Origin of the sequence: Rhodococcus indonesiensis (assembly GCF_047782815.1) — a bacterium.
GTDB classification, from domain to species: Bacteria; Actinomycetota; Actinomycetes; order Mycobacteriales; family Mycobacteriaceae; genus Rhodococcus; species Rhodococcus indonesiensis.
In genome coordinates, this window is record NZ_CP180630.1 from 1,753,872 (window position 1) to 1,811,542 (window position 57,671).

The 57,671-nt window shown below is 69.3% G+C and carries 47 protein-coding genes and 1 pseudogene (2 of these 48 cut by a window edge); 23 read left to right on the top strand and 25 right to left on the bottom strand.

The features are described from left to right. The 3 genes from ACM26Y_RS08300 to ACM26Y_RS08310 all read right to left on the bottom strand — a co-directional run. A protein-coding gene (locus tag ACM26Y_RS08300) for a 3-oxoacyl-ACP synthase III family protein (protein ID WP_003936216.1) crosses the window boundary here: on the bottom strand, window positions 1-786 show its 5' end (the start). It extends 1,080 nt beyond the left edge of the window; 786 of the gene's 1,866 nt are visible here — the first part of the coding sequence; the start codon lies at window positions 784-786; the stop codon falls past the left edge of the window. Between the two features lie 50 nt (window positions 787-836). Further along, complete coding sequence (locus ACM26Y_RS08305; protein ID WP_054375000.1) at window positions 837-1,670, bottom strand: 3-oxoacyl-ACP reductase family protein; 834 nt, start codon at window positions 1,668-1,670, stop codon at window positions 837-839. Window positions 1,671-2,556: 886 nt separating this feature from the next. After that, a complete protein-coding gene (locus tag ACM26Y_RS08310; RefSeq protein ID WP_416063637.1) occupies window positions 2,557-8,040 on the bottom strand; it encodes a carboxyl transferase domain-containing protein in 5,484 nt (1,827 codons plus the stop codon). Window positions 8,041-8,843: 803 nt separating this feature from the next. On the opposite strand from ACM26Y_RS08310, the gene ACM26Y_RS08315 reads away from it, so the two are divergent. The 7 genes from ACM26Y_RS08315 (at window position 8,844) to ACM26Y_RS08345 (ending at window position 15,579) form a co-directional block, all read left to right on the top strand. Then, the gene (locus tag ACM26Y_RS08315) at window positions 8,844-9,296 is read left to right on the top strand and encodes a GyrI-like domain-containing protein (RefSeq protein ID WP_416063158.1); all 453 of its coding nucleotides are present in this window, start codon (window positions 8,844-8,846) and stop codon (window positions 9,294-9,296) included. A 53-nt stretch (window positions 9,297-9,349) separates the two neighbouring features. After that, window positions 9,350-11,197, top strand: a complete 1,848-nt coding sequence (locus ACM26Y_RS08320; RefSeq protein WP_416063159.1) for an acyl-CoA thioester hydrolase/BAAT C-terminal domain-containing protein — start codon at window positions 9,350-9,352, stop codon at window positions 11,195-11,197. Window positions 11,198-11,267: 70 nt separating this feature from the next. Then, window positions 11,268-12,446 (top strand): hypothetical protein, encoded by a 1,179-nt coding sequence (locus ACM26Y_RS08325; RefSeq protein ID WP_416063160.1) that lies wholly within the window; start codon window positions 11,268-11,270, stop codon window positions 12,444-12,446. 157 nt (window positions 12,447-12,603) lie between these two features. Further along, a complete protein-coding gene (locus tag ACM26Y_RS08330) occupies window positions 12,604-13,062 on the top strand; it encodes a hypothetical protein (RefSeq protein WP_416063161.1) in 459 nt (152 codons plus the stop codon). A 76-nt stretch (window positions 13,063-13,138) separates the two neighbouring features. Then, window positions 13,139-13,759, top strand: a complete 621-nt coding sequence (locus ACM26Y_RS08335) for a DUF6642 family protein (protein WP_416063162.1) — start codon at window positions 13,139-13,141, stop codon at window positions 13,757-13,759. A 135-nt stretch (window positions 13,760-13,894) separates the two neighbouring features. After that, a complete protein-coding gene (locus tag ACM26Y_RS08340) occupies window positions 13,895-14,947 on the top strand; it encodes a zinc-dependent alcohol dehydrogenase family protein (RefSeq protein WP_416063163.1) in 1,053 nt (350 codons plus the stop codon). Further along, window positions 14,947-15,579 carry a hypothetical protein gene (locus ACM26Y_RS08345; protein WP_003936225.1) on the top strand — a complete coding sequence of 211 codons (633 nt, stop codon included), beginning with the start codon at window positions 14,947-14,949 and terminating at the stop codon, window positions 15,577-15,579. The genes ACM26Y_RS08340 and ACM26Y_RS08345 overlap by 1 nt, the downstream gene beginning before the upstream one ends. Before the next feature lie 9 nt (window positions 15,580-15,588). Here ACM26Y_RS08345 and ACM26Y_RS08350 read toward each other — a convergent pair whose 3' ends face one another. Next, window positions 15,589-16,728 (bottom strand): patatin-like phospholipase family protein, encoded by a 1,140-nt coding sequence (locus ACM26Y_RS08350; protein ID WP_416063638.1) that lies wholly within the window; start codon window positions 16,726-16,728, stop codon window positions 15,589-15,591. 168 nt (window positions 16,729-16,896) lie between these two features. On the opposite strand from ACM26Y_RS08350, the gene ACM26Y_RS08355 reads away from it, so the two are divergent. Next, complete coding sequence (locus ACM26Y_RS08355) at window positions 16,897-17,565, top strand: HAD family hydrolase (RefSeq protein ID WP_416063164.1); 669 nt, start codon at window positions 16,897-16,899, stop codon at window positions 17,563-17,565. Between the two features lie 21 nt (window positions 17,566-17,586). Here ACM26Y_RS08355 and ACM26Y_RS08360 read toward each other — a convergent pair whose 3' ends face one another. After that, the gene (locus ACM26Y_RS08360) at window positions 17,587-18,561 is read right to left on the bottom strand and encodes a hypothetical protein (RefSeq protein WP_416063165.1); all 975 of its coding nucleotides are present in this window, start codon (window positions 18,559-18,561) and stop codon (window positions 17,587-17,589) included. Between the two features lie 76 nt (window positions 18,562-18,637). Beyond that, a complete protein-coding gene (locus tag ACM26Y_RS08365; RefSeq protein ID WP_416063166.1) occupies window positions 18,638-20,173 on the bottom strand; it encodes a hypothetical protein in 1,536 nt (511 codons plus the stop codon). 114 nt (window positions 20,174-20,287) lie between these two features. On the opposite strand from ACM26Y_RS08365, the gene ACM26Y_RS08370 reads away from it, so the two are divergent. Continuing rightward, window positions 20,288-21,145: a ParA family protein gene (locus tag ACM26Y_RS08370; RefSeq protein ID WP_003936231.1), complete on the top strand. Its 858-nt coding sequence runs from the start codon at window positions 20,288-20,290 to the stop codon at window positions 21,143-21,145. Next, the gene (locus ACM26Y_RS08375; protein ID WP_416063167.1) at window positions 21,142-21,627 is read left to right on the top strand and encodes a hypothetical protein; all 486 of its coding nucleotides are present in this window, start codon (window positions 21,142-21,144) and stop codon (window positions 21,625-21,627) included. Before ACM26Y_RS08370 ends, ACM26Y_RS08375 begins: the two co-directional genes overlap by 4 nt. 27 nt (window positions 21,628-21,654) lie before the next feature. On the opposite strand, the gene ACM26Y_RS08380 is transcribed toward ACM26Y_RS08375, so the two are convergent. Continuing rightward, window positions 21,655-21,813: a hypothetical protein gene (locus ACM26Y_RS08380; protein WP_003936233.1), complete on the bottom strand. Its 159-nt coding sequence runs from the start codon at window positions 21,811-21,813 to the stop codon at window positions 21,655-21,657. Between the two features lie 204 nt (window positions 21,814-22,017). Here ACM26Y_RS08380 and ACM26Y_RS08385 point away from each other — a divergent pair, with 204 nt between their 5' ends. The 3 genes from ACM26Y_RS08385 to ACM26Y_RS08395 all read left to right on the top strand — a co-directional run bounded on the left by ACM26Y_RS08385 (window position 22,018) and on the right by ACM26Y_RS08395 (window position 24,992). After that, window positions 22,018-22,758: a DUF429 domain-containing protein gene (locus ACM26Y_RS08385; protein ID WP_416063168.1), complete on the top strand. Its 741-nt coding sequence runs from the start codon at window positions 22,018-22,020 to the stop codon at window positions 22,756-22,758. A 55-nt stretch (window positions 22,759-22,813) separates the two neighbouring features. Beyond that, on the top strand, window positions 22,814-23,731 hold the full coding sequence (locus ACM26Y_RS08390) for a pseudouridine-5'-phosphate glycosidase (protein ID WP_416063169.1): 918 nt from the start codon (window positions 22,814-22,816) through the stop codon (window positions 23,729-23,731). 91 nt (window positions 23,732-23,822) lie between these two features. Continuing rightward, window positions 23,823-24,992 (top strand): IS30 family transposase, encoded by a 1,170-nt coding sequence (locus tag ACM26Y_RS08395; RefSeq protein WP_414706348.1) that lies wholly within the window; start codon window positions 23,823-23,825, stop codon window positions 24,990-24,992. Between the two features lie 42 nt (window positions 24,993-25,034). Here ACM26Y_RS08395 and ACM26Y_RS08400 read toward each other — a convergent pair whose 3' ends face one another. Continuing rightward, window positions 25,035-25,451, bottom strand: a complete 417-nt coding sequence (locus tag ACM26Y_RS08400; RefSeq protein WP_416063170.1) for a CoA-binding protein — start codon at window positions 25,449-25,451, stop codon at window positions 25,035-25,037. Window positions 25,452-25,652: 201 nt separating this feature from the next. On the opposite strand from ACM26Y_RS08400, the gene ACM26Y_RS08405 reads away from it, so the two are divergent. The 3 genes from ACM26Y_RS08405 (at window position 25,653) to ACM26Y_RS08415 (ending at window position 28,491) form a co-directional block, all read left to right on the top strand. Continuing rightward, window positions 25,653-26,444: a hypothetical protein gene (locus ACM26Y_RS08405; protein ID WP_416063171.1), complete on the top strand. Its 792-nt coding sequence runs from the start codon at window positions 25,653-25,655 to the stop codon at window positions 26,442-26,444. 132 nt (window positions 26,445-26,576) lie between these two features. Further along, on the top strand, window positions 26,577-27,497 hold the full coding sequence (locus tag ACM26Y_RS08410; protein ID WP_416063172.1) for a phosphodiesterase: 921 nt from the start codon (window positions 26,577-26,579) through the stop codon (window positions 27,495-27,497). A 52-nt stretch (window positions 27,498-27,549) separates the two neighbouring features. Continuing rightward, entirely contained in the window at window positions 27,550-28,491 is a 942-nt protein-coding gene (locus ACM26Y_RS08415; RefSeq protein ID WP_416063173.1) for a DUF1254 domain-containing protein, read from the top strand. A gap of 71 nt (window positions 28,492-28,562) precedes the next feature. Here the strand turns inward: ACM26Y_RS08415 and ACM26Y_RS08420 are convergent, their stop codons facing one another. The 9 genes from ACM26Y_RS08420 to ACM26Y_RS08460 all read right to left on the bottom strand — a co-directional run bounded on the left by ACM26Y_RS08420 (window position 28,563) and on the right by ACM26Y_RS08460 (window position 40,295). Further along, a complete protein-coding gene (locus tag ACM26Y_RS08420; RefSeq protein WP_416063174.1) occupies window positions 28,563-30,053 on the bottom strand; it encodes a stealth family protein in 1,491 nt (496 codons plus the stop codon). Between the two features lie 371 nt (window positions 30,054-30,424). Then, window positions 30,425-31,576: a DUF3322 domain-containing protein gene (locus ACM26Y_RS08425; protein WP_416063175.1), complete on the bottom strand. Its 1,152-nt coding sequence runs from the start codon at window positions 31,574-31,576 to the stop codon at window positions 30,425-30,427. Further along, the gene (locus ACM26Y_RS08430) at window positions 31,573-34,872 is read right to left on the bottom strand and encodes an ATP-binding protein (protein WP_416063176.1); all 3,300 of its coding nucleotides are present in this window, start codon (window positions 34,870-34,872) and stop codon (window positions 31,573-31,575) included. Before ACM26Y_RS08430 ends, ACM26Y_RS08425 begins: the two co-directional genes overlap by 4 nt. Next, a complete protein-coding gene (locus ACM26Y_RS08435; protein ID WP_003936243.1) occupies window positions 34,869-35,462 on the bottom strand; it encodes a DUF4194 domain-containing protein in 594 nt (197 codons plus the stop codon). Before ACM26Y_RS08435 ends, ACM26Y_RS08430 begins: the two co-directional genes overlap by 4 nt. Next, window positions 35,459-36,970 (bottom strand): DUF3375 domain-containing protein, encoded by a 1,512-nt coding sequence (locus ACM26Y_RS08440; protein ID WP_416063177.1) that lies wholly within the window; start codon window positions 36,968-36,970, stop codon window positions 35,459-35,461. The genes ACM26Y_RS08435 and ACM26Y_RS08440 overlap by 4 nt, the downstream gene beginning before the upstream one ends. Window positions 36,971-37,084: 114 nt before the next feature. Further along, on the bottom strand, window positions 37,085-37,717 hold the full coding sequence (locus tag ACM26Y_RS08445) for a DUF3558 domain-containing protein (protein ID WP_416063178.1): 633 nt from the start codon (window positions 37,715-37,717) through the stop codon (window positions 37,085-37,087). After that, entirely contained in the window at window positions 37,714-38,046 is a 333-nt protein-coding gene (locus ACM26Y_RS08450) for a hypothetical protein (RefSeq protein WP_416063179.1), read from the bottom strand. The genes ACM26Y_RS08445 and ACM26Y_RS08450 overlap by 4 nt, the downstream gene beginning before the upstream one ends. A gap of 192 nt (window positions 38,047-38,238) precedes the next feature. Then, window positions 38,239-39,030: an HpcH/HpaI aldolase/citrate lyase family protein gene (locus tag ACM26Y_RS08455; protein ID WP_416063180.1), complete on the bottom strand. Its 792-nt coding sequence runs from the start codon at window positions 39,028-39,030 to the stop codon at window positions 38,239-38,241. After that, complete coding sequence (locus tag ACM26Y_RS08460) at window positions 39,030-40,295, bottom strand: CaiB/BaiF CoA transferase family protein (protein ID WP_416063181.1); 1,266 nt, start codon at window positions 40,293-40,295, stop codon at window positions 39,030-39,032. Before ACM26Y_RS08460 ends, ACM26Y_RS08455 begins: the two co-directional genes overlap by 1 nt. A 220-nt stretch (window positions 40,296-40,515) precedes the next feature. Between ACM26Y_RS08460 and ACM26Y_RS08465 the strand changes: the two genes are divergently transcribed. Beyond that, window positions 40,516-41,436, top strand: coding sequence for a LysR substrate-binding domain-containing protein (locus ACM26Y_RS08465; RefSeq protein ID WP_416063182.1), 921 nt, complete (start codon window positions 40,516-40,518; stop codon window positions 41,434-41,436). 19 nt (window positions 41,437-41,455) lie between these two features. Here the strand turns inward: ACM26Y_RS08465 and ACM26Y_RS08470 are convergent, their stop codons facing one another. The 3 genes from ACM26Y_RS08470 to ACM26Y_RS08480 all read right to left on the bottom strand — a co-directional run bounded on the left by ACM26Y_RS08470 (window position 41,456) and on the right by ACM26Y_RS08480 (window position 45,023). After that, on the bottom strand, window positions 41,456-42,313 hold the full coding sequence (locus ACM26Y_RS08470) for an HpcH/HpaI aldolase/citrate lyase family protein (protein ID WP_416063183.1): 858 nt from the start codon (window positions 42,311-42,313) through the stop codon (window positions 41,456-41,458). Then, on the bottom strand, window positions 42,310-43,422 hold the full coding sequence (locus ACM26Y_RS08475) for a PrpF domain-containing protein (protein WP_289379802.1): 1,113 nt from the start codon (window positions 43,420-43,422) through the stop codon (window positions 42,310-42,312). The genes ACM26Y_RS08470 and ACM26Y_RS08475 overlap by 4 nt, the downstream gene beginning before the upstream one ends. 206 nt (window positions 43,423-43,628) lie before the next feature. After that, window positions 43,629-45,023: an SLC13 family permease gene (locus tag ACM26Y_RS08480; protein WP_416063184.1), complete on the bottom strand. Its 1,395-nt coding sequence runs from the start codon at window positions 45,021-45,023 to the stop codon at window positions 43,629-43,631. Window positions 45,024-46,193: 1,170 nt separating this feature from the next. Between ACM26Y_RS08480 and ACM26Y_RS08485 the strand changes: the two genes are divergently transcribed. From ACM26Y_RS08485 to ACM26Y_RS08495, 3 genes are all read left to right on the top strand, one after another. After that, window positions 46,194-47,069, top strand: coding sequence for a universal stress protein (locus ACM26Y_RS08485; protein ID WP_416063185.1), 876 nt, complete (start codon window positions 46,194-46,196; stop codon window positions 47,067-47,069). A gap of 235 nt (window positions 47,070-47,304) precedes the next feature. After that, window positions 47,305-47,604, top strand: coding sequence for a helix-turn-helix transcriptional regulator (locus tag ACM26Y_RS08490; protein ID WP_416063186.1), 300 nt, complete (start codon window positions 47,305-47,307; stop codon window positions 47,602-47,604). Between the two features lie 136 nt (window positions 47,605-47,740). Beyond that, window positions 47,741-48,352 (top strand): CBS domain-containing protein, encoded by a 612-nt coding sequence (locus tag ACM26Y_RS08495; protein ID WP_416063187.1) that lies wholly within the window; start codon window positions 47,741-47,743, stop codon window positions 48,350-48,352. A gap of 393 nt (window positions 48,353-48,745) precedes the next feature. Here ACM26Y_RS08495 and ACM26Y_RS08500 read toward each other — a convergent pair whose 3' ends face one another. From ACM26Y_RS08500 to ACM26Y_RS08510, 3 genes are all read right to left on the bottom strand, one after another. Further along, complete coding sequence (locus tag ACM26Y_RS08500; RefSeq protein ID WP_416063639.1) at window positions 48,746-50,464, bottom strand: plasmid pRiA4b ORF-3 family protein; 1,719 nt, start codon at window positions 50,462-50,464, stop codon at window positions 48,746-48,748. A gap of 130 nt (window positions 50,465-50,594) precedes the next feature. Further along, on the bottom strand, window positions 50,595-51,398 hold the full coding sequence (locus tag ACM26Y_RS08505; protein WP_416063640.1) for a replication protein: 804 nt from the start codon (window positions 51,396-51,398) through the stop codon (window positions 50,595-50,597). A 221-nt stretch (window positions 51,399-51,619) separates the two neighbouring features. Next, window positions 51,620-52,531, bottom strand: coding sequence for an SDR family oxidoreductase (locus tag ACM26Y_RS08510; RefSeq protein WP_416063188.1), 912 nt, complete (start codon window positions 52,529-52,531; stop codon window positions 51,620-51,622). Between the two features lie 134 nt (window positions 52,532-52,665). Here ACM26Y_RS08510 and ACM26Y_RS08515 point away from each other — a divergent pair, with 134 nt between their 5' ends. Beyond that, a complete protein-coding gene (locus ACM26Y_RS08515; RefSeq protein WP_416063189.1) occupies window positions 52,666-54,507 on the top strand; it encodes a TerD family protein in 1,842 nt (613 codons plus the stop codon). A gap of 420 nt (window positions 54,508-54,927) precedes the next feature. Here ACM26Y_RS08515 and ACM26Y_RS08520 read toward each other — a convergent pair whose 3' ends face one another. Together ACM26Y_RS08520 and ACM26Y_RS08525 are read right to left on the bottom strand one after the other, a co-directional pair. Further along, the gene (locus tag ACM26Y_RS08520) at window positions 54,928-56,238 is read right to left on the bottom strand and encodes a DUF3761 domain-containing protein (protein WP_416063641.1); all 1,311 of its coding nucleotides are present in this window, start codon (window positions 56,236-56,238) and stop codon (window positions 54,928-54,930) included. Between the two features lie 135 nt (window positions 56,239-56,373). Continuing rightward, window positions 56,374-56,463: pseudogene (locus ACM26Y_RS08525) on the bottom strand (DUF2510 domain-containing protein); the annotation flags it as partial. Between the two features lie 689 nt (window positions 56,464-57,152). Here ACM26Y_RS08525 and ACM26Y_RS08530 point away from each other — a divergent pair. Continuing rightward, window positions 57,153-57,563: a hypothetical protein gene (locus tag ACM26Y_RS08530; protein ID WP_416063190.1), complete on the top strand. Its 411-nt coding sequence runs from the start codon at window positions 57,153-57,155 to the stop codon at window positions 57,561-57,563. Between the two features lie 5 nt (window positions 57,564-57,568). After that, window positions 57,569-57,671, top strand: the 5' portion of a protein-coding gene (locus ACM26Y_RS08535) for a hypothetical protein (protein WP_416063191.1). Its footprint extends 233 nt past the window's final position; the window shows 103 of its 336 coding nt (coding positions 1-103); its start codon is at window positions 57,569-57,571; its stop codon lies off the right edge, out of view.

The following is a 57,671-nucleotide window of genomic DNA, read 5'->3' on the forward strand; positions in this document are numbered from 1 at the left end:
CGGGGCGGTCCGGCCCGAGGTGACCCGCGAGATGAACCGCTGCACGTGCCGGTCCCGGGGGTGGAACACCACGACGTAGTCGTCGTCGCGGAGCTGGCCGACCTCGACGAGTTCGACCTGCTTGCGGTCCCAGGGCTGCTGGTTGTGCAGCACCATGGACCAGCGCCGCAGCGCCTCGAGCGCGGGGACGTCCTCGTGGCAGTCGAGGATCTCGTCGTAGCTGTAGACCCGGAAGTTCGGGTCGTAGCTGCCGAGCCGCAGCGTCATGTTCTTCGGGTCGGCGGTGAGCTGGGCGACGGTCGGCTTGACCGTCGGCAAGGCGCCGGCGACGTGCTTGCGGGCGGCGAAGACGTCGAAGACGGTCTCGAAGATGCAGTCCTCGGCGGCGTCGTCCCAGCCGGCGGGCAGCTGCCGGAAGGCGGCTTCCACCTCGGCGACCTTGCTCTCCTGATCGGGCCACGGCGTGAGGACCGGCATGTACAGGTCGTCGCGGGTGCGCGGCACGTCGGCCCAGCGGGTCGGCCGCTTGTCGAACATGGTGAGCGCGAAACGGTTGGCCCAGTACGCATTCAGTGCGACATCGCGCAGGAGTTCGACCTTGTTGCGGTAGTCGCCCCGCGTGTGGCGGGCGAGGATCTCCGAGGCCGTCGGCGCCTTGGTGTCGAAGTCGCGGCGGATCACGGAGTCGAGCTGCTCGACGTCGGTGACGGTCGAGAAGTCGATGTCGGGAAAGAAGTTGGAAGGGAAGACGATCCGCCCGTGGCGGTTCGTTTCGAAGGGCTGCATGTGCCGGGCCGTTCAGTCGAGGGTGAGTTCGTGGAGCCGGGAAGGCAGGATCACATGTCCAGTCCGCCGTTGACGCCCCACACCTGACCCGTGATGTAGGACGAGGCGTCGGCAGCGAGGAAGTGCACGACGCGGGCGATCTCCTCGGGGTCGGCGAGGCGGTTGACCGGGATGGTGCTCTTGATGCGGTCGAGGACCTTGTCCGGGATGGTCTCGACCATCTCGGTCGCGACGAAGCCCGGGGTGACGGCGTTGACGGTGACCCCGATGCTGTCCGGGGTGAGCTTGCCGGAGCGGGCCAGCGCGAACGCGGCCTCCTTGGCGAGGGTCTTGGTCAGGCCGAACATGCCGGCCTTGGACGCCGCGTAGTTGGCCTGGCCGATGTTGCCGGTCTCGCCGATGACCGAGGAGATGTTGACGATGCGTCCCGTGCCGCGCTCGAGCATGTGCCGCAGCGCCGCCTGGGCCAGGAAGAAGGTGCCGGAGAGGTTGGTGGCGATGACGTTGTTCCAGTCGTCGTCCTCCATCTTCAGCACCGTGCGGTCGATGGTGATGCCGGCGTTGTTGATCAGGATGTCCAGACGGCCGTGGCGCTCGATGACCTCGTCGATGGTGCGACGGCAGTCGTCGGCGTTCGCGACGTCGCCCTTGTGCACGCTGTACTCGACGCCGTCCTGGCCGTGGGCCTGCATGCCCGCGAGGAACTGGTCGGCCTGGGCGGTGTTGCGGCCGTATCCGGCAGCCACCGTGGCGCCCTGGGCGGCGAGGCTGCGGCTGATGGCCGCGCCGATGCCGCGCGTTCCACCGGTCACGAATGCGACGCGGCCGCGCAGCTTGGTGCCGGCGGCGGTGGTACGGGACGACGGTTCGATGGTGCTGGTCATGTCGGTTCTCCCTCGAATGCGGCGAGCTCGACGGATGCCGTCGAGTACAGATGTGTCGAGCCGGTGATACCGGTGTCCCGAGCGTCGGTGCCCGGATTCCGGTCGGCGTGGCTGCTACCGCGAGTTGCTGATGTGAGCGTCCCTGCACGCTCCGCGATATTCGCCCCTGCCAACCGAATTCACGTAGATGCTCCGCTCGTTCTCCCCTGTCGACATCAATGATGCAGCATTACGCGGCTCGTGTCATGTCCTACGACAAAGATGTTGTGCTGTGCAATGACTTACGCTAATGACATTGAATAGTGTTGTATGCCAATCTATTACACGTCCACAGTGACGTTTGCCCGCGTACCGGCCGACTGCATGTCCGTTCCGGGACCTTTGCCACAAAATGCCACGGCCGGAGGGTGGTTCGAAATGGCGCGCGATACTACCCGGTGGTCAGGACAGAGGCGTACATGCAGCCGGTTTGTCGACGATTCGATCAGGTAGATTCCAAATGTACTGCATGACAACGATATTCGACACGACGTGCGTGGAGACCGCGTCGGTGGTGGCGGCATCCGCTCGGTAGCACCGAGTGCCAACAAGGTGCATGTAGCGGCCCGGCCCGGGCTCGTGTGCGGTGAAAACCGGTACCCGCGCACCCGTGTTCCCAAACCTGTGAGCTTGCTCACTGTCTCGAATTTTCCCGGGCTGGACCACCCTCATCCGGGGGGCATGGGCGAGCGGATCGACTGGACCGGATACCCCCAGGGCGTCGCACAGCCGCCCCGGGCGGAGAAGGTACCGGGACGGCCGGCACGAGGCGCTGACGGGCTCCTCGGGGCACGAGAAAGGGCCCCGCACCGAAGAATCGGTGCGAGGCCCTTTCGGGGTCGTGCTGCTACTGCGCGAGCACCTTCGCCATGCCGCGCTCGACGGCGGCGACGATCTCCGGCCGCAGACCCGCCGCAGGGATGATCGAATGCACGGAGCCGACCTGCTGGGCGCGCTGGATGTTGTGGATGGCCTCGAACTCCGCAGCCACCTCACCGAGCTTCTCCGACCGCACCGCGGTGCGCTGCGTCGCCAGCTCGACCCGCAGGCGGGCCTTCTCCCCGTCCTCGGCCGCAGCGAGCTGCGCCTCGAGTTCGGTGATCCGGGGATCCGCCGCGGTGCGCGCATTGACGTCGCGGGTGAACACCACCGCCGCGGCGGGGGCGCCGCCGAGGACGGAGGCGAACGAGCCCTCCACCGCGAGCACCTCCATGTTCTCGTTCAACGCACCGGAGAACACCACGAAGGCACCACCGTGGTAGCGGGAGACCACGACGAAGACGATCGGACCGTCGAAATTGACGATCGCCCGGCCGATCTCGGCGCCGTTCTCGAGCTGCAGGTTGCGCAGCGACTCGGGGGAGCCGTCGAACCCGGACAGGTTCGCCAGCACCACCACGGGCCGGTTGCCGCTCGCCGCGTTGATCGCCCGCGCGGTCTTCTTCGACGACTTCGGGAACAGCGTGCCCGAGGTCCACTGGTCCGGTCCGTCGGTGGGGAACCAGCCCTTGCGGGAGATCGCGCGGGACTCGATGCCGATCACCGTCACCGCGTTGCCACCGAGGTGCGCGTCGAACACCACCGACGTGTCGGCGTCGGCCATGTCCGCCCACCGCTCGAGCACCGGGTGGTCCTGGTCGACCACCGCACGCATCACCGTGCGGATGTCGAACGGCTTCTTGCGGTCCGGGTTGGTCTCCGCGGAGAAGATGTCGCCCACCGTCGTGAAGTCGCTCGACGGATGCACGTGCGGGTACACCCGCACGTCGCGGTCGACCGGGTCGACGGTCTCGGCCTTGCGGGGGAACCGCTCGCCCGGGGCGAGGTAGGCGTGCTCGTAGTGCCCGAAGAGCACCTCGACCGCCGCCGACAGGTTCGGGGCCCAGTACTGCGCCTGACCGTTGGGGCCCATGACGCGGTCGTAGCCGCCGATGCCGAAGTTGTCCTCGGCCGAGACACCACCGGAGTAGTCGAGGGACTGCTTGCCGGTCAGCACCATCGCGCTGTCCGGGGTCATCACCAGGATGCCCTTGGTGTGCATGAGCATCGTCGCCTCGGCGTTCCAGTACGGCTGGGCGCCGACGTTGATGCCCGTGACCACGACGTTGATCTCGCCGCCGCCCTGCGTGAAGGTGATGATGCGGCGCAGGGCCCGCGACACCCAGTCCATGTTCTCGGTGCCGGACTCCATCGAGATCGTGGCGCCGGAGGACAGCGCGAACCACTCGACGGGCGCGCCGAGCTGCTCGGCCAGGTCGATCGCGGCGACGACCCGCGCGCACTCGGCCTCCGCGACGGTGCCGAGCGCCTTCGTCGGATCACCGAACAGCGCCACCCGGGTCATGCCCTCCGGGTACCGCGGCGTCGGGGTGGTGACCAGCCCGACGACGAGCCCGGCCTTGTTCCGGCCGTACGGGCGCTGCACCGGCACCACGGCACCGGACTCGTCGAGGTCGTACTCGACGAAGCTGCCGTTCCTGCCGGTGAGCAGCGGGATCAGCTCGTACGGGTACACGGTGCCGCGGGCCCGCGAGCGCTGCACCTTCTGGGTGTACTCGTCGAGCGGCTGCAGCGGCTCCTTCGGCGGATCGGTCACGCGCACCACCACGCCGGCGCCGGAGCGGTACGAGAACCGCAGGGCCACCTCGCGGGGCTCGGCGTCGGCGGTCTCCCGCCACCAGCCGATGACGGTGATCTCCTCGAGGCCGGCGCCGACGGTGAGCGGGGCCGCCCCACGGCTGACCCGCTTGAGGTCGTCGATGCTCAGGTCCACCTCGGGCCACACGAACAGCACCACGCGGTTCGCGTCGAGGCGGCGCTTGCCGCGCCCGGCCTGCGACCGGCGGATGGCGTCGAGGCAGCTCGACAGGGCCCGCTCGAACGCGGGCAGCCCCACGATCGTGCCGGTCTCGTCGCGCTGCGGGGTCAGGTCCCGCACCTCGGCGAGCGCGATGAGCCGCTCGTCGGACGGGTTCTCGTTCGCCGCAATGTGATACAGGTACGAGTCCGGGTTCGCCGGCAGGCGGGTGCCGACGAAGTTCTTCAGCCGCCACAGGTCCAGACGCTGACCGGTGAGCGGGTGCATGTCGCGGATGTTGGTTTCCTCCGCGTACCCGGTCTCGAACGGGCGGAACGTGAAGACGTGCTCCTCGGCGCGGTCGGTGTGGCACACCGTCACCGTGACCCGGCGGGCGGAGGCGGTGATCGCACGCTCGGACAGCACCGTGTGCAGCGCCGCGGCCTGCGCGTCGGCGTCGGCGGGCGCGTCGTCCCACGCGAGATACAGGTCGATCACCAGGTTCTCGGTGCCGGGCAGGGTGCGCGCCGACTCCTCGACGACGTCCAGCGCCGCCCCGAGCTCGGCGTGCCGGCCCTCGGTGGAGATCAGATACAGGCGGGTGCCGCGCAGATCGAAGTTGCCGGTGACGAACTGCCGGCCCCCGCGCACGTCGGACTGCACCTGCTCGAGCGTGCGGATCTTGTAGGCGCGACGGGTGATGACCTCGAGCAGCGGCCCCGGCACGGTCTCCGGCCGGGCGATCTGCTGCGCGAGCAGGTCGATCAGCGGCTCGGGCGTGGCCACGAGGGCCTCGACCCGCTGCGCGTAGTCGGCGGCGCCGGGGTTGTCGGCGAGGTGGGCGAGGCTGCCGCGCACCCCGTCGTACACCTGCTCGCGGACCTTGCGGATCACCGGCTCCTCGAAGAGGCGGTAACGCAGGTTGCGGGCGGCGTCGCCGATGACGGGGAAGCGCACCTGGGTGGCGACGATGAGCCGGTCGAGGACCTCGTTGAGTTCCTGCGAGATGCCGGCCGGTCCCTCGGTCTCCGCGAGCCAGCGCTCGAGCAGCGCCGAGACCACCGGAACCTGCGTCTCGATGCGCTGCTGCGCGAGGAACAGCCGGTAGACGGCCTCCTCGAGCTCGGGGGTGCGGTCCAGCTCGGTGACGTCGTAGTGCCGCAGCGCCTGCGCCAGCCGGGCCCGGAAGCTCTCGGGCAGGCCGCCGACCTCGACGTCGAGGGACTGCAGGTAGCCGTGGAAGTGCTCGCGGGGGCTGTGCACCCGCTCGTCGCCGGTCTCCTCGTCCTGCGTCGGCCGGTTGCGCGAGAGCTCGCACACGTCGGCGAACGTGGTGAGCAGGGCCAGCTCGGCCCGCACCAGGTCGCAGTTCCCGGCGGTCTCGCTGCGCAGCCGGTCGTACTCGGCGAGCAGCGTGGCGGTGCGCTTGCCCGAGACGTCGTAGCCGGTGACGAGCGCTTCGAGGGCGTCGAGCCGGGCCAGCGCGTCGGCGGCGGCGTCGCCGGTGACGACGGCGGCGGGCGCGGGGAACTGCACGCGCTCGACGGTCTCGGTGACGGTCTCCTCGGCGATCTGATCCACCCGCAGCAGCGGCGTGCCCGCGTCGACCTGCGAGTTGACCACAGCGAGGACCTCGCGGACACGGCCGGCGAACGGCGCACGCACCGCGGTCTCCATCTTCATGGACTCGAGCACCACCAGCGTCTGGCCGGCCTCGACCTCGTCGCCGGGCGCGACTGGCACGGCGACGACGACGGCGGGCGCGGGGGTGCGCACGACGCCGGCCTCGTCCTGGCTGATCTGGTGGCTGATGCCGTCGACCTCGACGAGATAACCGGTGGCGCCGGCGATCGAGACGACGTGGTGGCGGCGGCCGGCCAGGACGAGCCGGGACTCGAACTGCCCGAGCCGGTCGACGTCCACCTCGAGTTCGCCGTTGCCGGCGTCGACGCGGTAGCGGTGCGGGCCGACCTGCCCGACGAGCAGCTCGTACGCCTGGCCCTGGTAGCTCAGCTCGACCTTGCGGCCGACGGAGTGCCCGGCGCGGGGGCGGCCGCCGCGGGCGGAGGTGAGGAACGCGGCGCGCTCGTGGGTCTCCTCGGCGTCGTAGACGTCGACGGCCGTGGCGATCAGCGCGATGTCGGCGACGCGCGACGGACCGGTGGCGGTGCCGGCGCCGGTGCGGTCGAGCCAGCCGGTGTCGGCCGAGGCGGAGATCACCTCGTCGCGGTCGAGCAGGTCGAGCAGGAACGACTTGGTGGTGGTGCCGCCCTCGAGGACGACGGTGGTCTCGCGCAGCGCGGTGCGCAGGCGAGCCAGGGACTCGTCGCGGTCGCGGCCCCACGCGATGATCTTGGCGACCATCGAGTCGTAGTCCGGCGGGATGACGTCGCCCTGGGCGATGCCGGTGTCGACGCGCAGGCCGGAGCCGAGCGGGAACTTGAGCAGCTGCACGGAGCCGGGGGCGGGGGCGAAGCCGTTGTCGGCGTCCTCGGCGTTGAGCCGCGCCTCGACGGCGTGGCCGAACTCGGGCGGGCAGTCGCCGGGCAGCTTCTCGCCGGACGCCACGAGGATCTGCAGCTTGACCAGGTCGATGCCGGTGGTGGCCTCGGTGATGGGGTGCTCGACCTGCAGGCGGGTGTTGACCTCGAGGAAGGTGAAGATCTTCAGGTCGGGCTGGTAGAGGTACTCGACGGTGCCGGCGCCGCAGTACCCGGCGGCGCGCACGAGGTCGGCGGAGACCGAGCGCAGGTGGTCGGCCTGCTCCTTGGTCAGCAGCGGCGAGGCCGACTCCTCGATGACCTTCTGGTTCTTGCGCTGGATGGAGCAGTCGCGCACACCCGGTGCCCACACGTTGCCGTGCGCGTCGGCGATGACCTGGACCTCGACGTGGCGGGCGTCGGTGACGAGACGCTCGATGAACACCACGGGGTCGCCGAACGAGCGCTCGGCCTCACCCTGGGTGCGCTCGAGGGCGAGCTCGAGCTCGTCCTCGGAGTACACCTTGCGGATGCCGCGGCCGCCGCCGCCGGAGCGGGCCTTGATGATCAGCGGGTAGCCGATGGCCTGCGCGTGCCGGCGGGCGTCGGCGCGGGTCTCGACCGGTCCACCCGACCACGGGGCGACCGGCACGCCGACCTTCTCGGCGAGCAGCTTGGCCTCGACCTTGTCGCCGAGCAGGCGCATGGCCTCGGCCGACGGGCCGATGAAGGTGATGTTCAGGCGGGCGCAGACCTCGGCGAAGGCGGGATCCTCGGCGACGAAGCCCCAGCCGACCCACACGGCGTCGGCCTTGGCCTCGACGAGGGCGCGCTCGAGTTCGGCGTGGTCGAGGTAGGGGGTGGCGGCCGTGGTGGACGGCCGCAGGGTGACGTCCTCGTCGGCCTGGCGGACGAACATCGCCCGCCGTTCGGCCTCCGTGTGCAGGGCGATCGTCTTGATGTCGTAGTCGTGCTCGGAGTTGAGCTCCCGGACTGCTCTGATGAGGCGTACCGCCGCCTCACCTCGGTTGACCACCGCGATCCGTTTGAACATACTCGTTGCCACCGTTCTCCAGGTTTGTGCGCGCTCGTGCGACGCTCGTCGAAGCTTCTCGCCAGTGAGTGAAGAAAGTTAACCGATGCCGAGGCCCGCGTCACGGGTTGATAACGCGAGCAAGAACATGTATCGGTCGGCTCCTCGTGTCGGCGTATGCGTGCGGACGTGTGCACCGACTGTCCCGGCGGGTGCCTGGGAGTCGGCGGACAGGCGGTCGGCCTCGTCCCGCGGACCGTCGTCGTCGACGGCCGAGTGCCCCCCGGTGGGGACGATCCTTCCGCTAACAGCATGAAGGAAACATGAGGGTTTGTCACGTTTTGTGGCCTCGCAGGCCGAGTTCGGTGGTTCCCGCGGCGTTGTTCGTCGGAAGATGTTGGCGGACAGCGAATTACGGGTCGGTATTCGGACGTGACGCCGCTCCGGTCCCGTCGCACTCGCGAATACCGCCCGGTAACACCGGGCAGTAACATTAGGGCAGTTGATCTTTCGGGCGGCGGGCCGCCGGGTCTGCGAGCGCTCCCGCCTATGTGAATTGCCCAGTATCGGACCGGCATCCACGCCGCGAACGGGATGAAACGGGCATCCGCCGGCGGCCGGTGGTCCCGTCGCACCGTCGCGGGGGAGATGCGAACGGGCCGTGTTCCGCTGTGACGATTGTCACGGTCACCGCTCGCGGGTTCGGCCGAATGTCACACCGGTTCGATCACATCGACCGGATGTCACATTCGGCCCACCGAAAGTTCACGAACCGGTGCCGTGGGTCGCCTATCGTGGCCACAGGCTTCGACAGGGGAGGACGCATGCCCGAGATCGTGCACGCACCGGCCAGGCACCTGGCCGCCGTGGAATTCCACACCGACGTGGCCCACATCGGTGAACACATCGGCGCGGCGTACGGCGCCGTCGAGCAGTACCTCACCGGCGCGGGTACGCCGCCGTCCGGCCCGGCCTTCGCGTACTACCGCAACTTCACCAAGGACGGCTTCGACGGAGCCGCCGGCTTCGAGGTCTCCACCCCGATCGAGGGCGACGGGCACGTGGTCCCGGTCGACCTGCCCGCCGGCGACGTCGCGACCGAGACCCACCTCGGCCCCTACGACACGCTCGAGCACACCTACGAGGTTCTTGCCGCGTGGGCCGCGCGGGAGGGGCACGACCTCGACCTGAGCACCGCGTGGGAGGAGTACTGGAGCCCGCCGGGCACGCCCGCCGAGGAAGTGCGCACGGTGATCTACGTACCCGTGAAGTCCTGAGGCGTATCGCGGAAGCGACCCCACGCGTCCCGGCGGCGGGAGACAATCCGCGAATGTCCCTCGTCGTCGGATTCGCGCCGTGGATCCTGTACTGGATCCTCGTCGGCAACACCGGGTTCGTCACCGCCGTGGCTGCCGCCCTGGCCCTCGCCGCCGCCGGTCCGCTCGTGCAGCGCCTGCGCGGAAAGCCGTGGCGCTCCCTCGACGTCGGCACCGTCGTCGTCTTCGCGCTGCTGCTCGTCGCCACCCTCACCCTCGACGACGCCGTCCTCGAACGCTGGCTGCAACCGATCGGCAACCTCGGACTGCTGCTCGTCGTCCTCGTCGGCATCCTCGCCGGACGGCCCTTCGTGCGCGAATACGCCGTCGAGACAGTCGATCCCGCAACCGCAGCCTCCGGCGGATTCCGGTACGTCACCACCGCGATGACGTGGATGTGGGCCGCCGCCTTCGCCGTGATGACCGTATCCTCGCTGATCCCACCGATCGTCGACGGAGACGCCACCGTCCGCGACGAGACCGACGCGCTGTCCGTCGTCGGGTACTGGGTCGTCCCGTTCGTCGTCCTGGGCGCGGCCGGGCTGGTCTCGGCCCTGTTCCCCAAGTGGTTCGACACGAACTCCGCGCTCGCCGCCACCGCCAACCCGCACCCCGAACCCGAATCCCCGACCGCACCACCGCCGGACCTCGACTCGGCCCGCGTCCACCTCGTCGCACCGCGGCAGTCCCGGCACGACGAACCGTTCCGCCTCACCGTCGCCGGATCGCGGCCCGACGCGACGATCACCGTCACCGCAGAGGGCACCGACATGTTCGGCGCCCGCTGGCGGTCCAGCCGCACCTACGACGGCAGTGTCGACGTGGTCGACGAACCGTTGTGGGACATGCGGTTCGACGAACCCGACCGCGTACCCGACCTGTTCGTCCCGCCGCCCGGCCGGTGGCCGGTCACCCTCACCGTCACCGAAGGACCCCACACCGCGCGTCGCACGGTGATCCGGGCCGACGCCGCACCGGGAGTGATCGTCGAGGACGTCAACGTCGACGGCCGCCCCGGTCTGCTCGCCCGTCCGGACGGTCCGACACCGCCCCGCGGATGGTCGGCGGTGCTGTGCGTCGGCGGCTCCGAGGGTGGCGTCGACTCCCAGCGCGCCACCGTCTCCGTCCTCGCCTCGCACGGTCACCTGGCCCTCGCCTACTCGTGGCTCGACGAGAACTCCGAGGTGGCCGGGGTACCGCTCGAACGCTTCACCGGCGCGCTGCGCCACCTCGCCGGCCTGCCCGAGATCGGCAGCGTCGCCGCCATCGGCATCTCCCGGGGAGCCGAGGGGCTCCTCGCCGCCGTCGCCGCCGACGGGACGCCACTGCGGGCGCTGGTGCTGATCAGTCCCAGCTCCGTCGCGTGGCAGGGACTCGGGCCGGACGGCGAGATCCCGGACACCCCGTCGTGGACCCTCGGCGGCGAGGCCCGGCCCTGGGCGCCGCTGCCCAGCTCCGCGCTGATGCCGCAGATGATCCGCAACGCCTGGCGCGCCGGCCGCGACGTCGCCCGGCACCGGCCGTCGCTGCTGCGCCTGGCCGACGCCTACCGCGCGGGACTGCGCGACGCACCCGAACCCGCCCACCTGCGGGCCGAGAAGGTCGACGCCCCGATCCTGTGCATCACCGGCACCGACGACCAGCTGTGGCCGTCCACCGACATGGCGGGCGCACTGCTCGCCCGCCGCGGCGACGGCCGCGACCGGCACCTGTCCGTCGAGGACGCGGGCCACCTCATCCGTCTCGGCATGTTCCCCGGCGACGCCCAGTGGACCGGCGGCATCGCGTTCGGTGGCACCCCGGCCGGGCAGGGCCGGGCCCAGCGCGCCGCGGTCGACGCCGTCACCGAATTCCTCGCCTGACCGGCGCCCCCGCCGCGCCACCCGGATTTCTGGAACAGTGGAAAGGTCCGGACACCACGAGGAGGTCCCGATGTCCGACGCCCCACAGTTCCCGGTCGGGTTCGAACCGGCCGAGCAGCGCCGCGAGCGCATGGCCGCGCAGGTGCGCCGCTGGTGCGAGCAGCACCGGCTCGACGGCCGGCACGCCCCGCTGTCGGACGCGGCCGCCCTCTGCCTGGCCGCCGGCCGCCTCGACGACGAGACCCGCGACATCCTGGCCCGGCGCCGGCGGATCGGCCGCGGCCTGCCCACCCTCGGCGGATTCGGGGCGCTGCGGCACCTCACGGACGAGCACGCGCGTCTCACCGCGCGGGCCGCCGACCTGCGCCCCGGGGCCGCCCGGCTGGTGTTCGAATACCGGGCGGGTGAGCTCGCCAAGCGGCTGCGCAACGCGCACTACACGCTCACCGTCTCCGGCCGGCACTACGCGCAGGGCGTGCGGGCCGTGCGGCGGGAACGACGTGACGGGGTGCACCTCGACCCGCACCAGCGCGACGCCCTGTTCGCGGCGCTGCAGCACACACCCGCGCCCGTCCCCGAGAAGATGGCCGATCAGGTGCGCGGCGCCGTGCTCGGCGTGGCCGTGGACCGCGTGACGCGCTGGTCCGACGGCACCGCCGCGGCCGCCGCGGGACGTCGCGCCGCCGACGCCCTCGGCCGGCAGGTGCCCGGCGACGACGACCACTTCGTCGACCGGTACGACACCCTGCTCTTCCTCGCCGGCACCCTCTACGACCGCATCGAGGGCTCCACCGCGTGGCACTCCGAGCATCTCGCGGTGCAACGGTCCCAGCTCGATCTCGCCGACGAGCTGACCCAGATCGCCGTCGACGCCGTCACGCTGCGCGGTCTGCTCGCCGAACTCGCCGACGCCCGCCGCGCCGCGCCGTCCGCACGCGCGGCCGTCGACGCGCGCATCGCCGCCCTCGAACCGGTGTGGGACCAGCTCCTCGACCGGGTGGCGGCCCTGGCGCGCATCGGCGAGCTGCTCACCGTCGCCGAGATGCAGCTGCGCACCGCCGAGGTCGAGGCCCGCACCGCCAGCCTCGACGAGCGGATCGACTCCCTCATCGGCCGCTCGGGCGCGCGGGAGCTCTCGGCCGACAACACCCACTTCGTCGGCGATCAGTTCGGGATCGCCGCGGAGCTGATGGGTTCGCTGCGGTCGGAGCTCCACGGCGACATCGCGGAGCTCACCGCGCGGGAGTAGTCCCGCCGGATTGTCAGCGGTCACAGCCCTTCTCGTCGACCGTTCCGACGTGGCCCGACGGCCCTGCTCCTTCCGCGCCCGGTGCTGTAGCTTTCACGCGTTCTCGGGCGAAATCGATTGGGGGTGACCGGTGCTGCGCAGGGCATGGAGGTCGACGGTGCCGGCGTACGCGGCGGGGATCGCCCTGATGGCGACGATGTTCGTCGTCGCCGGATGCGGTGGGGCCGCCGACACAGTCCGGGTGCAGGACGACCCGATCCTCGAAGCGGAGTTCGACACGGTTCTGCTGAGCGGCGAACCGCGCACCCTGGCCGCCGTCGCCGACGGCGCCGGGCTGCCGCCGGGGTCGTGGGACCGCATGTACCGCTTCTCGATGCCCCTGCTGATGAGTTCGATCAACCGGGACCTCGGCCTGACCGGCACCGTGTGGGAGAACCTCCCGCAGACCACGGGTCAGGGTCTGTTCGTCTTCATGTCCGACGGCGCCGTCGTCCGCGCCGCCGTCGACCGCGCACCCGTCGTCGAGGTCGACGGCTACGGCACCCCCGACGCCAGGGTCGAAGCGTCAGCAAGTGAGGACGGAGCGGCGATCCGAATCCAGTCCTCGGGTCCGTAGTCCTTCGGTTTGCAGTGCTCCGGTGGGTGGGTAAACGCCGAACACACGCGCGGGGAACACCAAGGAGGGCGAGGTCGTGGGACGAGCAAACGCTCCAGGAGTTCTGTGTCTCGAAGGAGAGTGGGGCGAACGGCTCGCGGAGAGGACAAGTGTGGAGCCGGCACTCGAATTGCTCGAACGAAGCGGAGTGATCCGGTTGATTCATCGAGATATCGCGACGCGCGGAGAGCTGGAGCACTATCTCGATAGAGCCATGCGAAAGTCTTTCAAAGGCTTCGATTTAATCTTCCTGGCGTTTCACGGATCTCCGGAAACACTATGGCTCGGAAAGGACTGCATTACCTTTTCCGAGTTGGAAGAGGTGATGGCAGGGCGGTGTACGGGGAAGATCATCCACTTCGGGTCGTGTCAAGTTCTTGCAGCGGATGACGAGGTTCTCATACAATTCTGCCGACGGACAGGGGCGAGGGCCGTAGTTGGTTACACGAAGGACGTAGATATCATCACTACCGCTGCTTTTGAGATCCTCCTTGTCGCGGAATTGGTGAACTCGAGGAAGATGAAGCCCGCCTATGATCGCCTGGTGCGCCAGCATCCGGTCCTTACCGTCGAACTAGGATTTCGTATGGCGCACGCGCAGTGGACTTCAGATAGAAGGGTTGCGCTTCGCGCCTCATCCGGACCTACGGATCAATAGCCCAGAAACTCGATGCACTGTAATCGAGACTGGCTGGGTGTCAAGCGCCAAGTAGGGCCCAATGGCCGTTTCCTGACGGCGCCACGGGTGGGACGCTGAAACCGGCACCCACCGATCGGCGAAAGGGCCGAACCAATGAAGGCACTGGTGTTCCACGGTCCGGGCAAGCGCTCCTGGGAGGACGTCCCCGACCCCCGAATCACGGACCCCACCGACGCGATCGTCCGCGTCGACGCGGTCACCATCTGCGGCACCGACCTGCACATCCTCGGCGGCGACGTCCCCGAGGTCACCGACGGGCGCATCCTCGGGCACGAGGCCGTCGGCACCGTCGTCGAGGTCGGGCCGAGCGTGCAGAACCTCGCACCCGGCGACAGGGTGCTCGTCTCGTGCATCACCTCGTGCGGCCGCTGCCGCTTCTGCCGCGAGGGCCGCTACGGGCAGTGCCTCGGCGGCGGTGGCTGGATCCTCGGCCACCTCATCGACGGCACCCAGGCCGAACTCGTGCGAGTTCCGTTCGCCGACAACTCCACCCACCGCGTGCCCGAGGGGGTGAGCGACGAGCAGATGCTCATGCTCGCCGACATCCTGCCCACCTCCTACGAGGTCGGCGTGCTCAACGGATGCGTGCGTCCCGCCGACGTCGTCGTCATCGTCGGTGCCGGCCCGATCGGCCTCGCCGCGATCCTCGCCACCCGACTGCTGAGCCCGAGCCACGTCGTCGCGGTCGACCTCGCCGACAGCCGGCTCGAGGCGGCCCGCGAACTCGGCGCCGACCTGGCTCTCAACCCCGGCCGCGACGACGTCGCCGCCGTCGTCCGCGACCTCACGGACGGTCTCGGCGCCGACGTCACCATGGAGGCCGTCGGCGTCCCGGCGACGTTCGAGCAGGCCGTCGAGCTGGTGCGGCCGGGCGGCCACGTCGCCAACATCGGCGTCCACGGAGCGCCGGCCACGCTGCACCTCGAGAGCATCTGGATCAAGGACCTCACCATCACCACCGGGCTCGTCGACACGCATTCGACCCCGACGCTGATCGGTCTGGTCCGCAGCGGCAAGCTCGACACCTCGCCGATGATCACCCACCGGTTCACCCTCGACGAGTTCGAGGAGGCCTACGACGTGTTCGGCCGGGCCGCCGAGACCGGTGCACTCAAGGTGCTGCTGACGGCGAATCCGGGAGACTGATGGGGCGGCTGCGCTCGCTGTCCGATTCGGTGGGCGGTGCTCTGCTCATCGCGTTCCACCTGCTCACCACCCGGCCCTTGCGGCGGTGGCGCACCACCTGGGGCGCCACCGCCGAGGAGCTGGCCGCGCAGTACCCGGGCGACGACCTGGTCCCCGCACCGGACTGGGGCTTCACCCGCGCCGTCACGGTCGACGCGCCGCCGGAGCGGGTGTGGCCGTGGATCGTGCAGATCGGCCAGGGCCGCGGCGGCTTCTACAGCTACGAGGGCCTCGAGAACCTCATCGGCTGCCGCATCACGAACGCGACCGAGATCGTCCCGGACCTGCAGCATCTCGCCGTCGGCGACCCGATCCGTCAGCACCCGAAGGCCCCGCCGCTCACCGTCGCGCTGCTCGAACCGGACCGCGCACTCGTCCTGCACGGCGCGACGGAACAGACCGGCGACGCGTTCCTGTGGTCGTTCCACCTGCATCCGGGTCCGGACGGCGGCACCCGCCTGGTCGAACACGGCCGGGGACGCCACGGTCCGTCGCGCGGGAGCCGGCTCGCGTTCGGCCCGACGCTGATGGAACCGATCACATTCGTCATGGGGCGGAAGATGCTGCGCACCATCGCATACCTGGCCTGGTGAGCCCCGCAGTTATTCGTGCGGTGCCGCGAGGCCGAGTTCGGCTGCGGCGGAAGTGAAGTCCGGGTCGAAGAGCAGAAAGCTCAGCAGGTCGCCGTGGTCCTCGCGGGTTCCTCCCACGAGTCGGCCCAGCACCGACAGCCAGGGATGGCGCAGACCGCCCACCCCCGCCCCCTTCTCGCGGTAGATGTCGTAGGCGAGCCGGCCGAGGTCGTAGGCCTGCTTGAGCGACGGACCCGCGAACCGCACCCCGATCTCCCGATCCGAGGTCACCTCCGCGCTGTCCACGCCGGCTGCGCGGATGCGCATCAGCCGGTCGTTGCGGACCTCGAGCTGGTGCAGGTCTTCGATCATGCGGTCCGAGAGGACGGCGCGCAGGACCAGTGCGGCGGCACCGAACACGTCAGGCGGCTCGTCGTCGCCGGGCGCGACTTCGGCGGCAGGTCTTTCGATCCAGTGCCGCGGCTGGGTCGCGACGACTCCGAGGGTGTCCGCTCCGAGGGCGAGAGCCGGCTTCAATGGCGTGTTGAGCTGCAGACCGCCGTCGACGTACCAGCCCGCCCACGCCGCCGGTTCGGTGACCCGGACGGGCCGGAACAGCACCGGCACCGCCGCCGAGGCCAACACGTGCTCGACGGACAGCTCCGTCTCGACGTAGCTGATGTTGCGATGTTCGTCGTAGTCGGGCAGCGGCACCGACGGGTGCTTCTCGACGAAGACCACGGTGCCGCGGGTGGCGACGGAGGTGGCCGTCACCGCGACCGCCCCGACGGCCCCGCTGCGGATGTTGGCGTGCAGGTCCTCCCAGCAGATGAGAGACGACAGCAGGTCGTGCATGCGTTCGGTGTCGAGAAGGCTCGGCAGCGTGACGTCCAGGCCGGCGGCCTGACCGAGGTAACGCAGGCCGGTGCCGACGAGCGTGCCGACGGGCCCGAAGACGTCGTCCAGTCCCACCGTCGACCACAGGCTCACGATCTTGTGGGTGGCGGACTTGTACCCGTCCCCGGCGAAGGCGGCCAGTCCGACGACGTTCAGCGCGCCGGCGCTGGTTCCCACCAGAATCGGCGGGCGCTCGGACCTCGGCAGGTGCGGCAGCAGCGACGCGATCGCCCCGGCCTCGTACGCCCCCCGGGCGCCCGCTCCGGACACCACCAGCCCTACGGTTTCGCTCACGGTCGTCCCCCTCACGACGAGCACGTGCAGATATCGGAGAACGATACGCGCCGGTACTGCGCCCGAGGCGTGATCCGTCGGGGCCGGCTGTCGATCGCCTGCGTGTCGGTGTCCTGCCGCCGGGCGGGGGTGGCCGAGACTGGGCCTGTGTCCGACAACGATGGTGTGGAAGCGGTGGTGTTCGACCTGGACGGGGTGCTGATCGACTCCGAACCGCTGTGGGAACAGGTGCGCCGGCAGGTCGTGGCCGAGTACGGGGGTCGCTGGGCCGACGACACGCAGAGCCGGTTGATGGGCATGAGCACCCCGGAGTGGGCGAGGTATCTCAGCGAGGGTCTCGGTGTCGATCTGCCGCCCGACGACGTGGCGGCACTGGTCATCGAGCGCATGGGCGCCGGCTACGCCGACCGGCTGCCGCTGATCCCCGGTGCGGTCGAGGCGGTGCGCGCGATGGCGGCGCGGTGGCCGCTCGGCCTGGCCAGCTCGTCCCCGCAGGCCCTGATCGAGGCCGTGCTCGACGCCGCAGCGCTGGGGGACGTGTTCACCGTGGCGCTGTCCACCGAAGGGGTGGCGCGGGGGAAGCCGGCCCCCGACATCTACCTGACCGTCGCCGAGCGACTCGGGACGAACCCGGCCCGGTGTGCGGCGGTGGAGGATTCCAGCAACGGGCTGCGGTCGGCGGCGGCGGCCGGCATGCGGGTGATCGCGATTCCCCATCCCCGGTACCCACCCGACCCGGATGCGCTCGCCCTCGCCGGGCTGGTGCTGCCCGGCCTGGACGGTCTCACCCCGGCCGCGGTGGCAGCGATGAGGTGAGGTGCGGAGCCGGTCGCACCGCTATGCCGGCGGACCCGGCGCAATGCCGACCGGCTGACCCGAAACACGTTCGGGAATAACGGAAGTGGTATTCGGGACCGCGCAGGGCGCGAACCGCGAGGCCCGGAACAGGTTGTCGGTGACGCACTCTCCGTCGACACCGCCGGGGACGGAACCGGCGACGAGACCACGGACCTCCCGATACAGCGCGGTGGTGTGTTCGACGGCGAGCTGCACCGCGAGCTGGTGATACGTCGTGCCGGGATACCCGGGGACCGGCTCACGACCGCGCAGCGTGCCCGGATCGTCCTTGTTCAGGGTCAGGTGACACTCCTCGAACGGGGCAGGCGGGGCGGGCGGGCCCTCGCTCGGCGGGACGGACGACCCGGCCGGAGGTGGACCGCTCGGGCAGCCGTCGAGACCGTTCGCCGGGGTCAGCTCGAAGAACCCGGTGTGCAGGCCGGCCGGAAGGGCGGCGGGATCGCACGTCGGGAAGAGCGGGGCGAGCCCCGGCGCCCGGTTCGCGGCGACGGCCAGCTCGGCCCAGTTCGAATGAGAGTAGAAGTCGGCGAGGGCGTGGGTCAGACCGCCGAAGGCGTTGCGGGCGCCGAAGCCGTTCGCGGTGGTGCGGAAGTCCGGCGGCCCGGCGGGTTGCGCGCCGGCGATCACGGCGGGCACGAAGAAGTTCCACGCGTCCCGGGCACGGTCGCAGACGTCCGCCGGCCGCGCGGCGTTGTCGAAGTGCCGGAAGGCGTCGCCCTGGAACAGGTCGCTGCCTTCGTTGCCGGTGCCGGTGAGGAGACTTCCGGTGATCTCGGTGAGCGCCGGCTCGTCGACGCCCCCGTCGGCGGTGGCCGGGGGCAGCGCTGCACGCAGGATGCTCCCGTGGATGTCGGGCGCGAAGGCCAGGGCGTTCGGCGGCATCGACACGGACAGGAGTGCGGCGGCGGCAACCGTCACGATCGCCGACAGACCAGGGCGGGGAAGCAGTGTCATGGGTACTCCGCGATCTTTGGTGGTGGCCTCCTCCGAATATCCCCCCCCGGCGGCGATCGTCGCCGGGAATTCGGGATCATCGCAGTGCCTGCCCGGCCGGCACCCCGAACGGCCGCACGAGCACGGCACCCCAGTCCCGCCACGGCGGACAGGGTGGGGGAGGTCGGCCGTTCAGGAAGCGGATGGTCGCGTCCTCGAAGGCCGCCGACTTGGGCAGGTACGGGTGGGCGACGCGGGCGGGACACTCGTTGCGCTCGACGTCGAGCTCCCGACCGTCCGGCATCAGCGGCAGATCGGTGGCCGAGGGCAGGCTCGAGGCCCGCACCGCCCCGGGAAGCGGCCGAGCGAGGACGGATTCCGCGGCTCCCGCCGTGCCGAGCAGTTCCCGCGCGGCCGGAGTTTCCGGGTCGAAGTGGAACCGGACGAGGTCGGTGGCCGGTGCGGCGAGGCGCAGCAGGTCGGCGAAGACGCGGCCGGGCTGGTTCACGCCGGGCGGCGGGTAGCCGGTCGGGGTGCTCGGAAACGGGCCGACGAGCAGCAGGGCGTCGACCTCGACCCGCCCGGTGGCGACGGCCTCCCACACCACCCACACCGCGTGCGAATGCGCGGCCACCACCAGCGGACGAGGCAGCCCGGACGCCTGCTCGACGAACAGATCGACCTGTTCCTGGAACGGCCGCTGGGTATCGCTCGGCCCGTAGGGGGCGCCCGTGCGGATCGGGCACGTCGCGTCGCGCTGCGGCTGCCCGTCGCCCGGCCCGGCGTAGGAGAAGTAGTACACCTGCTCGCATGTGTAGCCGAGGCGGTGAATGTCTGTCGCGTGGATCGCGCCCCGGCCCGACGCCGAATTGATCCCCGACAGGATCAGCAGTGAACCCGGCTGCGGCGGGCCGGGTTCTGGCTCCTCGTACCCGCGGGTCGCGACGAACACGATCGATGCGGCGACCAGCGCCGCGACGAACGCGCTCAGGGCCGCCCCGGGCCGGCGCATCGCCGGGCGGTGCATCGCCCGGATCGCCAGGCCGGTCGCGACGGCCGAGACCGGGACGAGCGGCACCGTCAGGGCAGGGATCCGTTCGGCCACCGCGCCCAGCGCCAGGACCACCGCGCAGTACGGCACCAGCACCTCGACGCGCAGTCCCCGCCGCCAGGTCAGCGCGAGCGCTACCCGCAGCCGTACGGTGCCCTGCCACGGAACCGGACCGAGCGTCAGCACCAGTATCCCGACCAGTGCGACGGCCGGCCAGAACAGCCGGGAGTACAGGACGGCGTAGGCGGTGGCGTCGGCGAACGCCGCCAGCAGCACCGGGCCGAACGTGACCGTGTAGAACAGGGCCGCGAACCGCAGGCGGCGGGCATCGAGACCGCCCAGCAGCCACGCCATGAGCGCGACCCGCGCTGCGGCCACCGCGGCGAACAACACCAGGAACACTGGCCACGACGGCGCCCGCGACAGCAGGAACCGCAGGTCGGCGAACTGATCCAGCGGGGGCAGCGCCACCAGGTGGATCAGCCCCGGCCACGTCGGGACCGCATTCGTCGCCGCGAGCAGCACGACGAGCGCCGCCGCGGCCGCGAGCGGCCACCAGCGCCGCCACCGTCCCTCGCGCACGCGGCCTCCCGTCGCCGACTGCCTCGAATCTAGGGGGTGCGCGGGTGCCCGGCGCCGGATTCGTCCCGGTCCCGGTGTACTTTGCTGAGCGAACGAGTAGCGAGGGGGTGTGGTGTGGCGCGGGTGATCGCGACGATCAATCTGAAGGGCGGCGTCGGCAAGACCACGACGACGGCGGCCCTGGCGGAGTTCATGTCCGCCGAGTTCGGGCAGCGGGTGCTGCTGATCGACCTGGACCCGCAGACCAACCTCACGACGATGATGATCGGGGAGGAGCGCTGGCAGGAGCTGAACCAGCTCGACCGCACCCTCGCCACGCTGTTCCGCGGCGCCGTCGACCCCGACGCCCCCGTCTTCGACATCGAGAAGGCCCTCCAGCGGAACGTCTCACCCGTGCGCGCCGTGAAGAACGTCGACCTGCTCGCCTCGTCGCTGGATCTGATGGACATCCAGGAGGGACTGAGTCACCAGCAGTACGCCGACCCGAAGTCCACCCGGCCCCTCGAGGTGCTGCTGCACGCGATCACCCCGATCGCCGACCGGTACGATTACATCCTTGTCGACTGCCCGCCCAACCTCGGCATGCTCACCCAGAACGGCCTGCGGCTCGCGAACGGCTACCTCGTCCCCACCATCCCGGACATCCTGTCGACCTACGGCATTCCCCAGCTGCAGACCCGGGTCCGGGCGTTCGCCGACCGGACGGGGCACCCCATCCGCGAGATCGGGCTCGTCATCACCAAGTACCGCAGTGCGTCGAACCTGCACCGCAGCATCATCGAACAGCTGCAGCGCGACGAGCGGATCGCGAACGTCGTGCCGGCGTGGATCCCCGAAGCCAACCAGATCGCGCAGTCCGCGGAGTTCGTCCCGTACGGCACCCTCAAACGCAAGTACGGCAACTCCGGGCAGTTCGACGCCCTGCGCATGCTGACCGAGGACGTCCTGATGAACGCACAGGTGCTGCTGTGACCGGCCCCGTCGACCGCGACGCGGCCCGCCTGCGCCTGCAGATCGGGGAGGCGAGCGCCGCACTGCTGCGACTGCAGGACTCGAGCCCCGCCGCCGCGACCGCCCTGGTGCGGCTGGTGCAGGTGATCGCCGACGAGGCCGCCCGCACCCCGCGGTTCGCGCATGCTCTCGCCTCGGCGCTCGCCGCGACGGGAGAGACGCCGACGCCCGCGGCCCCGGCACCGCGGAAGGTCCCCGCCGCGCGGCGCGGCAAACGCGCCCCGGGGCCCTTCGATCCGTTCGCCGCGTTCCGCGACGGCGGCGAGACCGGCCTGCGCGAGAAGCTCGCGCCCCTCGACGTCGAGCAGCTCAAGGACATCGTCGCCGAGCACGCGATGGACTACGACCGCCTCGCCATGCGCTGGCGCACGCCGAAGAAGTTGCAGGACAGGATCGTCGAACGGGTCAAGGCGCTCACGACGAAGGGCGACGCCTTCCGCTGACGCAACCGGGCGGGGGAGCGGTCCCGGTCAGGGTGTCCGGGTCCGTCGATCGACTTCCTTCTCGACGGCGAGGGCCAGGTCGTGAACGACCCGGGAGTGCCATTGCTTGTGCGCCGCGAGGTCCGCGGCGAGCGCATGGCAGTCCGGGCATTCCTGGGCGGCACTGTTCTGCTGGGTGTGCTCCATGATGTTGCACCTCCTGGAAGAGATATCCGCCTCCACCGTGGCACGGATGCGGGACGTAGTCCACGGCTGTCTGCCCGCCGGACGATGTGCCGGAGCTTGCACCCCTTGTGGCGTGCTTGCACCCGTTAGGGCGGGACGGAGGGGATGTAAGGTGCGCAGTACGGGTGCAAGCTCCGGGGACGGGCTACGGATACCGTGACGTTCGTGAAGACGGTAGGGGTCGACCTCGCGGCCGAGCCGGCGAAGACGGCGGTCGCCACCCTCGCGTGGGAGCACGGCACCGCGACGGTGCAGGAGTTGCGGCTCGGCGCGACCGACCCGGAGATCGTGGCCGCGATCGCCGCGGCGGACCGCAGCGGGATCGACGCGCCCTTCGGCTGGCCGGACGCGTTCGTCGAGTTCGTCGGCGCGCACCACCGCCTCGAGTACTCGCGCGAACGCGCCCTGAGCAGTCGGCCCGGACGGCTGCCGCTGGTGCGACGATCGACCGACCGCGTCGTGCATGCCCGGACCGGGATCGTCCCGCTGAGCGTGTCCGCGGATCTCATCGCCCACGTGGCGCTCCGGTGCGCCGGCCTGCTCGCGGAACTCGACGCCGGGGGAGTGGATGTCGACCGCGTCGACGGCGCGGTCGTCGAGGCGTATCCCGCTGCGGCGCTGCAGATCTGGGGGCTGCCGTTCAAGGGGTACAAGAGTGCGAAGAACCGCGAGGTGCGGGCCGCCTCGGTGGTCGCGCTGGAAGAGGCCCTGCCGGGACTGACGCTCGGCGGCTTCCGGGACCTGTGCGTCGACTCCGACGACGCGTTCGATGCGGTCGTCGCCGGCCTCGTCGCCCGAGCGGCAGCCCGCCGCAGAACCGCCCGGCCCGATGCGGCGCAGCACGCCGTCGCGGTGCGGGAGGGCTGGATTCACCTGCCGGTGTGCGGACTCGGCGAACTGCTCTGAGACGACCGGCCCCGCGGCGGCGCGCCGGTACGCTGCAGGCGACGAGAGGAGCCGCATGGACCCGGTGATCCGGATATCCGACGAGGTGCGCGACGCCGTCGCGACCCGCCGGCCGGTGGTGGCCCTGGAATCGACGATCTTCACCCACGGCCTGCCGCGCCCGCGCAACCTCGAGGTGGCGCTCGAGGCGGAGGCGCGATTGCGGAACGCGGACGTCGTCCCCGCCACCATCGGTGTGCTCCGCGGTGTACCCACGGTCGGACTGTCCATCGACGAGATCACCGAACTCGCGACGGCACAGACCGTGACGAAACTGAGTGTCCGCGACCTGCCGATCGCCGTCGCACGACGACTGTCCGGCGGCACCACCGTCGCCGCGACGGCCCTGCTCGCGCACCGCGCCGGAGTCGAGATCTTCGCGACGGGCGGGCTGGGCGGCGTGCACCGCGGCGCACAGAGCACCTTCGACGAATCCGCCGACCTGGTCGCCCTGTCCACCGTCCCGATCCTCGTCGTCAGCGCCGGCGTCAAGTCCATCCTCGACATCCCGGCCACGCTCGAACGGCTCGAAACCCTCAGCATCCCCGTCGTCGGCTACCGCACCCGAACCTTCCCCGGCTTCTACATCCGCGACAGCGGCTGCCCCCTCGAGCATTCCGTGGACTCGCCGGCCGAAGTCGCCGACCTGGTCCGCGCCCGGGACGCGTTGGGGTTGAAAGCCGGCATCCTGCTTGCCAATCCGGTCTCGGAGGACGCTCAGCTCGACCCCGGCCTGCACGCGCGGGTGCTGCACGAGGCCGAGGAGCGTGCCGCGGCGGCCGGAGTCGCCGGCAAGGACACCACGCCGTTCCTGCTCGACCACTTCCACCACGCCACCGGCGGCCGCAGCCTCGATGTCAACGTCGAGGTGTACCGCGGCAACGTCGCGCTCGGCGGTGCCGTCGCGACGGCGCTCGCCGGCAGTTCGCCCTGACCACCGCCGCACCGGTGCGTCTTTTGGGCGGCCAGGGCAGGGCGGATTCAACCGGTCGTTGCAACATCCCTGATGATGGAGGGTGTTGCAGATGGTGTGGATCGGTCGACCCCCGGCCCCGGAGCACGCACGGCTGAGGTTCTGGCAATGCCGTAGCGAGGGTGCCTCGACGACGGAGGCGGCGTGCGCCGCGGCCGTGTCGTCCTCGACGGCGCAGCGGTGGATCGTGGCGTCCGGTGGGGTTCGTCCCCGCCGGACGCCGCCCCCGTCGGGGCGGTATCTGACGCTCGAGGAGCGCGAGACGATCTCCGAGCTGCTCCAGGCCGGCACGAAGCAGTACGAGATCGCCCGGGCGCTGGGCCGGTCCGCGTCCACGATCAGCCGAGAGATCACCCGCGGGACGAACAAGCGCGGCTACTACATCGCCTCGACCGCCCACCGAGCTGCCCAGCAGCGCGCCACCCGCCCGAAAACGGCGAAGCTGGCCACCTGCGACCGGCTGCGCGGATTCGTGCGGCAGCGGCTCGAACGGAACCACTCGCCGGAGCAGATCTCCCACTCCCTGATCCGCGAGTTCCCCGACGATGCGGAGATGCGCGTGTCGCACGAAACGATCTACCTCTCGCTCTACATCCAGTCCCGCGGCGCACTCAAACGAGAGCTGACACAACATCTTCGAACGAAACGAACGCTGCGCGCGAGCAGACGCCGACCGGACGAACGGCGCGGCCGGATCCCCGAGATGGTGCACATCTCGCAGCGTCCCGCCGAAGCCGACGATCGAGCCGTGCCCGGACACTGGGAAGGCGACTTGATCATGGGCGCGGGCAACCGGTCGGCGATCGGCACCCTCGTCGAACGCACCACCCGGTTCGTGATGTTGCTGCACCTGCCCGACGGGTACTCGGCCGAGCAGGTCAATACCGCGCTGGCCGCCAAGATCCGGGAACTGCCCGACGCCCTGGCCCGGTCCATCACCTGGGACCAGGGCGCCGAGATGAAGCGACATGCCCAGTTCACCGTGGACACCGGCGTCCAGATCTACTTCTGCGACCCGCACTCACCGTGGCAGCGCGGCTCCAACGAGAACACCAACGGTCTGCTCCGGCAGTATTTCCCCAAGGGCACCGACCTGTCCCTCCACACCGTCGAGGACCTGCGGTTCGTTGCCGACGAGATGAACGACCGCCCCCGCAAGACGCTCCACTGGCATACTCCAGCCGAGCGCCTCGACGAGATGCTCGTTGCGACGACCGCATGAATCCGCCCAGCCCAAAGGATGCACCGCACCTTCGGGCGGCGGTCAGCCGCGCCGATTGTTCCACTCGATCGCCGGGCACGTGTCCATCACCATCGCCACCCCGGCCTCGGTGGTGCGCGCGAACGCGTCCTCGTCGATCACCCCGAGCTGGAACCATACGGCCTTCGCACCGACTGCGACGGCCTGGTCGGCGAACTCGCCCGCCGACTCCGACCGGCGGAACACATCGACCACCTCCACCGGGAACGGCACGTCCGCGAGTGTCGCGTAGCCCTGCTCGCCGAGCACCGTCGGCGCCTTCGGATGGATGGGGACGATCCGTTTGCCGCGTTCCTGGAGCAGCCGCGCGATCCGGTACGCGGTGCGGTCCGGGTTGCCGGAGAGCCCGACGACCGCCCAGGTGTCGCAGTCGTCGAGCATCAGGTTCACGGCCTTCGGGTCCTGCCACGAGGTGCTCATGTCGGCAAAATTACTCTTCGCCGGTGCGGCGCGAGGGTCGCCGCGGCACCCGGCTCGACCCACCGGGGGCCGACGCGTCCCGAGGCCGCCGAACCCGTACACGTACTGTGGGTGCAGAAACCCGAGTCGTGCCGCGTGGACCCGTCGCAACACAGCTCACCGACGCGCGCGGGGCGCAGGCACAGAAATGGACGCAGTCGAGTGCACGACACTGCCGGTCGAGGGATACAAGCCTTCATTTCCGAGGTCATCCAGCGCGGGGGGCGCGCCGAGCGGCTCGAGGACCTGCCGCGCAACCCGGTCCAGGTGTGGGGCGTCGACGGGGACAGCTGCATCGTGCGTGTCCGTACCAAGATCGACGGGGACTGGCAGGCGCGACGGCAGGACGCCCTGCCCGACACCGACGACACCGGCTCGCAGTTCTGGGTGTTCGTCGACCTGGGCAGCGACCCGGCCGAGTACTTCGTGCTGCCCTCCGACGAGGTCGCGGCGGGCATCGCCGCCGAGGTCGACCTGTGGATGGCCGACGCCCCCGGCCGGACGCTCACCGGCAGCCATGCCGTCCCCCTCAGCAGCGTCGCCCACGGCAAGGACCGCTGGGACCTGCTCGGCCTGACACCCGCCAAGGACACCACCCGCTACACCGACGACGACGCGGCCGAGGCCGAGCAGGAGCGACGCGCCCGCAACCGCGCACGCAAGGCGAGCGCCGGCAAGGCACGCGAGTCGGCCGAACCCGAGGTCGTCGAGGACCTGCGGCTGCCGGTGGTCGCCGACCGGGACGGATACCGCGTCAAGGGACGGTTCGACCCGGTCACCCGCGCGCTCGAGATCACCGCCGGCCCGATGGAAGGGCGGCGGTTTCCCGACCCGACGACCGCCGCGATCGCCATCGCCAGCTACCTCAGCGGCGACACCGAGGCCTGCGACGGCGACACGTTCTGGCGCCTCGACCAGCCCGAATCGACGCCGCTGGGGCTGCACCTCGCCTGACGGCACCCGACGTTCGCGTCCCGTTCGCCGACGCGTCGACTCCGGGGTGTCCGAGGGCAACCTCGACCCGTTCGACTATCGTCATACTCGACGTGTGCCCCTGAGCACGTCGGCGAACGGAAGCGAGACATCATGGGCAGCCCTCGTGGGGCCGAGCGAATAGCCGAATACCCGAGGCCGTCGCACACCCTGCTGCACATCACCGACACCCACCTCGTCGGCGGCGACGAACTGCTCTACGGCACGGTCGACGCCGACGCCCGGGTGCAGCAGATCCTCGCCGACATCCGCGCCTCCGGGGTGCAGCCCGACGCGCTCGTGTTCACCGGCGACCTCGCCGACCGCGGCCAGCCCGACGCCTATTCGAAGCTGCGCGGCCTCGTCGAGCCCGTCGCGGAGGCGCTCGGCGCGCAGATCGTGTGGGCTATGGGCAACCACGACGACCGCGCCGCCTTCCGGGAGCTGTTGCTCGACCAGGCGCCGTCCACCGGGCCCGTCGACCGCGTCTACCGCATCAACGGCCTGCGCATCATCACCCTCGACACCTCGGTGCCCGGCTTCCATCACGGCGAGGTCTCGCCGGAACAGCTGAGGTGGCTGGCGCGAGAACTCGAGACGTCGGCGCCCTTCGGCACCATCCTCGCCATGCACCACCCGCCGGTGCCCAGTGTGTTCGACCAGGCCGTGCTCGTCGAACTACGCGACCAGGCCGGCCTCGCCGAGGTGCTGCGCGACACCGACGTGCGCACCATCCTCGCCGGGCACCTGCACTACACCACGACCGCGACCTTCGCGGGCATCCCCGTCTCGGTGGCCTCGTCGACCTGCTACACCCAGGACCTCAACGTTCCGGCCGGGTGCCAGCGCGGTCACGACGGCGCCCAGGGCTTCAACCTCGTGCACGTCTACCCGGACACCATCGTGCACTCGGTGGTCCCGACCGGCAGCTACGCCACCGCCGGCCGGCCGCACACCGCGGAGGACACCGCGCAGCGGCTCGCCGAGGCCGGGATCCGCATCCCGGAGAACCCCGACGTCACCGTCCGCGTCTAGGAGACGGACGAATCGGACAGCGCGCGGGGTGTGCGTCGTCTAGGCTCCGCGCATGACATCGATCCCGGTGAATGTCGACAACTTCGTTCGCGCAGAGACCGACCGGATGTTCCTCGATCTCCAGCGGGACGCTGGGGGCGTCAACACGCTGAGCCACAACCGGGAGCCCGCCGCCGTCGAGCACCAGACGGTGATCCGGATGAACCGCGATACCCTCTACAGCTTCGCGGTTGTGGACGTCTCCCAGGGCGCGACCCTCACCATCCCCGAGAGCGGTCGCCGGTACGTGTCGGCGATGGTCGTCGACCAGGACCACCACGTCGACCGGATCCTCCACGAGCCGGGAGAGCACCGGCTCACCGCCGACGAGTTCCCGACCCCCTACGTCGGGATCGCGGTGCGGATCCTCGTCGATCCCTCCGATCCGGACGACGTGCAGGCCGTGGCCGCGCTCCAGGACCGATTCCGTCTCGACGCCGTCTCGTCGACGCCGTTCACGGCGCCCGACTACGACCGGGCGAGCCTCGACGCGACGCGGGACGCGCTGCTGGCGCTGGCACGGGGGCTGACCGGCTTCGACAGGATGTTCGGTGCCCGGGGTGAGGTCGATCCGGTCCGGCACCTGATCGGCACCGCCGCGGGCTGGGGTGGCCTGCCGACCACGGAGGCCGCCTACATCGGCGTCGATCCGGGACTGCCGGTCGGCGAGTACGAGCTGACCGTCCGCGATGTGCCCGTCGATGGATTCTGGTCCGTCTCCGTCTACAACGCGCAGGGCTTCTTCGAGCCGAACGACCAGAATACCTACAGCGTCAACAACATCACGGGTGTGCCCGACGCGGACGGCTCGATCACCGTCCGGTTCGGCGATGCGTCCGGCGCCAACTGCCTGCCCATCACCGAGGGGTGGAACTACCTCGTCCGCCTGTACCGTCCGCGCCCGGAAGTCCTCGACGGAAGCTGGACCTTTCCCACCTTGTCGAACGGGCGGTGACCGGATGCGCGTTCCGGCCGGGCCGCCCCGCGGGAAGCGGGACGGCCCGGCAGGGTGCTACGCCGTGCGGGTCAGGACCGTCCCGGGTAGTCCGTCTCCCACGGTGCCGGGATCGGGTAGTACCGCTCCAGGAATTGAGTGACCTTGGCTGTGCGCAGCTCGAGGTCCACCTCGGGCACGCTGCCGTCGTTGAGGCAGAAGAAGTCCATCTTCCGCCCCGCCAGCAGCGTGTCCAGCTCGCGCAGCCCCGCCTTCATCGTCGTGTCGACGTACCGCATGCGGGCCGTCGTCTGCTGCACCGCCCGACCGGTCATCAACGCGTAGTAGTGGTAGAAGGAGTTGGTCACCGAGATGTTCTCCGCGGCCCGGAACGTGCTCGCCGCCGTCGCCGCGAACTCGTCCGCGAACTCCCGCTCCATCTCCGCCATGACGCTCTTGCGCAGCGGCACCGGCGTGTGTTCGAGATGCCGGGTGATCGTCACCCCGAACCGCTCCTCGAGCAGCCGGCGATTGACCCGGGCGGCGTTCTCGAAACCAGTGCGCCTCTTGTGGTTACGGCCCAATCCGATGCGGGTGTCCGCCTCGATGAACTTCGTGACCCCACCGGCGGAGAAGAACATCTGCGGGTCCACCGGGCGGCCGAAGAACATGTCGTCGTTCGAGTACAGGAAGTGCTCGGACAGACCCGGGATGTGGTGCAACTGGCACTCGACGGCCTGCGAATTGTGCGTGGGCAGCACCGACGGGTCGGCGAAGAACTCCTCGCTGCGCACGAACGTGACCTGCCCGTCGTCGGCCAGCCAGTCCGGTCGGTCCGAGTCGGTCGCGACGAAGATCCGCCGGATCCACGGTGCATACATATGTACGGAGCGCAGCGCGTACTTGAGCTCGTTGATCTGCCGGTAGCGGGCGGGGGAGTCGTCGCCCTCGCCGACCACGTAGTTCGCCATGCGCTTGGCGCGCTCGGCCTGCCACTTCTTGCACGAGCCGTCGACCCACGAGAACACCAGGTCGATCTCGAACGGGACGTCCGACGGGTGCGTCGCGAACATCCCCTCGATCGTCGGCCACGTCTGCCGGTACCGCTCCACGGTGCCGCGCGTGACCTCCTCACGCAGCACGCTGCGGCGGGTCAGGGCGTTCTCCCTGGGGAGGACGATCTCGTCGTCGGCGTGCGACCACAGCTCGATCTGCACCCCGTTGGACGCCCCGTACCGCAGCCCGCTGGAGAGCTCGACGCGCGGCCGGAACAGCCGGAAGATCCGTGCCTTGGAACTGTGGGAAAGGCGGCCGTCGGCGACGAGCACCGGACGGTGCCGTTTCGCACCGACGGTCTTGGAGTAGAACGGCTCCTCCGCGCACGCCGCAACCAGGGCGGCGCGTAGCTGTTTGCGGTCGGCCCAGTTCACCGCCAGCACCGGGCGCGCACCGTCGCCGCGGACCAGCAGAAAGTCGATGCCGGCATCGTCGAGGACCCGGCGCACGAACTGCAGGTCCTCGAGCATCGCCTGATGCGGCGTGGTGGTCGAGATGGGAATCGCGTAGCGGTCCCGGAACCACACGATGTGCGGGTGGCCGTGCAGCCGGGGCCGCTCGGACGCGAGCGGGGGAGCATCTCCGACGCTGTGGGGCAGGGAGACGAGATGAACGGTGTGGGGGGCCGGCGTGTGCGTCGGATGCTCCTTTCCTGTGAAGGGATTTCCCGGGCGAGAACTCGGGAATGAGAAGATTGATTCTAGTGGCCGATGCGACTGAAGGTGCAACTGAAGACTGCAGGGGAGAACCTGTAGCCGGGGAGGCGGCGCTTTGTCGGCTTTGTGTCGATTCGATGCTGCGGACGTGATCGTTGCGTGACGACCCGCGGACCGAATGTCACAGCGGGTCGATTGGATCGCATGACTGTGACATTCGGTCGCCGTCTGGCCGCCGTTGGTCAGGGTTGTGCCTCGGACATTCGTGCAAGCTGTTCGACAACGTACGGCCACGGGATTCGCTCCTGCTCGAGTCGCAGCCCTCCGGCGCGCACGGCGTCGAGGGCGTCGCGTTCCGGTCCGGTCAGGTGCGCGGGCACGTGCGGGGCGGGGGACGCCTCGGGCACGGCGAGTCCGCGCCACCGCTCGACGGTGCCGCGGTCCATGAGCAGGCTGCGCACGTGCGGGAGACGGCCGCGGAGCCGGTCGAGGATCGCGAAGCCGTGCGTGTCCAGGTCGCCCCAGTACACGACGTCGGAGGCAGCGAGCCACGGCACGTCCGCGAGTTCGTGTACCGCGTAGCCGCCGCCGTGCACGGCCACCGTCGCCGGCAGCTGCGGCAGCGCGTGCAGGCCCTCCTTGTTCTCCAGGATCAGGGTGCGGGCCGGTGTCACCGGCAGTGCCGCCAGCTCGTCGAGCGACGTCGCGAAGATCCGGGGCGCCGCCGCCAGCAGCGTCCGGTCGCACACGGCCACCTCGCACATCCGCGGCAGCGACCGCACCCCCAGGTCGCGGTCGCCGCGCACCCCCTCGAGTAGCGTCTCGACGAGGGCGCGGTGCCGCGACACCCATTTGGTGTCGACGCCGGGCACCGGCAGCTGGCGGATGAAAAGCCCCGACGACGGATGCTCGGCCAGCCACCGCACGGCCGCGACGAGCCGCCCGAAGTCCGGCTCGTCCAGCTCCAGCCAGCGAGTGTGCGTCGCGGCGATCGCGCTCGAGAGCGTCGCCGTGCCGGGGCCGAGTCCGTCGAGCAGATGCGCCTGTCGTGCGGTGAGGGTGCGCCACTCGGCTGCGCGTGCGGCCGCGGCGGCGACCTCGGTCGCGCCCGAAAGCACCAGGCGCACCGGCACTTCCTGCGTGCCGAAGCTCGGCCAGCGTCGCGTCTCCCACTCGACCCGGCCGCCGCCCCGGTAACCGTGCCAGGCCCGCACCCACGCCACGACGGCGTCGGGATCCTGCGCGACCCGCCGTTCGGACGGTGGATGCAGCGCAATCGTCAGCGAATCCGATTCGGCCGCAGCGGGATCGGTGATCCATCGGGCGCGGCGGCTGCGGTACGCGGCCTGGGCCTTGCCGGCGACCGCGGACGGCGGCACGCACAGTGCGCTCACGTGCCGTCCTCGCGGATCGGCAGCAGGGCGATCTGCGAGTAGCGCTTGTCGCGGATGCTCACCGCGGCCACGCCGTCGATGTAGTCGTCGAGGGTCTGCAGCAGCTTGAGCGGGGTGGCGAGCACCATGTGGAACCCGAACTGGGTGAACACGTCCAGTGCCCGCCTGGTGTACGCGGGGTCGGCGCGGTCGAACGCCTCGTCGAGGATCACTGTGCCGTAGCGCGGCAACTCCTCGCCGGCGGCGGCCAGCTGATAGCGCAGCGCGGCCGCGAGGCAGAAGAACACCAGCTTCTGCGCCTGCCCACCCGACAGGCCGGAGCTCGAGTCGTGATAGTTGGCGTCGCGGCCCTCCGGGTCGACCTCCACCCCGATGAATCCGACGTGCAGGCGGGTGTCGAGCACGAGGCGCTTCCACCGCAGGTCGGCGGGCTCGCCGGAGTCGAGCCGTTCGAGCACCGCCGCCATCTGGTCGAACCGCCGCTCCGCCGCGGCCCGGTCCTCCTCCTTCCACGCGCCGCTCGTGATCTGCAGCAGCTCCGCCAGGAACTCCGACGCGGCGGGAGAGCGCCGGTCCTTCACATCGATGCGCAGGATCCGGTCGGTGTCGAACGGCGAGCGGCGCAGCGATTCGTTCACCGGCTCGATGCGCGAGCGGATCTCGCCCGGCGCCTTGCGGATCGCGCGCGCCAGCTCCCCGATGTTGCGGTGCGACTGTTCGCGCAGCAGCCGGAAGAACTCGTCCTCGTAGGCGGGCAGGCCGTCGCTGCGCAGCCGGACGAGCACTGCGAGGGCGTCGTCGACGTACTCGGCCTCGGACCGCATCTCGGCGCGCCGCGCCTCCCACTCGGCGAGGTAGCCGGTGAGGATCGCGGTGATGCGGCGCTCGGCGTCCGCGGTGTCGCGCTGAGCGGCCCGCGTCTCCTCGTTGATCGCGCGACCCACCGTGCTCAGGGCCCGGTCGATGTTGTCGACGGTGACGCGGCGGACCGCCGCGGCGAACCGGGCCCGGATGCGCGCGGCGATCGGCTCGGGCACCGCCGTGCCGGCGTGCGCCTGTGCCTCGTCGAGCCGCGCCTGCACCCGGGTCAGCTCGTCCCGGTGCTGTTCGAGCTTGGCGAGCGCCGCGGTGTGCGCCTGCCGGGCGGCGCGTTCCTCGCTCTCGGCGCGAGCCAGATCCGCGGTGAGCGTGGCGTATTCGGTGTTGCCCTGCATCCACTCGCGCAGCCGCTCCTCGATCGCGTCTACCGCGTTCCCCGCGGCCGCGACGTCGACGTCGGCCCACGCGGACTCGCGGATCACCGCGGCGGCCTGCCGGCGCTGCTGGATCGCGGACTCGGCCCGTTCGAGCGCCTCCTGCCGCCGCTGCAGCGCGTCGACGTCGGTCTCGGCGTCGCCGATGCGCCGGCGCAGGTCGGCGAGCTTGGCCTCGTTGTCGAAGCCGAGGACCCAGCGGCTGCGGTCGTCGATGCGCCGACGGTCGTCCTTCTCGTGCCGGTCGCCGCCGTGCTTGACCTGCCCGGCCCGGGTGACGCCGCGCGGGACGCGGCGCAGGTCGTCGGCGATGTCGACGCACGCGTAGTCGAAGCGGTCCGCCAGGTGGTGGTGCAGCCACGCGGCGAGCGGGCCGGTGCGCACCTCGAGCTTGCGGACGAGCGAGCCGTCGCCCGTCGTGGGTGCGTCCGGCGCGCCGACGCCGGTACGGACCCGCCGGTACACGAGGCGCGCACCGAGATGGTGGGTGTCGACGGCGGCGGCCACCCGCTGATACAGCTCGTCGGGCACCAGCAGGGTGCGCCCGAATCCGCCCAGGACCCGTTCGATCGGGCCCGTCCACTCGGCGTGCTCGGCGCGCACCGCGATCAGCTCGCCCGCGAAGTGCAGGGCGTCCTCCCCGAGCCCGGCCGCCGAGCACACCAGTTCCCGGGCGCGCAGCAGGTCGGGATCGAGGTTCGAGCGGCGCCGAGCCAGGACCTCCCGGTCGGCGATCAGCGCGCGGATCGTCTTCCGGTTTTCGGCGAGCGCACCGGCCACCTCGTACAGTTCGGCCCTGCGCGTGTCGGCGGTCGCGTCGAGCTCGCGCAGTTCCCGCTCGAGCTGGGCCTGCAGATGCGCGAAGTCGTCCGCGGTGGCCGGTGCTTCTGCCTCCCAGTAGGCGAGGGCGACGTCGAACCGTCTGCGCTGCTGGATGATTCGTTCGAGTGCGGTCTCGGCGGTCTCCTTGTGCACGCGGAGGGTCGCGAGCCGGCCGTCGCCGGCACTCTCGGCGCGCACCCGCAGATCGAGGGTGCGTTCGCCGGCGCGGTCGGCCTCGTCGGCGGTCTTGCCCGCGGCGGCCTGGAGCAAACCGGTCTGTGCCCGCGTCTCGTCCAGCCGGTCGCTGAGCAGGTCCACCGTCATCCGGGCGTGCACCGCGTCGAGGTGATCGGTCTCGTCCTGCAGGTCGCGCTGGGCCTGCAGGCCGGTGCGACGGGCGTCGGCCAGTGCGACGAGCGGCTCGAGCGTCTCGACCTGACGTCGGGCGTCGACGACGACGCGGTGCGCCTCGCGCAGCTCGCGGAACTGGGTGGTGGCCCGCTCGGCCATCGCGAACGTGGGCGGCTCGTCGAGCATGTAGTCGCGCAGCAGCTGGTCGAGGCTGTTCAGGCTCTTCGCGGACAGCGTGCGGTGCAGCAGCCGCTGCGCGGCCTCCGACGAGATGCCGAGCTTGGACCGGAACGCGCGGGCGAACGGCGCGTAGCTCGGGTTCACGACCGCATCGGGCCAGCGTTTGCGGATGCCCCGGGTGTCGATGCCCCGCGCGACGAACGGTTCGAGGGCGGTCAGCTCCTCGTCGGTGTCGAGGATCAGGTGCAGGTGCGAGATCTCGTTGTTGGCGTTGGCGCCCCGGCGCAGGTGCATGAGCTTGACCAGGGTCACCGGGGCCGTCCCGTCGGCGGCGTCGTACATCAGTGCGACCGCGCTCCACGTGGCGCCGGTGCGCAGATACGAGGCGGTGAGCGCGTCGGTGTCGGCGTCGGCCTCGCGCCGCCACGCGCCGCGCATGTAGCTGACGAAGTTACGGCCCGACCCGGCCGCCGACTCCTGCGCGGCCGCGTTGAACCGCACGCTGCCGCCCGGCATGAGCACCGTCGAGATCGCATCGATGAGCGTCGACTTGCCCGAGCCGGACGCCCCGGTGATGAGAAAACCCTTGCGGGCCACGGGAATGTCGTGATGCCCGTGCAAGGTGCCCCAGTTGACCACCTGCACCCGCGCGAGCCGGAACTGGCCGGGGTGGACGGGTGCGGCGCTCACGGCGCGTCCTCCTCGACGATGCGCCGAAACTCGGCCTCGACGGCGGCGACCTGATCGGCATCGAACAACTGCCGCAACACCGGCGAGACCTCCATCCGGCCCTCCGTGGACGTGGACGCCAGCAGCGTGTACTTCTTCAGTTTCTCCCACGACGCGTTGACCCGTTTGCGGAAGCCGGCCGGGTCGGTGCTCGTCGCCGCGCGGTACATCTCCAGCTGCCCGGCCACCTCGTCGAAGTCGACGATCACCCGCTCGCCCGGCTGGGCGCGCAGCAGTCGGTGCCGCAGCGCCAGCAGCATCACGGTGTCCATGAACGTGAGCCGCTCGGTGCGCAGCACCGTCGGGGCCTTGTGGTCGCCCGTGTCGGCGGGGCGGGTGAACGCGAGCTGATCGTCCTCGTCGACGACGAGGTCGAGGAACACGTCCGCGAGCCGGGACCGCAGCACCCGCTCGTCGCGGATCACCGTCCGCCACACCTCCGGGTGCTTGTCGGCCGTGACGAGCGGTCCCTTGAGCAGCTGCACCAGCGCGCGGCGGGTGTCGAGATCGAGTTCGCCGGTGTCGCCCGTGCGTGTGGTCGATTCGGTCATGACGCGTCCTCGGTGATGCGGGCGGTGAACTCGCTGTCGGTCGGGTCGAACAGGTGCCGGCCCACCGTCGCCACGCGGGTCGCGCCCGACGGGGACGTCCACGCGATCTCCTCTGTGCCGTCGACGCGGTGACCGTGCTTCGCGGCGAGCACCAGCAGACCCACCGCGCTGGCCAGTCCCTGCGTGGCGGGATGATCGCGCAAGACGTCGCCGATCGTGGCGCTGCCGCGGGAACGCAGCGTGGCGGCGACGTTGCCGGCCAGCTCGTCCATGTCGATTTCCGATTCGCGGACGATGCGGCGCAGCTCCGCGAGATCCACCTCGCCGACCGGCTGCGTCACTACCGGCTCGGCCACCAGGTCGTCGGCCGGGTTGTGCAGGCGCAGCGCCGCCACCGAATCGATGCTCATGCCGACCCGCACCAGCTCGAGGTCCAGCAGGTCGTACGGTTTGCGGCGCTGCGCCACCTGCAGGGCCTGCTGCTGGGCCGAGCGCAACAGCCGCTGCAGACGCCGGTGCTCCTCGTAGTGGCGGGACTGCACGAAGTGGCGCAGCGAACGCGACAGCGACGTCATCGTCGCGTGCACCTCGCCGCCGGCGTCCTCCATCTCGGTGAGCAGGGTGCGGAAGCGTCGTCGCTGTTCGGTGGTGAGCTGCTGCGCGAACGGGCGTTGCAGCACCGCCTCGATCCAGTCGTCGAGCTGCGACGACCGCTCCGGGTCGATGATCATGTCGTAGAAGCCGGCGAAGCTGCGGCCGGCGTCGGAGCTGCCGATCAGATCGACCCCGCGGAACACCTCGCCGAGAGTGTCGCCACGGTCGCCCTCGTCGTCGAGGATCCGCGCCCGCAGCTCCCGGTTGAGCGCCTCCAACTCGGCGCGCACCCGCGCGAAGTCACCCGGGATCTCCCCGGCCAGGGCCAGGATCTCCGCGGACCGTTCCACCGCGCGGTTCCCGTCGAGTACGGGAAAGTCACCGGATTCGACGGCGGCGATCTGCCGGTCCAACTCGTCGCGCTCGGCCCGCAACGCCGCCAGGCGGCTCTCGCTGCGCGGGTCCGAGTCCCGCGCCAGTGCCTGGAGCTGGCTCGACAGGGTGGTCAGCCGCGACTCGGTGACCGAGCTGGTGGCCGTCGTCAGGCCCTCGACGAACGTGAGCGCGGCGAACGTCGCCTCCGTCGGCTCGAGGGTTTCCTCGCGGGCGTCGGCGCTCGCGCGGCGCAGCAGGTAACCCGCGCGCACCCAGTCCGCGCAATAGGCCTGACCGGTGCGCGGCAGCTCGAATCCCTCGTCGCGTAGTTCCTGCAGGTCGGCGTCGAGGCGGGCGAACAGCTCCGGGGCCGGCAGCCGTCGCGTGCCGCGATCGAAGTGCCGGCCCAGCAGTGCCAGCACCGCGGCCGCATTGTCCGACCGCAGCAGCGCCCACGCCGGGTGCTCCTGACGCAGACGCGTCAGGCGGTGCAGGTCGGCGGTGGACACGACGCTCCCTCCGGTGTCGGGTTCGACCATGCTGACACACCGGGGCGACACCGTCGCGGGCATGGTCTGCCGAACGCGCGTGGCTTCAAGCTCGGTATCCGGGCTCGAATCCACGCAGGACTGCGGCCGACTCCGAGGTTGAGATCAGCGGCTGCCGGCCTCGAAGTCGTCGAGGACGGTGACGATGCGCTCGGCGGTGTCTTCGAGTCCGGTGCACCATTGCGCTTCGGGTACGCGGGCGCCGCCCTTGCCGAAGAGAACCTGCGCGAAGATGAGCACACCGTAGGACGTCTCGACACTCAGGCCGCAACGTTCGGGGAGGGACAGGTTGGTCTTCAGCAGTGCGCGTCGGCCCGCGATCTCAGATGGAATGACGTCGTCGCCGTTGTCGGCGGTCTTCTGGAGTTCGATTGCCCAGTCGAAGTTGGCCGATCTCACCGTCAGGGCGTAGGCGGCAACGCCGGGAAACTTCAAGACGCCGTCGTAGGAACAGCCGAGCATCGTGTAGTGCGTCGCCGCGAAATCCGTGTTGTCTTCGGAGTTCGGATCGTAGCCTGCCGCGGCAAGAACGTCGTCGGGGATGTCGAGGCACGGGTCGAAGGCGACGAGAGGTCGGTCGGACTCGTCCACCAGGCGCGGTACTCGTGTCGTTGTGGTTGGGGTACTCGGGACCTCGTCTGTGGATTCCGAGTTGGGGGAGGAGGCAGTGCACGCTGAGAGGGATGCAAGCACAATAAGTGCCCCTGTGATTGCGGCACCGGTACGGCCCGCGGTCACAGCTCGTCCTGGTTCAGGGCGTGCAGGCGGGCGGTCCGGTTGTTTTCGGCCGCCAGAAACCCCTCACCGCCGGCGGCGAACGCTTCTCGCATGCCGCTGAGCACCGCCTCGAATTGTTCCAGTCGTTCGTAGAGCGATTCGGGTGTGCCGCGGGCTTTGCGAACGAAGCCGGCGCGGAGGTCTTCGGCCGACTTGAAGCCCCCGAAACTCGGTGCATCGGTCAGGTCGCTTGCATGGCGTGCTGCGTTGCGAAGTGTCGTCAGCATGGTGTCGCAGATGGCGACGATCTCCTCGATCGTCCGCGGTTCCAAACGAAGTCCCTCGGCCATGAATCCCCCCGGTATCAGTTGGCCCGGGAACTGTAACGCATTCGCTTGCAGGTCACGCGGGATTCTCTTTCGAGAATGGGGTTGAGACGCCTGCGCCCCGACCGAGCTCGCGTGCGATTCGGTCGGGACGATCATGGCAGGCGGCACACGTTCGTGTACTACATGGTGTAGACGGCGCGGAGCATGACGGCATCACGTTCGCGCGGCGTCCAAGATCGTTCGTGCCCGCTCTGCGATGGGGCGATCCACGAATTCACCTCCGGGTAGCCGGACCGCGGCTCCGCCGGCCTTCTCGAATGCGTCGACCACTTCGCGGGCCCAGTCGATGTCGTCCTGTCCCGAAGTGAAGGCTGCATGGATGGCCGTCAGCTGAGCGGGGTGAATTGCGGACTTGCCGAACAGGCCGAGGCTGCGACTGTGGGCGGCCTGCCGGATGAGTCCGTCATTGTCATTGAGGTGGGGGTAGACGCTGTCGATCGGTGGGGCGATGCCGGCGGCGCGCGCGGCGACGACGAGGTGGGATCGCACGTACTGCATCGGTATGTCCCCGTCTCCCGTGCCGAGGTCTTTCTGCAGGTCGATACCACCGAGTGCGAGATGCGTTACCGCGGGGTGATCGGCGATATCGAAGGCATTGGCGACCCCTTTCGCGGTTTCGATGGCGCAGATCAGGGGCTTTCCCGGGGCCCGGGCTGCGACCCAGTGAACGTCGTCGAGCGTTTCGACCTTGGGGATGCGGATGCCGTGTGCCGATGCAGCGACGGCATGCAGATCAGCGGCGGCGAGTCCGCTTCCGGGGGCGTTGATTCGCACCCATGCGGTCCTGGTGGTGACGACGGATGCGACGTTTGCCCTGGCGGTCCGCTTCTCGGAGGGCGGCACCGCGTCCTCGAGATCGAGGATGACGGCGTCGGCGCCGGCGTGGAACACCTTTCCGAGCAGATTCAGGTTGTGGCCAGGCGCGAAGAGGTAGCTGCGGTTCATCAAAGGACGCCCTTCTCGGTGAGTTCGGTCATTCGTTCCTGGTCGATGCCGAGGGTGTCCCGGTAGAACTCCTGGTTGTCCTGCCCGAGACGGCGGCCGGGGAACTTGATCGCACCCGGAGTCCCGAGCATGCGAAGCATGACGTTCTGCATCTTGATCGGGCCGAGGTCTTCGTCGTCGACGGTCGTGATGCAGTCACGGGCGAGGACCTGCGGATCACTCATGAGTTGCGCGACGTCGTAGATGGGTGCGAGCGCGGCGCCGGCCCGTTCGAACTCGGCCGTGACCTCGTGCAGGGGTCTGTCTGCGATCCACTTCGCAACCGCGTCGTCGAGCAGTTCGCCGTTGCGGCTGCGTTCGCCGGCAGAGTCGAACCAGGATTGCTCGACGATGTCAGGTCGGCCCACCAGGCGCATGACCCGCGCGGCGACAGAGGTGGCGCTCGCGGAGACGGCAACCCACCGGCCGTCCTTGGTGAGGTAGGTGTTGCGTGGGGCGTTATTGGGGGAGCGGTTGCCGTTGCGGCCGGCGATGGTGCCGAGTTGGTCGTAGGCGGTGGGCCCGGGGCCGAGAATTCCCAGGAGTGGTTCGAGTAGTGACATGTCGATGACCTGTCCGCGGCCGGCCGAGCCGTTGCGGTGGAGGAGTGCGGTCACCACGCCGAATGCGCCGGCAAGTCCGGCAACGCCGTCGGCGAGTCCGAAGGGCGGCAGCGTCGGTGGGCCGTCCTCCGTCCCGGTTTGGTGGGCAAAGCCACTCATCGCCTCGGCCAGGGTGCCGAATGCGCGGCGCTCGGCGTAGGGTCCGGATTGGCCGAATCCGGTGACGCGGAGCAGGACCAGTCCCGGATTGACGGCATGGAGTCGGTCCGGACCCAACCCCCACTTCTCGAGTACGCCGGGGCGGAAGTTCTCCACCAGCACGTCGGCATCGATCACGAGGTCGCGGAGTATCTGCTGGCCTTCGTCGGTGCTGAGATCGAGAGTGATGCACTTCTTGTTACGGGCGATGACCTTCCACCACAGTCCGTGGCCGTCCTTCCGGGCTCCGTGTGAGCGGGCGGGATCGCCCGAGGGGTGCTCGATCTTGATTACGTCCGCGCCGAAATCACCGAGGAGCATGGCGGTGATCGGTGCGGCGTAGACGGTACTGATGTCGAGGACGCGGAGGCCGTGCAACGGGCCACGTGTCAGAGGAGGGCTGTCGGCTGTGCTCGTGCCGGGGTGGTCGTGGGTCGAGTAGCTGTCGCTCGGGTGTGCAGTCATAAGCTGTCCTCGGATGGTGGGGAAGGTCGATACAGGTGCGGCGCTCTACAGCGGCCGGGGTGCACGAGCGCGGACCGACGGGTGATGCCGGCAGGGTCATGGCGCGACCGAAGAGTCCGTGGCGCCGGGGCCGCCACCTCGAGATTGCCATCCCCCCGGTTCAACTACAATCACGGGCATATCGACAGCAGTTAACTTTGTCTAAAGTCAGGGGTGGCGCGTGCTGGATACGGCCAGGATGTTCACACTGCGCACGGTCGCCGCGCACGGGTCGATCACCGCGGCGGCATCCGCGCTCGGGTATACCACTTCGGCTGTGTCCCAACAGATCGCGAAGCTGGAGAAGGAGGCGGGGCAGCCGCTTCTGGAGCGGCACGCGCGAGGCATCGTGCTGACCGAGGCTGGGCGGTCGGTCCTCCGGCACACCGAACGTATCCTGGTCGAGCTGGAGGCTGCCGAGGCCGAACTCGCGGAGATCAAGGGGCTGCGGGCCGGTGTGCTGGCGATCGGCACCTTTCCCACGGCCGGGTCGTCACTGCTGCCGCTGGTGGTCAAGGAGTTCAAGACGCGGCACCCGGGCGTCGATCTGAAGGTGGTCAGCGGCCGGTTCGCGCAACTGGTCGACGCCCTGCGTCGGCGGGAGACCGAATTGTCGTTGCTGTGGGACTACGAATGGAACCGAGTCGATGACCCTACGTTGACCTACCACCACCTGATGAACGATCCGACCGTGTTGCTGGTGTCGGAACGGCACCGTCTGGCCGACCGCGACTCGATCCGGATCACCGAACTGCGCGACGAGTCGTGGGTGGTACGCGCCGATGATCACCCGGTTGCCCAGACACTCGAAAAGCTCTGTAATCAAGGTGGTTTCATGCCTCGGACGAGTGTGTTCGCGCACGACTACGGTGAGGTACAGGCGATGGTGGCCGTCGAGCTCGGTGTGGCCATCGCGCCGCGCCTGGCCGTGCTCAACCTCCGGCCCGACGTCCGGTCGATTCCCCTCGCGACCCGCCCGCCGCAGCGGCGCATCCTGGTCGCGCATCTGACCGAGCGGCGGCTGAGCCCGGCCGCGCAGGAAGGAATCGCGGTGTGCACTGCCGCCGCCCGCCTACTGCAGGAGGGATTCGAGGCCGGATAGGGGCCCGGAAGGACGCCTGTCAGTTCCGGCAGATGCCGAACGCGTCGGCGAGGCGGGTGATCTGCTCGGCCCGCCCGAGGCGGGGTAGGTCGCTGCCGTCGCGGATGATGCGGCCGCGGGCTTCGAAATCGGCCAGGAACTGCCGCGCCCAGGTGACATCCGACGGTGTAGGGCTGATGGCCGCGTTGATCACCTGCAGCTGATCGGTGTCCAGGCACAGCTTTCCGGTAAGGCCGAGGGAGACGGTCACGGCGGACTGTTCGCGCAACACGGTGTGGCGGTTGCTGAGGGTGGGGCCGTCGATCGGTCCGGGCAGCCGGCCGACCCGGCTGGCGACCACCAGTCGGGAGCGGGGGTACGCCATGGCGAGGTCGTCGGCGCTCGTGCCGGTGTCCCGGCGATAGTCACCGCTGCCGAAGGCGAGCCGGAACACGCCGCGGGCGCGGGCGATAGCACCGGCCTGCTCGATGCCGAGGGCGGATTCGACCAGGGCAAGGACTGGGGTGCCTCCGCCGAGTCGGTCGAAGGTTTCGGTGATATGTTCTGCCGTTTCGGTTTTCGCGAGTATTACGCCCGCCAGTCCGGGAAGGCCGGCGAGTCGATCGACGTCGTCGCTCCAGTACTTCGAGGACCGGTCGTTGATCCGGACCCAGGCCGAGGAGCGTTCGAGCCAGACGGCAACGTCCTCGCGTGCCGAGGACTTCCGTTGCGGATCGACTGCGTCCTCGATGTCGAGGACGATCTGATCGGCGCATGAACGTTCGGCCTGGTCGAACAAGTCGATCCGGCTGCCGTTGACCAACAGCCAGGAGCGGGCGATCCGCGCGTCGATTGTCCGGGGTGCGATCGTGGCGTTCTCGGGCGTTCGGACCTTCACCGTGCCAACCCGACCAGTGCGGGCGCCGGGCCGGTGACGAAGAGTTCCGCCACTGCGATGCGTCGGGCCGCCCGGTGCAAGGTGACCGCTTCGAGGATACCGTCGGGCGAGGTGGTGAGGTCGACGTCGAGGACCCCGGCGGGCGTCCCTATCCGTAGCGATCCGGGCCACCGGACCCGTGTGTTGTGGGTGACGACGCCACCGGTCACGGTGGACGCCGCGGCTACGGCGACAGCGGACGTCAGTCCGATTGCGGGGTGCGGGGCAAGCATCGACAGCATCCGGACGGAGATGTCGTAGTCGTCTTCGTCGATGTCGACGCCCGTGCTGGTGCGGTAGTCCACCGGGGGGCCGACGACGCCAACCTTGGGGATCGCGTGTGTGACCGGGTCTCCCGGTTTGCTCAGTCCCATCCGCAACGATGATTCCCGTCGCAGCCGGAGAAGCAGCGGCAGGTGTTCGGCGATGGTCCGATTGTCTTCTGCGCCGGTCAGTCCGAGGTCGGCGGCGTCGAACAACGCCGCCGGAGCGCCAGCGGCGACCATCGTGGCGCGGTACGTGTGGTTCTCGATCGAAATCTGTTCGGCGGCTGAGCCGGTGGGCAGCAGTGTGGCTGTATCGGCAGCGAGACCGGCGAAGGTGAGGCCAACCGGGACGCCCAGCGCGCTGGTGCCTGGCACGGCCGCGTCACCCTCGGTGGGGATCATTCCGCCCGGGGTCGCGATCTCGGCAGTGAGGATTGCGCCGGTGTTCTGGTTGCGCATTCGCACGGTCGTCACCGCGGAGTCGACCGGAACGAAGCCGGATTGCAGCGCATACAGCCCGATCGCGGTGGCGCAGTTTCCGCAGTTGCTGCCCCATTCGACCCGCCGGTCACCGATCGCGACCTGGGCGAACAGGTAGTCGACGTCGATGCCGGACTCGCTGGAGCGGCGCACGATTGCCGCCTTCGACGTGGTCGAGCTGCCGCCCCCGACACCATCGAGCTGGCGCGGATCGCCGGAGCCGAACGCGGAGGTCAAGATGGCATCCAGCCCACCTGCCTGGGGGATGAGGGGATCGACGTCCACGGCGTTGAACAGCCAGCACTTGCTGGTGCCTCCCCGCATCCAGGTTCCACGGAGTGTGAACACGGTCGGCCCACCTTTCGGGTTGGAAGAGTGTGTGAGGCACCGCTGGAGGCTCCGATCGGATAGGGAGCGTAGGTGCCAGCGGTGTCCCACCACCCACCCTGACCGAGATCAGGGTGGAGAACAATGGCGGATTTCTCGATGAGGGTTAACTCGAGCTAAACCCTCGGGGGTGCGTCGACGCGTCAGGCCAGGGCTGGGACGGCCACCAGCAGCAGCCAGCACAGCATCGGCGCGATCGCGACCACGATGCCCGCGTTCAGCAGCAGCTGGCGGTAGAACCGGGGGCGTTCGATGTTCTGGGCGTTGGCGAGGACGAGCGCGCCGTTGGTCGAGAAGGGAGATACGTCGACCACGGTGGCCGAGATGGCGAGGGCCGCCACGACGCCGACGACCGGGAGGGCTCCGGTCTGCAGCAGCGGAAGCGCGAGCGGGATGACAGCGGTGAGCAGTGCGGTCGACGAGGCGAACGCCGAGGTGACGCCGATGACGTAGCAGAGCACGACGGCGACCAGCAGTGGGGCCCCGATGGTGATCGCCATCTCCGCGAGATGGTCGAGCGTGCCGATCTCCTCCATGAGGGAGACATAGGTGACCATGCCCGCCACGAGCAGCACCGTGGACCAGCTGATACCGGCGATGGCCTCACTCTGCTTGGACAGGTCGGTGAAGGCGAGGATCGCACCGGCGGCGATGGCGACGAAGCTGATCGGCATGTGCAGCACCAGCACCAGCACCAGCACCGCGGCGATCAGGACGAGGGTGAGCTTCTGGACGGCGGTGACTGGCTGTCGGGCAGGTTCGGTGACGATCTCGGTGCGTGGGGTCCGGACGAGGACCTGGGTGCCGGTTCCCCCGGACGAGCCGCCGAACGGGGCCGTGCCAGGTCCCGCGACGGGAGTGCGGCGAGGGCTCTCACTACCGTCGAAGTCGAAGTCGTCACTCGAGCCGGTAGCGGTGAATTCGAGGTTCCGCATCCGGGCGAGAACGGCATAGCCGATCACGGTCAGGACCGAGAGCAGCAGGTTGATGCCGTAGCTGGCGAAGAACAGGGTCCACGGGGCGATCGTCAACCCACTCGATTCGACGATGTCGCGGACGAGGACGCCCGAGACCGAGATCGGCGAGAATGCTCCGGCGTGTGCGCCGTTGATGGTCATGATGCCCATCACCAGCGGGCTCATCCGGGTACGAGCTGCGAACGACATCGCCGCCGGCGTGATCAAGGCGACCGCCGCCGGGCTGAACGTGCCCAAGGCCGTGAGTACCGAGGCGCAGAAGAAGAACACCCAGGGAACGATCGTCACTCGACCGCGGACGCTGCGTATGCAGGTGTGGACGAGGAGATCGATGGTCCCGTTCTTCTTCGCCATGCCGAAGAAGTAGGTGACGCCGATGATCGTCAGCACGATCGAACTGGGGAACTCGGCGAGGATCTCCTTGTCGTCGTAGCCGAGGAGGAACGCCCCCACGACGAACGCGCCGATGAACCCCAGTATGCCGATGTTGATGGGGAAGAAGGTGGCGATGACGAACATTGCCACCAATGCGATCAGTGGCAGTATCTCGATGGAAGTCATGAGCGTTCTTTCGGTTCACCGCGAGGCGGATCGAACGGCGCCCGATCGGCAGTTGCGAACGGGCGTGGATACGGGCGGGTCAAGCGAGGCGGAACGTGTCTTGCTGTCGCAGTCCACGTCGCACGAGGCGTTCCCGCAGGGTGCCGGAAGAGTGACTATTTGCATGTCACATCCTTCGCTTGACCATTACCTACATCACATTAGAAGCGGCCCGTATTCATGACAATGTCGAATCGCTACGGTGGGCTTTAGCTGAACTGAAGGCTCACCCGGAGGGGTGAGGCGCAACCCGTTCGATGTGGTGACCCTGTTCCTGCTTCTCGACATCGCTGAGGCCGGATCAGTGGAGACTGCGTCGGCCGTGACGGCGTGTGAATGGCGAAAGCGATTCCCGTAGTAAGAGAATCGAGATTCTTGACGTCACGATGACCCATCTACGCAGAGGCACTTTCAGTGCAATCATCGGACACCTTCACGGGTGGGTCCGCGATGTTCTGTCGACGGCGGGTTGACGGCTCGCTCACGAGCCGTGGCCGAGACCCGGGCTGATGAACTCGACGTAGCACTGGCGACCGACTGCCCGAACCGACGTGCGTGGTGATCGAAGAGGCCGGGCCCAGCAGGAGTGCATAGCCCGACCCGGGGGGCGTGTGTCGTCGTACCGCAGCTGCAGCTCGATCGACCCCTACCGAGTCGGAACCCGGATGCTCGTGGGTCTTTGCCGACGTGCCACGCAAGCAATCTGCACTGACGCCTGACATGAACTCGTATTGTGGAAATAGAGTTCGTGATATACGGTTCTTGTTAGCAGGTGGTAGGCACCATCGGAGCGGAGATGGCGGTGCGGGTCGAGAGCGCGATATGCCGCTTGCACGCATGGAGGCTGGTGCAGGCGCTGCCCTGCATCGGCGACAGTGGCCGACCGATCGACCGGCCGCCTCGTGACGTCCCTTCGGAGATGCCACGCACAGAGCTTGACGCCCTGACGACGGGCGCGGTGCCGACTGCGCCCGCGCCCGTCGTCGCCGTCACGACCACCTGCGACCTCGATGTGATGAGCCGGCCCGAGCTGCTGAGCGTCCCTCGCTGGATGCGCGACGCAGCCGGGGCTGGAGTTCCCGACGTCCAGCGAAGTTCAGCAAACTCGACACACGTTGAAAGAGGTGCACTGTGCAGGTAAGTGCAATCGTGGGATACGACGGCTCACCGGCCGCCAACGCTGCGATCGAAGCCGGCGCGTCGCTGTTTCCGAACGCACGCGGATGGGTCACGTACCTGTGGGGCCCGCCGTTTGCCAGCGCCAAGGTGCGCCGACGCCTGCGTGCCTGCGCTCGTGACGTCGACGAACTGGTCGAGATGGTGGAGCACGAGGGCGAGCAGGAGGCTCACCGCCTCGTGGCTGTGGGCGTGACGCTGGCCCGCACCGCCGGATGGGAAGCCGAACCGCTGTTGAGACGAACATTCGGGAACGAGGGCCTGCGCATCGCGCAGGTTGCCGACGAGCTGCAGACCGACCTGGTGCTCGTCGGGTCTCGTGGACTGGGCGGAACCCAGGCGGTGCTGGGCAGCGTGTCCGACATGGTGGTGCACTATGCCTCTCGGCCCGTCCTCGTCGTCCCGTATCCGATGCTGGCCGCCGAGCACGCCGCCCTGGCCGAGGGTCCGGTAGCCGTGGGCTGGGACGGCTCTGCAGGTGCCGAAACAGCATTCGCGGCGGCCGCCCGCCTCTTCCCGGAGCGAGACGTGTTGCTCGTTTCCGTCGACGAAGGTGGCGACACCGCGCTCCCGGCTGCCTCGGCGTCCACCGGCCGAAAAGTCCTGCAATTGAAGGTCGACCGCGCCCGGGGTTTCCACGCTCGCACCATCTACGACGCACTGATCGGTTCTGCGCGCGAGCACAATGCGGCCGTCGTGGTTGTCGGATCGCGGGGACGATCCGCGGCACGGGAGATACTTCTCGGCAGCGTGGCGATGGGCACCTTGCACCACTCTCATCGACCTGTCCTGGTGGTGCCGAGCGAATGGGAGGCTCCGCCGGAATCCTGATCGAACTGCAATGGACCCGGCGCACGTGGTCTTCACGCCGGATCCACCGAAGAATCGGCGATCGACCATCGTCGGGAGCCATGCGACTGGCGGACGGCCGCCACGCTGCGGAATCGACCATCGCGCTGCATCGACAGGTTCCCAATCTCGATGCGACGGCATCGTCGCCGTCACTACCCCGAACCTTCCGTCCCGAACGTCAATACGTGAATTGCATCGGACCTATGGTGAAGGCATGACTTCGAGCACATCCGACGGCCCCTCGCGTCGGCACTGGACCTTTCTGACCAATCACACGCACGTGCTGCTGTGCCTGACCGAGGGCACGGAGTCGACGGTGCGCGAACTCGCCCGCCGGGTCGACATCACCGAACGGGCGGTGCAGATGATCCTCGCCGATCTGGTCGAGGAGGGCTATGTCACCAAGACCCGCGTCGGCCGCCGCAACACCTATGCCGTGAATCCGGAAGGCCGACTCCGTCATCCGCTCGAGTCCCACCACACCGTCGGAGACCTTCTGGCGGCGCTGCGCTGACCGCGCCTCCGGACTCCCCGGGCAGGGCTGCGCTGCAATCCGCGGACGAGACTCTATACGTGATTTACATTTCGTGCTTTACTTTTCCTATATAGTTTCGTCGATCCGGGTCCTGCACCCGGGAACGAGGTGACCCATGCGAGTACGCGATGTGATGCACCGGCCGGTCGCCACCGTCCACCAGGGAGTGCCTGTGACCGAGGCTGCCGTCCCGTTGGCCGAGCAGGGGTACGCCGCCCTGCCGGTCCTCGACGACCAGGACCGCCTCGTCGGGATCCTCACAAGCGGTGATGTGCTGCGCGGCACGATGTCCGAGGACACACGGACGGTGGCCGAGGTGATGACTGCCCCCGTCGTGGCGGTCGCGGCGTACCAGGACCTGGCCGACGCCAGTCGGTTGTTGCTGAGCCGGGGACTGCGCAGCATCCCGGTCGTCGAGGACGACGGGCACGTGGTGGGCATCGTCTCTCGCGGGGACCTGCTGCGGCTGTTGCTCAAGCCCGACGAGGCCATCGGCGTCAGCGTCCAGCGCCGCCTCGACGACTACACCGGCACCCGACGCTGGCGTGCCGAGGTGTCGGGCGGCCGCGTCACCATCCGAGGCCCGTTCGCCGACGAATCCGAACGCCGCATCGCGATCGCCCTGGCCCGCACCGTGCCGGGCACCCGCAGCGCCACCACCGCTGCACCCCGACAGACCGACGACGATCCCTGCGAGGCGGCGAGCTGGAGTTTCGACGATGCCTGAATCGCAAGGGGTTTCCCGCTCGGCGCCGCGTGGTCGTCGGTGTCGCAGCGTACTCGTCCCTCGACCTGCTCAGAAAATCCGTCGGTGAACCGCACCGGCCTCGAGGGTGACGGATCTCGGCCGTGACGGCCGGGCGGGTGCGCTCCGTCCAGCGCCGGATCGGCGGACAACGGCGGGCTCGACGACCCTGCCTCGTCGCTCCGGGCATCGCATCGAACGCCGAGACGAGATTGCGGGATGCATCGAAGCCACTGCCGGTATCCGGCGCAAAGAGGTCGGCCCTCCGCGCAACCCGACGCAGTCACTGGCAGCGAATTCGCACGGGTCGGATGCGAACCCGGAGGCAATTCCGTTCGTCAGGCTCCGCAACCGCAGCAGCCGTGCGAACTGGAGCTACCCGAACAGCGAGCGCAACTGGCCGTTGACCTCGTCCGCGTCGAACCACTCCGAGTCGACACGCTCACCCGCGCGCAAACCCAGCCACTGCCGCACCTCGTCGTGCCGTTCGTGGCTCGGGTCGTCGGCTGCCGACAGCATGTCCGACCAGCCCCACGTGCCGCCGGAGTCCTCGGCCGGTGCCAGGCCGTGCCCGTCGACGCAGGCAGCGCGCGGCGCTTCGGCATCGAAGTCGGCGACGGACTCGACGACGATGTCGTGCGTCCACCCGTCGCCGTAGTCGTACAGGTAGGTCAGGGTGGCGCCCACCTTCGGCAGCACCGTCCCGATGGTCACCGTGCCCTCGTCGACGACCTCGTCCTGACCGTTCGCGAGCTCGTCGTCGACCTGATCGTCGGGCACGTACACGCGACCCCGGGTGAACGGCTCGCCCTTCGTGAACTGGTGCAGGTGGTAGTCCTCCCAGGCGAAGCAGCTCTGGATGACGAAGTGCAGATGCAGCAGACTCAGGGAGTTGTCGACCACCACCCGTCGCCACACCGCAGGCTCGCTGTCGCGCAACGAGATTCGCAGGGTGCACCGCGCGGGTGGGTGGATGGCGACGGGTGTCGCGTCGCCGAGGAGGATGCGCACGGCGGCCCGCACGGCAGGACGGAGCGGTGTCGGCACGCGGTAGCCGTCCGCGTCGTCGAGGATGCCATCGGCGACGAGGTCGTCGAGGCGGTCGACGAGCATGCTGCCGAGAAAGCTCGGTTCGACCGGCATGCCGGGGAACAGCACGGACAGCGCGTTCAGGCGTTCCTCGGGGGCGGACGGCAGCGGGTGCTCACCGAGACCGGCGGACAGGACGGCGGCGGTCGCCGCGTCGAGGGCAGAATGGAACGCTTCGAGGCGCCCCTCCCCACGCCGGCCGAGGGCGACGATGAGGGAATGCGTCACCGCGTCCCGGCACAGGGCGAGGTACTCGTCCGGATTCCGGTCCGGATCCCGCCACACCGGCGCGGCAGGACCGGGCTTGACGACGGTCCTGCCGATCGAGATCAAGTCCACCATGGCCGCAACGACCCAGGTCTGTTCCAGCACGGGAAGATCCCACATCGACTGGATCTTGCGCGGTGCCAGATCCTCGCGCTTGCCGCCGACAGCGTCGAAGGCCTCCATGACCAGGGCGCGCTTCAGCGCTCCGGTCGCGGTCACGGGCCGGCGCTCACCGATCCAGCCGAGCAGGGCGTCGAGCCGTGCGACGACCGGCAGGGCCGTCAATGCGGCACGTTCGGTCCCGGGCTCGATCGACGGCTCGTCGACCGGTGGGAAGGACGCGAGCTTCGATTCGATGTACGACACGAGCGTGGACAGGCCGTACCCGAGGTCCTCGTCGGCGCCGGTCCACCGGTTCGTCGCCTCGAGGAACCGCAGGAAGGCGATGACATCCCCGGCGATGTGCGCCCGCGTCTCGTCGTCGTCCTCGACCAGGTCACTGGTCAGCACACGCTCGAGCAGGTGGTCCACGTCGCGGCTGCGCCAGTGTGTGGCCGAGAATCCCTTGCTTGCCCGCGACAGTGCGTCGACCGCGTTCGCAACGCTCACCACGATCTGCTCCACCCGGTTCGGTGGGCAGATGGCGTTCTCCACCAGCCACCCGGCGAAGTCCGGCGCCAACGCGCGATACCGCTCCTTCGGTGTGCCCGCCGGGCGGCGACGCTCGGCCAACGACACGACGTTGTCGGGCAGCGGCTGAGAGGAGGATCCGTGACTCGACCCTGAGCGCTTGCGGGACATGGGCCTCCGACCTCGGTGGTCACGGAACAGGTCCCGCAGATGCTACCGGCTCGCCGCCGACGGATGCTCACGCGGCGAGCGGGTGGTCGGGTGCGTCGACGCGACGGCACGGGCACCGCACGGCGCGGCCGTGCGGGTCGTCGGGCAACCAGCCGTACTCGTCGCACCGGCCGCATCGGGGCGGCAGGGGAGAGCGGGGCAGGGGCAGCGATTGCCACAGCGGGATCCATGAGTGCGCGAAGCGCGTCGGATTGTTCGGTCGATGCGTCGATCGTGCCGCGGCGACCAGGGACGGGATTCCGTGGGAGTCGATCAGCGCGACGATCTGGGAGCGCGCCGCGGTGGGCAGATAGTCGAACGTCGCCGTCAGACCGGCGGCGCGGCACGCGGTCGCCAGCTCGCCGATCTGCTTTTTCTCCGGAATGCTGCTCACCCCCTGCTGCCGCGCAGGAGGTGCCGTCGGCTCGGCGGCCGGTGAGGGGTTGGTTTCAGTCTCTTGGTCCTCAGTACTTTGTTCAGCGCCGGGTTCTCCGGTGTCCGGTTCGCCGGGGTTCGGATTTCCAGGCCCCGGCTGGGGCCGGACCGGTACTTCGTAGACGGTCTGGACGGTGATCCACTGGCCGTGCTCGTTCTGGCGACGCTCGGTGACGAGGTGGCCGTGCGCAGCCAGTTCCCGCATCGCGGACCTGATGGCGTCGCGGCCCTCGGTCGGTGATTCCGCGGCGATCGCGTCGGAGCGGATGCGCCAGTCGGTCGGCTTCGACAGCAGCCAGATCAAGACCGCCCGGGCGCGGAAGGAGAGGTCCTTGTTGCCGATCGTCTCGTTGCGGACGACGGTGTAGTTGCTCGTCGGGCGCGGCGCGCGGCGCACGCCTCCGACGCAGGTATCCTTACCCACGTTCGACTCCATTCCAGTCGGACATCCGGCCCGTCGGGAGTTGCCGCTCCTGGCGGGCCTTCTTCAGTTGTGACCCTCGCGGGCGCGGGGGATGACACATCGTGGCACCGTGCTGCGGACGCGTCAATCAATTCTGCGTCCTGACGTGGAATACGTTGTGGCCGAGTGGCAGTCGTAGTCTCGGCGTGTCGCGCTCACCGATATCCGGTCGGATCCGCGGGCAGACCGGGATCTTGAACCTCCACCATGTACCGCCAGCAGTCGGGCTGCGACCCGTCCACGTCGGTGAAGCCGTACTCGCGCGCCAGGCCACCCGACGAGAACGAGCCTCCGTTGCGGCGATGGACGTCCGGATCCGCGGCCAGCGCCGCGACGGCCCGCCCGACGAACCTTGGCGACTCCGATATCGCGACGAAATGTGGCACGGCGGCGTCGCGCCAGTTCTCCTCGCTGACCCCGAAGTGCTCGAGCATCATCTCCGACCGCATCCATCCGGGCGTCAGCGCGACGGCCGTGCACCCGTGCGGCGCCAGCTCCTTCGCCTGGGAGAACGCGAGCCGGAGCATTGCGGACTTGACCAGGTCGTAGAACACCGAGAGCCGAAAGTTCTTCGCGTTGTATTCGGCAGTGCCGTCGGTCATCTCGACGACGAGCCCGCCCGGGTTCCGGATCAGCAGCGGCAGCGCGAAGTGGCTGGTGATTAGGTGCGTATCGACCGAGAGATGCACCATGCGCAGTCCGCCCGCGAGGTCATGCTCCCACAGCGGGGTTTCCCACTCGATGAGTTTCTCGCCGCCCCAGATGTCGTTGACGAGGACATCGAGGCGGCCCTGCTCGTCGTCGATGCGCTGCACGAGACGTCGCACCTGCTCGGGATCGAGGTGGTCGACGGCGACAGGGATGCCGACCCCACCCGCGGCCGTCACCAGCTCGGCGGTCTCCTCGATGGTCTCCGGCCGGTCGTACTCCGAGCGGCGCTCGCGGGTGGTGCGGCCGGTGCAGTAGACCGTCGCGCCGGCCTCACCGAGCGCGATTGCGGTGCCGCGGCCGGCGCCGCGGGTGGCGCCGGCGACCAGGGCGATTTTGCCTGTGAGTGGCTGTGCCATGGCTGGAACGGTACTGCCCGCAGCAGTCGGAAGGCAGCCGCACTCGGCGTGGCGCGGTCGGCGGTGTCGTGAGCATCAGTCACTATGTTCGAGTGCCGGTGGGGCCGGCAGCAGAACACTCGGAGGTAGAGCAGGTGCAGGTGATCGACACGCTGTCGCACGCGTCGGGTTCGCGGACGCTGCCGAAGGGTCATCGCTGGGTGGTCGTCGACGTCGAGACCTCCGGCCTGCGCGCCTATGCGCATCGGGTGCTCAGCGTCGCCGCGCTGGTGTTGCGGGAGGACGGCAGCGTCGAGCAGGAGTACTCGACGCTCGTCGATCCGGGTTGCGATCCCGGCCCGGTTCACGTGCACCGGTTGACGCGCGAACGGCTCGCCGGTGCTCCGCGCTTCGAGCAGATCGCCGGTGAGCTCGCCGAGGTGCTGGCCGGCGGGACGATCGTCGCCCACAACGCGGCCTTCGACTACGGATTCCTCGACGCCGAGTTTCGGCGCGCTGGAGCGGAGATCCCGGTCAAACACCGGCTGTGCACTCTCGCCCTGTCGAGGCGGCTCGAGTTGGACGTGGCCGATCACAAGCTCTCCACCCTGGCCTCGCACTGGCAGGTCCAGCAGTTGCTTGAGCACGACGCCTACGACGACGCCCGCGTCCTCAGCGAGGTCTTCGTGCGCAGCGCCTCGCTCGCCGAGAGCCTGCAGCTCCCGCTGCCAGTGGTCGACTGCCTCAGCCGCAGGTCGGCGTACCCGGACTCCGTGCCGCGGGTGCTCTGCGAGTGGAAGAATCCCGGGCGGCTGTCGCTGGACGTCGGTCTGGTGCAGGGAATGAAGGTGGTGATCACCGGCCACACCACGACGCCCCGGGTCCCGCTCGCCGGCCGCATGACCGACGCCGGCCTCGACGTGATGAACTCCGTCAGCCGCCAGACGAGCGTGGTCGTGTGCAACGACCCCGGCGTGCAGACGGGCAAAATTCGCAAGGCGATGGCCGAGGGCATCCCCGTCGTCACCGAGCGCCAGCTCGAGGACATGCTCACCCGAGTGTTGCCCGGCGAACCGAAGACGCGTCCCGTGGTCGAGGTGGCCGCGGCCCCTGCCGAGCCGGTGATCGAACCTCCGCCGGAGCCGGAGACTGCTGAGTCCGTTGTTCCGAGTCTGCCGGAGCGGATGCTCACGGGTCAGAAGCCGAAGCTGTGGCAGGGTCGGCGAGTGCTGCTCCTCGGCGGTACCCATCTCGACGCCGTGCTCATGCGTTCGCGTCTCGTCCAGCTCGGTGCACGCCCGTCGCTCAACCTCACCGCCGCGGTCACGGACGTGCTGATGCTCGAAGGTGGCGACAGCGACCGGCGCATGCCACGCATCACCGCGCGGGAGCTCCCTGTTCTGACCAAGACGGACGTCAGCGCCGCGGTGGAGAAGGGCGTCGTGCCGTCGCACATGCGGATCGAGTCTCGCATCTCAGCGCCGGCGCTCGCACGAGGCGAGGTCATCGACCTGCCGGCCCGGAAGATGTCGTGGACGGTCAATGTCGCCTGGCGCGCCGAGACCGACGAATTCGACGTCGACGTCGTCGCCTTCCTGCTGGGGGACGACGAAAAGGTCGACAGCGACGACGACTTCGTCTTCTACAACAACCCCACTGCCGAGGACGGCGCGATCGAGCTGTCCATCGACGGCAGCAGCGAACAGAGCGTACGGCTCGGTCTTGCCGCACTGCCCGACGAATGCGCGCGCATCGCGATCGCCGCAGCCATCGACGGCGAACGCACCTTCGGGGAACTGGGTGCGGTGTCGGTGAGCGTGGACGGTGAGGACGGCACGGCGGCGACGTTCGTGCTTGACGCCGGGACCACCGAACGGACAATGGTCCTCACCGAGATCTATCGGCGGGCGGGGAAGTGGCGGCTGCGCGCGGTGGGGCAGGGGTACGACGACGACCTTCGCGGGCTCGTCGCGCTCTACGGCGTGGACGCCGAGTAGGTCGCCCGGACTGGTCGAGGCGGCCCGCTGGAATGCACCGGACCCGAGTTCGCACCGCGAATTCCGGCCTCCCGGGGCACCATGGGGCACACTACGGACCGCAGAGAATTCCTCCGCAGTCACTTGCTGTCCGCACTCCAGCGCAGGCCCATCCGTACGCCTTCCCGACGGAATCGGTGACTTTGGATGTACTCGAACTTGCGTCTGACAGGAACTTCGCCAGCGTTGTTCTGCAGCAATGCGATTGCATATATCGGGCACGGCTGTCGCCGGGGTCGAAGTGAACTTCGACGGGCGTGTCGGAGATGCGGTATAGCGGTCGTTGAACATCTACCTCATGAAGCTGGGAGATCGATGTCGTCGATATGTGATCTTGGTGAGGTTTGAACGCTCACGGGGAGCGGCTCGGGCTCCCGCCGGTCATAGCCATTCGGCGACGCCGCCGTGTCCGGAGCATGTGCCGCGTCGGTGTTGGCTGAAGGAGTAGGTGCCGTCGTTGCAGCGTGCGGTGGCCCCGCTGGGAGGGCTCGGTGCTTCTACCGGGCCGGGGATGCATTCGCCGTCGACGTTGATGTAACTGTTCGGTCCGCAGCTGCCGTCGTAGCCGCCGTCGGGTGCGGGTGCGGGTGCGGGTGCGGGTGCGGGGGGTGGTACTGGCTCGGCTGGGATCGGTGCCGGATCGACCGGGGGCGGTGGAGGCGGAGGTTCAACGGGAGCGGGCGGGGGCGGAGGTTCAACGGGAGGGGGCGGCAGCGGTACTGCTGGCGCGTTCTGCTCGACGGTCGGCTGCGGTTGGGGCGCTGGGGGTGCCGATACCGCCGGCGTGGTGGGGGCGACGCCGCCACAGCCGATCAACAGTTGCTCGATCGCCTGGTGTTCGGGTGGCGACATCCACAGGTGGTAGGCGGCTTTCACCTCGACCTGCCGGGCGACGTAGGTGCAGCGGTATTGGCCGTTCGGCGGTAGCCAGCCCGCGGAGTCCCGGTCGGCTTTCTGCACGCTGATGCTGCTGGCGGTGGCCTGAAGGTTGCGAGGGTCGTTGGCGAGGTTCTGTAAGGTTGCAGCGTCGAGTGCCTGCGCACCTTTCTGCCAGGCATCGGGCAGCGGGACGACGTGGTCGATGACAACGTCATCGAGGGTGTCGCCGGTCGCGGTGACCGAGGCGCCGGTGTAGGGGTCGTTGAGCGTGCCGCTGAGGACCGCGCAGCCGCGGGATCCAGGTTGAATCGTGACTGTGGACAGGTCGCGGCGCAGGATGTCGTTTCGAGTGTCGCAGCCGTTGTGGCCGCCGTCGACGGTGACATCGTCGGACCAGGGCTCGCCGAAGCGCGACAGATCGTATTCCGTCTCGGGCAACTCGGTTCGAGTAGGAATGCTGGCAAGGGTGGTGAGGGACCGGGTAGCTGCCTGACTGTCGACTTGGGGAAAGAGTGCGGGCGCAACGAGCGGAGTCTCAGATGTGGTGGGCGCCGATGACGGCGATATCGGCGACGCGGTAGAGGTGGCAGGGGCGCGTGCCTGATCTGCTGATGTCTCGGGGTCGGGTCCGGTGGCGGGAGCGGTGACAACCGCCAGGACGAATGCTGGAATGAGGGACCAGGCTGCCCACTTGTATCGTGCTGGACGGGTGCGGTCCTCGCGGAAATAGAGGATGCCGGTGACGGCGGCGAGAAGACCAAACAATATCCAGGCCCATAGCTGTTCCGTTAGACCGCCGAGAATGAACAGCAAACCGAGCGTGATCGTGCCGACTGCGACGAGCCCGCCCAGGCGGGTGCGCGGGTTCCGACCTTGCAGAGGTCGGGAAGAGGCCTGTGTGAATCGGGTTGGGCCCGTGTTACCGACGCCTGTATAGGGGGCGTGGGCGGAGGTCCACTGTTGTCCGTCCCAGTAGCGTTGTCGCTCGGTAGGGCGTTCGGGGTCCGGGTACCAGCCGGCGGGTGGGGAGCTGGACATGGCTACGTCCGCCTCGATCCGATGGAGTGATGGGTGCTTACCGCACTGGTGGTGAGTGCATGGTGTGTGCCGAACATGGTTTGCCGTTTTCTTGAAGAGTTCGGGCCGTAGGTGGGGAGGTCGGTGCCTCGGAGGAGCGGCGGGAGCTGAGATGGCGCCGGCTTCTCATCTTGCTTTCGGTGCTGCCCTAGTGGGCCGTTACACCGATGAGGTCTGAATTCGCTGCAGCGAATTCAGATGGGCTTACCCGATGTGTCCCAGCCACTGCAGCATCTCGTCGGTGTGTGTGGCCGAGTCCGGAGCGGGATCGCTGACCCACTGGCATCTGCTCCTCGGCCGCAATCATCCGTCCCCTCACGCGTGCAGGGCGGTACATGTAGGACCCTTGCCACCAGCGAAATGGGGAGTCTGGAACAGCGCGAGTATCTGTAACTCGGCATGGCACCGAGAACGTCAATTCGGAAGGTGTAACAATCACTCGCCACCAGCGATTGAAGTTTGAAGTTTTGGAATGCTGCCAGGGGGAAGCTCGTATCGGGCTCGCCCTTGCCCGACCCCGAAAGAAGCGCGTGTCCTCTTCGACCGACCCGTTCGACTTCAGCGAGTACTCGAGCTCGCGGGACGACGCAGACGATCCGTGGTCGGGTGGATCCCAGTCGCCATGGCCATCCCCCGAGCCGTTCGGAAGTGTGGCCGCCCCGTTCGCGGGGCCCGGCGGGTCGACGCCCGGGTTCGGCGGGGCGCATGCCGACGCGTTCGCTGTCGAGCAGCGGCCGGTCGCGGCGCCCATTTCGCAAGGTAGGCCGCCTCGCGCATGGCTGATCGGCGGCGGCGTGGTAGTGCTGCTGGGGCTCACTGCCGTCGCACTCACCTTGTCAGGTGGCTCCACCATGTTCGCCTTTATCGGCTGGCTGCTGGCCGGTCCTGCCGCGTTCTACCTGCTTGCCCAGCACACGGTCGCCGACATGCAGCAGCGGGCGCGGCCGGTCTACGCGGGCTCGAAGGCCGTGCAAGGGATGTATTGGACCGTCGTTGTGCTCGGATTCGCGGGCATCGCGCTCGGGGCATGGCTGATCGCGGAATGGGCAGGTCGACTGTGAAGAAGGTGGCTGCGCTCGCGGCAGCGCTGCTCAGCTCTCTGGTGGTGGCGGCACCGGCCGCGTCGGCTGCGCCGCAGCAGTCGGCGGTGGGAGACTTCGGCGGGTGTC

Coding starts and splice junctions, on each gene's coding strand:
- ACM26Y_RS08305 (WP_054375000.1), bottom strand. CDS start 1,670: ATGACCAGCACCATCGAACCGTCGTCCCGTACCACCGCCGCCGGCACC.
- ACM26Y_RS08310 (WP_416063637.1), bottom strand. CDS start 8,040: ATGTTCAAACGGATCGCGGTGGTCAACCGAGGTGAGGCGGCGGTACGC.
- ACM26Y_RS08315 (WP_416063158.1), top strand. CDS start 8,844: ATGCCCGAGATCGTGCACGCACCGGCCAGGCACCTGGCCGCCGTGGAA.
- ACM26Y_RS08320 (WP_416063159.1), top strand. CDS start 9,350: ATGTCCCTCGTCGTCGGATTCGCGCCGTGGATCCTGTACTGGATCCTC.
- ACM26Y_RS08325 (WP_416063160.1), top strand. CDS start 11,268: ATGTCCGACGCCCCACAGTTCCCGGTCGGGTTCGAACCGGCCGAGCAG.
- ACM26Y_RS08340 (WP_416063163.1), top strand. CDS start 13,895: ATGAAGGCACTGGTGTTCCACGGTCCGGGCAAGCGCTCCTGGGAGGAC.
- ACM26Y_RS08345 (WP_003936225.1), top strand. CDS start 14,947: ATGGGGCGGCTGCGCTCGCTGTCCGATTCGGTGGGCGGTGCTCTGCTC.
- ACM26Y_RS08360 (WP_416063165.1), bottom strand. CDS start 18,561: ATGACACTGCTTCCCCGCCCTGGTCTGTCGGCGATCGTGACGGTTGCC.
- ACM26Y_RS08380 (WP_003936233.1), bottom strand. CDS start 21,813: ATGGAGCACACCCAGCAGAACAGTGCCGCCCAGGAATGCCCGGACTGC.
- ACM26Y_RS08390 (WP_416063169.1), top strand. CDS start 22,814: ATGGACCCGGTGATCCGGATATCCGACGAGGTGCGCGACGCCGTCGCG.
- ACM26Y_RS08395 (WP_414706348.1), top strand. CDS start 23,823: ATGGTGTGGATCGGTCGACCCCCGGCCCCGGAGCACGCACGGCTGAGG.
- ACM26Y_RS08400 (WP_416063170.1), bottom strand. CDS start 25,451: ATGAGCACCTCGTGGCAGGACCCGAAGGCCGTGAACCTGATGCTCGAC.
- ACM26Y_RS08410 (WP_416063172.1), top strand. CDS start 26,577: ATGGGCAGCCCTCGTGGGGCCGAGCGAATAGCCGAATACCCGAGGCCG.
- ACM26Y_RS08415 (WP_416063173.1), top strand. CDS start 27,550: ATGACATCGATCCCGGTGAATGTCGACAACTTCGTTCGCGCAGAGACC.
- ACM26Y_RS08435 (WP_003936243.1), bottom strand. CDS start 35,462: ATGACCGAATCGACCACACGCACGGGCGACACCGGCGAACTCGATCTC.
- ACM26Y_RS08440 (WP_416063177.1), bottom strand. CDS start 36,970: ATGGTCGAACCCGACACCGGAGGGAGCGTCGTGTCCACCGCCGACCTG.
- ACM26Y_RS08450 (WP_416063179.1), bottom strand. CDS start 38,046: ATGGCCGAGGGACTTCGTTTGGAACCGCGGACGATCGAGGAGATCGTC.
- ACM26Y_RS08455 (WP_416063180.1), bottom strand. CDS start 39,030: ATGAACCGCAGCTACCTCTTCGCGCCTGGCCACAACCTGAATCTGCTC.
- ACM26Y_RS08460 (WP_416063181.1), bottom strand. CDS start 40,295: ATGACTGCACACCCGAGCGACAGCTACTCGACCCACGACCACCCCGGC.
- ACM26Y_RS08475 (WP_289379802.1), bottom strand. CDS start 43,422: ATGCGGGGAGGCACCAGCAAGTGCTGGCTGTTCAACGCCGTGGACGTC.
- ACM26Y_RS08480 (WP_416063184.1), bottom strand. CDS start 45,023: ATGACTTCCATCGAGATACTGCCACTGATCGCATTGGTGGCAATGTTC.
- ACM26Y_RS08490 (WP_416063186.1), top strand. CDS start 47,305: ATGACTTCGAGCACATCCGACGGCCCCTCGCGTCGGCACTGGACCTTT.
- ACM26Y_RS08495 (WP_416063187.1), top strand. CDS start 47,741: ATGCGAGTACGCGATGTGATGCACCGGCCGGTCGCCACCGTCCACCAG.
- ACM26Y_RS08510 (WP_416063188.1), bottom strand. CDS start 52,531: ATGGCACAGCCACTCACAGGCAAAATCGCCCTGGTCGCCGGCGCCACC.